Raw genomic sequence first — 56,652 nt, 5'->3', positions numbered from 1 at the left:
CAGGATGGCGCAGGTCGCCACTGGTCGGGCAAGGCGCAGGCCGTCAATGTCTGGGATGCCAAGGCGGATCTGGCTGCCACGCTCGACGCCCTCGGCATCGACATCGAAAAGGTCCAGGTGCTTGCCGAGCCGGCTGCCTGGAGCCATCCGGGGCGCGGCGGACGCATCGCGCTTGGTCCCAAGGTGACTTTGGGCTGCTTCGGTGAACTGCATCCGGCCCTGGCCGCGGCGCTCGACATCGACGGCCCGGTCGCGGCCTTCGAGATCGATCTCGATGCCCTGCCCGAAGCGCGCAAGAAGGCCACCAAGACCAAGCCGGCCCTGTCCTTGTCGCCCTTCCAGCCGGTCAGCCGCGACTTCGCCTTCGTCATGGACCGGGGCGTCACCGCCGCCGCCATCCTCAAGGCCGCCCGTGGTGCGGACAAGACGCTGATCAAGGATGTGGGGATTTTCGACGTGTTCGAAGGCGCCCATGTCGGGGAAGGCAGGAAGTCCGTCGCCATCGAGGTGACGCTGCAGCCGCGTGACAGGACGCTGACCGACGAGGAAATCGAAAAGGTCTCGGCGGCAGTCGTCGCCGCTGTCACCAAGACAACGGGCGGGGAATTGCGAAAGTAATCAGCCCCCCGGAAATCATCGCCATTGCCCGGCTTTTCCGGGCTATGACGATCAGACCTGGACCACCGGGACAAGCCCGGTGGTAACGCCGTAGTGAGCGTGGCGCTGCCATCGGAGACAACAATGTCCCGCACCGACGAGATCCTGGCCCGGCTCAGCCGGCTGCATCCCAAGCTGATCGATCTCAGCCTTGATCGCATGCTGCCGCTGCTCGACAAACTGGGCAATCCGCAGGACCACCTGCCCCCGGTCATCCATGTGGCCGGCACCAATGCCAAGGGCTCGACCATCGCCTATCTGCGCGCCTTTCTCGAAGCGGCGGGAAAGAGCGTGCATGTCTATAATTCTCCCCATCTCGTGCGCTTCAACGAGCGCATCCGGCTCGCCGGACGACTGGTCGAGACCGATCGGCTCAATGCAGCGCTCGAAGAGGTCGAAGCGATCAATGCCGGCGACGCGATCACCTTTTTCGAGGTGACCACCGTCACCGCGTTCAAGCTCTTTGCCGAAACACCGGCCGATTACCTGCTGCTCGAAACCGGCATGGGCGGCACGTTCGACACCACCAATGTCGTCAAACACCCCCTGGGCACGATCATCACGCCGATCGCCTATGACCATCAGGCCTTTCTCGGCGACAGCCTGGCCGAGATTGCCGGCAACAAGGCGGGAATTCTGAAGCGCGGCGCGAAGGCCGTCATGGGCCTGCAGCAGGACGAGGCCCGTACGGTGCTGGATCGTGCAGCCCGGCGCTTGGGCATTGCCCCGCTCTGGCAGGGCGAGGATTTCCATGGGGCTGGGGAGGACGGACGGCTGGTCTATACCGACGAGGCCGGGCTGCTCGACCTGCCGCCGCCGGCCTTGCTGGGTGCCCATCAATTCGACAACGCGGCGCTCGCCATCGCCGCCATCCGCCATTTCGGCCTGCCGGTCGATGCCTGGGCCCTGGCCGAGGGCCTGCGCCGGGTCAGCTGGCCGGCCCGCATGCAGCCGTTGCGCACCGGCCGGCTGCGCGCTTTGCTGCCCGAGGCGCACGAACTCTGGCTCGATGGCGGGCACAACGCCCATGGTGCCGCCGCCCTGGCCCGGGCCATTGCTGCCCTGCCGGAAAAGCCGCTGGTCCTTGTCATGGGCATGATGAACACGCGGGCGCCCGAGGATTTCCTCGCCCCGTTCCGAGACCTGCACCCGGCCCGGATCGCCGCGCTGACCATTCCGGGTGAAGACAATGCCCATGACGGCGAGAACATCGCCGCCCGCGCCCGCGCCATGGGCTTTGCCGCACGGGGCTACGAGACGCTGACTGCGGCGCTTGCCATGGCGGCCGACATTGCAGGCGCAAGGGTGCTGATCTGCGGCTCGCTGTACCTGGCCGGCGACGTGCTGGCGCAAAACGGCACCGTGCCGGACTGACGCGACCTGCAAAAACGAGCGGGCCGCCCGAAGGCGGCCCGTCCAAAATCAGCCAGAAATTCCGCTCAGGCGGCGCAGTTGGTTTCCGCGGGCGCGGTCAGCACATCGCGCATGCGCGCCGTATCGGCATCGCTGCGCAACACGTCGACGACGCTTTCGGTCCGCAGCATGCGGGCCACGCGCGACAGGGCCTTGAGGTGATCGGCTCCGGCGCCCACGGGCGCCAGCAGCAGCATCACCAGGTCCACGGGCTGGTCGTCGACCGAGTCGAACTCGATCGGCTCGTCGAGCCGGGCGAAGACGGCGATGACGCCGTCGAGGCCCTTGAGCTTGCCGTGGGGAATGGCAATGCCGTTGCCAAGGCCCGTCGACCCCAGTTCTTCCCGCGCCATCAGGGCATCCACGATCTCGCCTTCGGAGAGGCTGGTTCGTTCCGCTGCCTTTTGCGCCAGGATTTCGAAGAGCTGGCGTTTGTCGGTGACGCCCGTGCAAGTCAGCACGGAGTCTTCCGCCAGAATATCGGCCAATTCCATCAATCTGCCTTGGGACTATTTATCCAATGTGAGGCAAACGCGCCGCCTAGTTGGCGCCCAGGGCCGGATCGATCCAGCCAATATTGCCGTCCGCGCGGCGGTAGACCACATTTAGGCCGCCATGTCCAGCATGACGGAACATCACAACCTGCTGACCCGAGAGGTCGAGTTCCATGACGGCTTCGTCGACGCTCATTTCGCGCAGGTTCTTGCTGCTCTCGGCGATCACCGGGGGCGCGTAGTCCTCGTCGAGCTCGTCGAGCGTATCGCTCGAGCCGAAGACGGTATATTGGGCCATCACGCCGTCGGCATTGCTGCCGTTGAGGCCCTTGCGGTGCGATTTCAGCTTGCGGTTATAGCGGCGCAGGCGTTTTTCGATATTGAGGGCCATGACTTCGAAGGCACTGGTGGCGTCCCCGCCCTGGGCGCTGGCCTGCAGGGTGGCGCCCGAGTCGAGGTGCACCACGCAATCGGCGCGGAATCCGATACCATCGGGGGTAAGGGTAAGGTGTCCGTCATAGCCGCCGTCGAAATACTTTCCGACAACGGTGGCAAAGTGGTCCTCCGCCTTGCCCCGCAGGGCATCACCGACATCCATGTTCTTTCCCGAAACGCGTAAGGTCATGGCTTTTTTCCTTTCGGTCGTATGGCTCGACGCGAGAGTTCCGAAAAGCCGCTTCCCGGCTTTACGGGATCACGTCTGCCGACACACCAGACATGGGGTGCCAACAGGACCAATGCTAGTCCCGCCAACTTGTTCCTGTCCATGGCCAAGTCCGTTGCCCATGGGCAATTGAGGACGTGACAGGCAAAGCGACGCGGCTTAGCCTGCGGCCATGCGTAAATCGGGATGGATGCTGCGCGCCGCGCCTCGCTGAAAAGAGCTGGGGTGAACGGTCATCGCCTCAGCGTCCTTGGGGCAGTCACCCGAGGCGAACGGTCCCGGCTTGGTTCGCCGGGCCGGCGCCACGTGATCGATAGGACCGGAGCACGCTTTAGCAGATCGCGATGATCTCTTCGTCGCTCATGCGGCCGGGCACGATGGTCAGCGGAATGGGCAGGACATTGGCGCGGGCGGCGAAATGGGTCACCAGCGGACCCGGGCCTTCCGGCGATTTGGAGGCGGCAAGCACGAGGATGGCGATATCCTTGTCGCGGGCGATGACATCCTCGATCTGCTCGGCGCCATTGCCCTCGCGGATCACCGACTCGGCGCGCACGTCGCCGATTTCCCGCACCCGGGCCAGGCGCATGTCCAGATTGCGCTCGGCTTCCTCGACGGCTTCGGCCCGCAAGACGTCCTCGACGCCCATGCCGATGAATTCGGGCTGGGCGACGACGCTCATCAGCACCACCGTGCCGCCGGTCCGCTTGGTGCGGAAGGCGGCGAAGGTCAGGGCGCGGTCGCATTCCTCGGTTTCGTCGATCACCACCAGGAATTTGCGCTTGTATTCGATTTCGGAAACCATGGAGCCTCCCGGACGGGCTTAGCGGATGAAACCGACAATATCGCGGACGTCGGCCATTGTCTTTTCCGCAATGGCGCTGGCGCGTCCGGCCCCCTCGCGCAGCACTGCGTCGATCGTTTCCGGATCGTCCAGCAGCCGGCGCATTCCCCCGCTCATCGGCGCAAGGACGGTAACGGCCAGCTCGGCCAGGGCCGGCTTGAACTTGCCCCAGCCCTGCCCGCCGAATTCGGCCAGCACTTCAGCCTTGGTCTTGTCCGATAGCGCGGCATAGATACCGACGAGATTATCGGCTTCGGGACGCGCCTTGAGCCCCTCGAGCTCCACCGGCAATTCGGCCGGGTCGGTCGTGGCTTTCTTGATCTTCTTGGCAATGGCGTCGGCATCGTCGAGCAGGGAAATGCGCGACTGATCCGACGGGTCGGACTTGCTCATCTTCTTGGTGCCGTCGCGCAGGCTCATGATGCGCGTGGCCGGGCCGGCGATCAGCGGGTCGGTCATGGGGAAGAACTGGCCTTCCGCATTACCTAGGTCGCGGGCGGCGATCGCTGCGGCATAATCGTTGTTGAATTTTGCGGCGATGTCGCGCGTCAGTTCCAGATGCTGCTTCTGGTCGTCGCCCACCGGCACCTGCGTGGCCTTGTAGAGCAGGATATCGGCAGCCATCAGCGAGGGATAGGCCAGTAGCCCCAGCGAGACATTTTCCGAATTCTTGCCGGCCTTGTCCTTGAACTGCGTCATGCGGTTCATCCAGCCGATGCGCGCGATGCAGTTGAACACCCAGGCCAGTTCGGCGTGCTGGACGACCTGGCTTTGGTTGAAGACGATGGAGCGCTTGGGGTCGACGCCGGCCGCAATAAAGGCCGCCGCCACTTCGCGGGTGGCGCGGCGCAGCGCCTCGGGCTCCTGCCAGACGGTGATGGCGTGCATGTCGACCACGCAGTAGATGGTCTCATGCGTGTCCTGCAGGGGCACGAAGCGTCGGATGGCGCCGAGATAATTGCCCAGATGCAGGTCGCCCGAGGGCTGGATGCCAGAAAAAACGCGGGGGCTGAACGTCATGATGCCCTTCTTGCCAAGACCAAATTCGAGGCCCCGTTCTATACGGGCCGGGACGGATTGAAAACCGGCTTGCTGGTGCCTTGCAGCCGGACGCGTCAGGCCTCAGCCATCGGTGCGCGCCGAGCCGCGCCGACGCAGCCGACGCAGCAATTGCACCAGGTTCTGCGTCCCTGAAACGTGGATCAGGGTGAAATAGGTGGCGCTGCCGAAAGCGATCAGCGCCGCCAGCACGCCGGCCTGGCGCCAGAGCGGCACGCCGGGCACAAGGTGCGCTGCGCCGCGATCGGCCAGAAGGTAAAGCGCAGCTCCCATCACCAGTGCCACGAGCAGGATGGCCAATTGCCCCCGCCACTGGCCGCCGGTCAGCCGGAAATGGCCGCGCAGGGCAAGCGTGCCGGCCAGCAGCACGACATTGAGCCAGGACGAAGCGGCCGTGGCGATGGCGATGCCGACATGCAGCAGGCTGGGGAAGAGCCAGAGCGAAATGGCAATATTGGCGACGACGCTGGCGCCGGCGAAAAGTGTGGGCGTGATCGTGTCTTCACGGGCAAAAAAGCCCGGTTGCAGCACGCGGATCAGCACATAGGCGGGCAGGCCGGCCGAAAAGGCCACCAGGGCCTCGGCGGTCTGGCGCGTGGCCAATACGTCGAAGGCGCCCCGCTCGAACAGCACCCGCACGATCGGCTCGGCCAGGGCCATCAGCGCGAAGGCGGCCGGCATGGTCAGGAGCATGGAAACGAACAGCGCCTGATCCTGGCTGGCCCGGGCCTCGACCTCGCGGCCGCCCTTGAGATGCCGGCTGAGCTCGGGCAGCAGCACGGTGCCGATGGCGATGCCGATAATGCCCAGCGGCAATTGATAGAGCCGGTCGGCATAGGAGAGCACGGAAATGGCATTGTCGGCGCCCGAGGCGATGATGGTGCCGACGAAGATATTGATCTGGGTGATGCCGCCGGCCAGGATGGCGGGAATGGCCAGCACCCAGAAGCGCCGCACTTCCGGATCGAACCGGGGCAGGCTGAGCCGGGGGCGGAAACCGGCTCGTTCGATGGCGGCCCAGACCAGCACCAATTGGGCAATGCCCCCGCCCATGGTGGCGATGGCCACCCAGATCGTTGCACTGGCCGGGTCCTGCACGAAAAAGGTCGCCAGCGGCACCAGCATGGCGATGTTGACGAGATTGAGCAGGACCGGCGCGAAGGCGGCGGCAAAGAAACGGCCCAGCGTGTTGAGGATCGCCCCATAGGCCGCCATCAGCGACATGCAGGCGAGGTAGGGAAACATGATCCGCGTCAGCAGGACCGTCAGCTCGAACTTTTCGGTGTCCTCGACAAAGCCGGGCACGAACGCGACCATGATCTGCGGCATGAAGATTTCGACGAGGATCGTCACCACGATCAGCATGGCGACCAGCCAGCTCATGATGCGAGCGGCCAGAAGCCGCGCTCCGTCTTCGCCCTCGCGCTCCAGCGCCCCGGAAAACATCGGCACGAAGGCCGTGTTGAAGGCGCCTTCGGCAAACAGCCGGCGGAAGAGGTTGGGAAAGCGGAAGGCGGCAAAGAAGGCGTCGGCGGCGGGGCCGGTGCCCAGCACGGCCGCCATCAGGGCGTCACGCACGAAGCCGGCGAGGCGCGAGACCAGGGTCAGCGCGCTGACCGAGACAAAATTGCGGAAGAGGCTCACTTAAGCTTTTCCCCGCGGGGGGAAGGTGAAGCCCTTATCCATTGGCCACCTTCTTCATCTGCTCGGGCCGCTCGAACACACCCATCAGGGCGTCATGGATCTTCTTCTGGCGCGCCTTGACGTGAATTTTCTGTCCGGTGAGATCGGTGACATAAAAGACGTCGACCGCCTTTTCGCCATAGGTGCCGATATGGGCCGAGCCGATGGTGAGGCTGAGATCGGAGATTTCCCGGGTCAGTGCATAGAGCAGGCCGATGCGGTCGAGGCCGGCCACCTCGATGACGGTGAACTTCTCGGAAATGGCGTTGCTGACCGAAACCTGCGCCGGCAGGGCAAAGGGCTTGAGGCGCTTGTTGTGCCGGCTTTCCTTGCCCAGATCGATGAGCACGGTGCGCTTGCCCTGCAGCAATTGCTTGACCGTGTCGATGATCCGGGTGGCGCGCACCTTTTCATCCTCGTCGGAGGTGAAGGAGCGGCGCAGCCGGAACGTGTCGATGGCGCGACCGTCGCGGGTCGAGAAAATCTGCGCCCCGATGATGGAGGCATCCTGCATGGTGCAGGCGCCGGCGATCAGCGAGAGCAGCCGCGGATGGTCGGGCACGTAGAAGCTGACTTCGGTGATGCCCTCGAAGGCCTTGACGCGGATGGAGCCAGCAAAGGGCTGGGCAGACTGGTCGGCCTGCCGGATCATGCGGGCATGCTCGATCTGCAATTCCGGCTCGGCACGCAGCCAGTAATGATCGTAATGGCGCGCCATATAGGTTTCGACATCGACCGCCGGCCAGGCTTCCAGCGCCTTGGCCAGGGCGTCCTTGGCCTCGTTGACGCGGTCGGACTGGCTGACCTGGCTGTGCCCGCCCGAAAGCAGCGGCTCGGTGGCATAATAGAGCGCCCGCAGCAGCGAGCCTTTCCAGCCGGTCCAGGTGCCCGGGCCCACCGCGCGGATATCGCAGGCAGTCAGGATCATCAGCAGCGCCAGCCGCTGGGGCGATTGCACCACGTCGGCAAAGGCCTTGGCGGTTTCGGGGTCCTGGATGTCGCGGGCCTGGGCGATCTCGCTCATGAGCAGGTGATATTCGATGAGCCAGGCCACCGTGTCGGTCTCGGCGGGGTTGAGGCCGAAGCGGGGGCAGAGCTTGCGCGCGATGCGGGCGCCGGCAATCGAATGATCCTCGGGCCGCCCCTTGGCGATGTCGTGGAGAAACAGCGCCACATAGAGCAGGCGCGTGTCGTTGAGCTGGGGCAAAAGCTCGTGGGTCAGCGGCAATTCCTTGCGCAACCCGCCATTGGCGATCTCGGCCATGACCCCGACCGCGCGGATCAGATGCTCGTCCACCGTATAATGGTGGTACATGTTGAACTGCATCAGCGCGACGATCTTGCCGAAATCGGGCACGAACTTGCCCAGGACGCCGCTCTCGTTCATCTGCCTGAGGATGCGCTCGACATAGAGCGGGCTCGTCAGGACGGTCAGGAAATGGCCATTGGCACGCGGATCGGTGCGCAGCCTGGCATCGATGAGGCGCAGGCTGTCGCGGATGGTCTTGATGGCATCGGGGTGGAACAGCAATTCCTCGCGCCCGGCCACCATGAACATGCGGATGAGGTTGACCGGGTCCTTCTCGAACACGTCGGGAGCGGCGATATTGAGCCGGCCATTGTCGATGATAAAGGCGGTCTCGCCCTTGATCCGGGTCTTGCCCGAGCGGAACGGGGCCAGCACCCGCCCGACGATATCCATGTCCTTGGCGTGGTGGAATTCGAGGCTCGCGCAGATGATGCGGGTAAGGTCGCCCACATCCTTGGCGACCAGGAAATAGCGCTTCATGAAGCGCTCGACGCCCAACAGGCCCAGGCGCTTTTCATAGCCCATGCGCCGGGCAAGATCGGGCTGGACGTCGAAGGTCAGCTTTTCCTCGGCGCGGCCGGTGACGAAATGGAGGTGGCAGCGCACGGTCCAGAGGAAATCCTCGGCGCGGCTGAACAGGCGATTTTCGGCGGCGCTGAGCACGCCCTTGCCCACCAGTTCCTGGCTGGTTTTGACCTGGTAGAAATATTTCCCGATCCAGAACAGGGTATTGAGGTCGCGAAGGCCTCCCTTGCCGTCCTTGATATTGGGCTCGACCACGTAGCGGGTATTGCCCATCTGCTTGTGGCGCTCGTCGCGCTCGGCCATCTTGGCGGCGATGAATTCGGGGCCGGTCCGGGGCATGATCTCGGTCTCGAAGCGATGCACGAGATTGCCGTAGAGCGCCTCGTCGCCGGTGAGGAACCGCGCCTCGAGCGTGGCCGTGCGCACCGTCATGTCCGCCCGCGCCATGCGGATGCATTCATCCACCGAGCGGACGGCGTGGCCCACTTTCTGGCCCAGGTCCCAGAGCATGTAGAGCACATATTCGGTGACCTGCTCGCCCCAGGGGGTCTGCTTGTAGGGCAGGATGAACAGCAGGTCGATGTCGCTTCCCGGCGCCAGCGTGCCACGGCCATAGCCGCCCACGGCCGAGAGCGCGATGGCCTCGGCGCCCGAGGGATTGTCCACCGGATAGACGCGGGTGGTGGCGAAGCGGTGGATGGCGCGGATGATCTCGTCCTGGGCGGCGCAGAGGTTCTGCGCGCAGCGCGTGCCGCGATTATTGGCCAGCAATTCGGCTTCCGCGCCGGCCCGGGCCTCGGCCAGAACCTGGCGCATATGGGCGAGCACGGCCATGCGCGCCTGGGTCGACTTGGCCGGTTCGGCGCCCACAAGGGCATCGAGATCGGCCAGGATCGCCTCGGCGGTCTTGAGCACGAACAGGGATTTCTTGGGCCGCGGCTCAGCTTCGGCGAGCGTCATCACGAATTTTCTTCAGCTGGTACAAGGTCTCGATCGCCTGTCGGGGCGTCATCTCATCGGGGCGCAGTGTATCGAGTGCTTCGTAAACGGGGTCCTTACCCTTGGGCGCGGGGGGCGATTGATGCGCAAAGAGCGGCAGATCGTCTAGCACGCTGGCCTTCTGGCGGGAAGATGCCGTGCCCGCCGAGCGCTGCTCGAGCACATCGAGCACCTGCCTGGCCCGGGCGATGACCGGATCGGGAAGCCCGGCGAGCCGCGCCACCTGGATGCCATAGGAGCGGTCCGCCGCCCCCGGCCCCACTTCGTGCAGGAACACTACCTCGCCCTCCCATTCGCGCACCTTCATGGTGACATTGGAGACGCGGGCCAGCGTCTTGGCGAGGCTGGTCAATTCATGGAAATGGGTGGCGAACAGGGCCCGGCAGCCGGTGGTCTCGTGCAGGGCCTCGACCGAGGCCCAGGCTATGGAGAGCCCGTCAAAGGTCGCGGTGCCGCGCCCGATCTCGTCGAGCACGACGAGCGATCGCCGCGTGGCGCGATTGAGAATGGCGGCGGTTTCCACCATTTCCACCATGAAGGTCGAGCGGCCATGGGCGATGTCGTCGCTGGCCCCGACGCGGGAGAACAGGCGATCCACCACCCCGATATGGGCCGAGTCAGCGGGCACGTAGCAGCCCATCTGCGCGAGGATGGCGATGAGCGCGTTCTGGCGCAGGAACGTCGATTTACCGCCCATATTGGGGCCGGTCACCAGCCACAGGGCGCCCCCGCCGCTCTCCTCATTGCCGGAGAGGTCGGCATCATTGGCCACAAAACTCTGCCCTTCGGCCTTTACCATCAGTTCCACCACCGGATGGCGCCCGCCAAGGATGGCGAAAGCAAGGCTGTCGTCGACCCTTGGCCGGCAATAGCCGCGCAAGGCGGACACTTCCGCGAGAGCGGCGGTCACGTCCAGTTCCGCCAGCGCGTCGGCAAGGCCCTGGAGGGCCTGCGTCTCGGCCAGTGCCGCCGCGCGCAGCCGCGCGAAGATGGCCAGCTCGATCTCGAGCGCGGCGCCCTGCGCCTTGGCGATGCGGCCCTCGAGCTCGGCCAGTTCGGTCGTCGTGAACCGCATGGCATTGGCCAGCGTCTGGCGGTGGATGAAGCTTTGCCGATGCGGCTCCTCGAGCAGCTTCTGGCCATGGGCGGCCGGCACTTCGACGAAAAAGCCGAGCACGCCATTGTGCTTGATCTTTAGTGACCGCACATCGGTCTCGTCCATGAGCCGCGCCTGGAGCGCCGCCACCACGGCGCGCGTTTCCCGGCCCAGGGCCCGCTCCTCGTCGAGCGTGCCGTCATAGCCGGGCCGCACGAAGCCGCCATCGCGGCTCAACAGCGGCAGCTCCTCGTCGAGCGCCAGGCCCAGTTCCGAGGCCAGCGCCTGCGGCGCCGCGCCCAGCCGCGCGGTCAGCCCCTCGAGCACGAGGCCCGGCTCGGGCTGGCTCGCGAGATGGCGCGACAGCGCCAGGGCGGCCTTGATGGCCTTGCCGATGGCGGCGAGGTCACGCGGCCCGCCGCGCTCGAGCGAAAGGCGCGACAGCGCCCGCGCCAGGTCCGGCGCCGCCTTCAGATCCTGTCGCAGGCGCGCCCGCAGCAGCCCATCGTCCACCAGCCGCCCCACGGCGTCGAGCCGCTCGTTGATCGGCCGGGACTGGCGCAGCGGCGCCGCCAGCCGGGCCGCCAGCAGCCGCGCGCCGGGCGCGGTCACGCTCATGTCGATGGCGGCGCGCAGCGAGCCCTTGGCCTGCCCGCGCTGGGTGAGCAGAATTTCAAGGCTGGAGCGGGTCGCCGCATCGATGGTCATGGCCTGGGCGGCGGCGTCGAGCACGGGCGGGCGAAGCGCGGCCTGCCGCCCCTTCTGGCTTTCCCCCACATAGCCCACGAGCGCGCCGAGTGCAGCGCGGCCGGCGCGGGAGAGGGCCGTGGGGTCGAAGCGCTCGGCCGGAAACGCCGCACGCAGCAGCGGCAGCACTGCCTCGCTGTCGGCGCTTTGCGGGGGAATGCTCGCGGCAATGGCGGCCCAGGCGGGGGCAAAGAGATGGCGCTCGGCCAGCACGGCCCGCGTGGCATCGGCCAGGATCAGCTCGGCCGGGGCGATGCGCGCCATTTCATCGGCCAGCTGCTCGGCCGAAAGATCGGCGACGAAGCTCTCGCCGGTGGAAATATCGGCCCAGGCCAGCGCGAAATCGGTTTCCCCGTGCCGCACCATGGCGAGCGCGGCGAGATAATTGGAACTGCGCGCATCGAGGTGATCGTCCTCGGTCAGCGTGCCAGGCGTCACGAGCCGCACGACATCGCGCCGCACCACCGATTTGCTGCCGCGCTTCTTGGCTTCGGCGGGGTCTTCCATCTGCTCGCAGATGGCGACGCGATGGCCCAGCTTGATCAGCTTGTTGAGATAATCATTGGCGGCGTGGATGGGCACGCCGCACATGGAAATGTCTTCGCCCAAATGCTTGCCGCGCTTGGTCAGCACGATGCCCAGGGCGGCACTGGCGATCTCGGCATCCTCGAAGAACAGCTCGTAGAAATCGCCCATCCGGTAGAACAGGAGATAGCCCGGATTGACCGCCTTGATCTCGAAGAATTGCGCCATCATCGGCGTCAAAGCCGCGGGCGCAGGGCCGGGATCGGCCGCAAAGGGAGTCTGGTCCATGGGCAGGTCGGTCAGGGGCTTTCAAACTGAAGCGCCGACCTTAGGGAATAAGGGCAGGAATGCCAACCGGCGGGGCAGGGGTTTGCACGGAGTTGTGGGAGGGGGAGAATGGGGTGGGGACTGTCAGCTTTGGGCGAAAGTGGGTACATTGCTGACTGCTAGTTGCATTTCGTGGGGCTGTAATGACGGAGAGAGTATCGCTGCGGCTCGATGAAATGCAGCCTGTACAACGAGTTGGGAATGCTTCAGGATTTTTTGCCAACTGGTCTGGTGGCATCCAGGCGATCCAGGCCGATGAGCACCGGTGGAGAATCCTGCCAGTACTGACCGGTGGGCGTCCCTGTGTAAATGGATTCTATTCCAAAGCCGCTATGCGGCAATTCCTCCTTCAGCGAGGACTTCAGTTTGTAGCCTTTGAAAGCATCAATTGGACCAACGGCGCATACACGTCGTACTGGTCACCCCAAATCCCCGGACAAACCAACTTCTTCCGTGGACCAGCAGACCTCTGGCAAAGCATATCGTCGAATATTGGCCGAGTACGCGGCCAACCTCAACTAGCCGCGCTAACCAACCCTACTCGGGAAGAGCTGGCCGCAATCCTTGACGCTCGCACAGAGCCTGAGCGGCTTGCGCAGTCGATCAGCCTCAGCCTCCATAACATGGATACCAGTGTCCGGGGGATATTCGAATTTTACCATGAAGAACTCACCAACCTGCTGGCACACGGACAGATAGATGGCAAGAGGTCGGCAAGTATGCGCGACCAGATATTGTTCGCTCATGTTCATGCCTTCTTTCTGCATCTTGGGTCAGCGCGCGACTATCTAGCGGCGCTGATAGCATGTCGCCTTGGGCACAACCCAAACGTAGTGGATTCACTGACAAACCTGCTCAAAGTCACCAGCCCGGCCGATGTGTCGGGAGAGCCCTTGCTGGCGCTTCTCTCATCAAGGGGCTACATCGCGCAACGCCCAAACAATCCTTTAAAGCTCCAACAGAATGGATGGCTCTGGCAGGCGACAGACCAGCGCAACGAGCTGACCCACAGGCGAACCTACGGCGACCTCTTCATTGAAAGCATGGGCCACCTTATTGCTCTTGATGCAGATGACGGCCTTTTCCGATATGTGCGGCCATTAGGCGGCTCTTATCCTGCCGACGACGTGTTCGATGCGATCCTCGAACACTATGCCAATACCACCGAGTTGTTCTTCGCCGCGGCCGGAGCGGCGGGCTACGACGCCAATATCCGGACTCTGACGGACGCTGACATCATTTCCGTCGAGGAACAATCGTGACGCGCCTTTAGCTGTCACGACTACAAACCCTGTTATGAAATAAGGGCACCCAAAAAATGGTGTCTCTGCCAGCCTTATACGACTAGTGGCACCTTTCGAGAATGTAAGAGCTAATTGCGAATGTCGGGAACGGTGCCCGGAAGCGGAGGTTATGGGATGCAAAAACACATCACCCCCGGACAAGGCCCGAGGGTGACTGTGGTACTCAGCGCCTAATGCCGCCCACCCTCAAGCCTTGGCCAGCGCCTGATCGATATCCGCGAGAATATCATCGACATGCTCGATGCCGGCCGAGATGCGCACGAGGTCTTCGCTGACGCCCGCTTTTTTCAGTTCTTCGGGCGAAAGCTGGCGGTGGGTGGTCGAGGCGGGGTGGCAGGCCAGCGATTTGGCGTCCCCGATATTGACCAGCCGCAGGATCAGTTGCAGCGCGTCGATGAAACGGCCGCCGGCGTCCTTGCCGCCTTCGATGCCGAAGGACAAAATGCCCGAGCCTGAGCCCTTGGAAATCTTCTGCGCCACGGCGTGATAGGGGCTGTCTTCGAGCCCGGCGTAATTCACCCATTTCACCTTGGGATGGCTCTTGAGGTGTCTGGCGATTTTGAGCGCGTTTTCGGCATGCCGCTCGATGCGGAGGCCCAGCGTTTCGAGACCCTGCAAAATCTGGAAGGCATTGAAGGGGGAAATGGCCGCGCCGGTATTGCGCAAAGGCACGACGCGGGCGCGCCCGATATAGGCCGCAGGGCCCAGAGCCTCGGTATAGACGACGCCGTGATAGGACGGATCGGGCTCGTTCAGCACCGGGAAGCGCTTGGCATTGGCCTTCCAGTCGAATTTACCGCTATCGACGATAATGCCGCCGATGGAGGTGCCGTGGCCGCCGATATATTTGGTCAGCGAATGGACTACGATATCGGCGCCGAAGTCCATTGGGCGGGTGAGATAGGGCGTCGCCACCGTATTGTCGACGATGACCGGCACGCCATGGCGATGGGCGATCTCGGCAATGCGCTCAATATCCACGACATTGCCCGCCGGATTGCCGATGGATTCAAGGAAAATGGCCTTGGTGTTCTCGTCGATGGCCTTTTCAAAGCCCTCGTAATCGTCGTGGCTCACCAGCCGCGTCTCGATGCCCTGGCGCGGAAAAGTATGGACGAAGAGATTATAGGTGCCGCCATAGAGCTGGGAGACGGAGACGATATTGTCGCCCACCCCGGCAATGGTCTGGATGGCATAGGTGATCGCCGCCATGCCCGAGGCCAGAGCGAGCCCGGCAATGCCGCCTTCCATTTCGGCGAGGCGCGCTTCGAGCACCGCCGTGGTCGGGTTCATGATGCGGGTATAGATATTGCCCGCGACTTTCAGGTCAAACAGGTCCGCGCCATGCTGGGTGTCGTCGAACGTATAGGACGTGGTCTGGTAGATCGGCACCGCCGCGGCCTTGGTCGTGGCTTCAGACTGGTAGCCGTGGTGCAGGGCTATGGATTCAAGTTTCATGAGACGCTCCCTTTGGTACTCGCAGGGGTCAGCCTCGGCCGGGCGCGCAGAAATGACAAGGCGCGGAAGAGGCAAGCCGTCCTCTCCCGCGCCCTGGTTTTAAAAAGGTTGTTCCGGCTTTTGCCGCCCTAAACCTCGTAGCGATCGCTCGGATCGTGCTGGGGGGTATAGGTGAAATAGTCGAAATGGGCCTGGCTCGCCGTGCCGTTCAGGTCACTTGCGGCAACGCCGACAAAGGCGCCGGTAAAGCTGCCATGGGCCTGGTGGCCGCCGCATTCGTCCGAGAGCAGGCTTGCGTCGAGCACCGGGCCGATGGGCTTTAGCTCCTCGCCGTCCATTGCGTAGAAGAATTGCAGCTTGCGGCCGCGAATGGTCAGCTTGAGCTTGATCTTGCCCGCATTAGGGATCCGCACCGGCTCGGCCGGAAAGCGCAGCTTGCCGTCGGGCCAGCTCATTTCCGAGGCCATGATCAAGAGTTCCCGCTGCCCGTCGGAATGGGCGCCCACGGTCAGGTAGAAGAAATTATAGCGGCTGTAATAGGCGGTGAGCCCGGCAAAGGTGCGTTCGTCGGTGGGGGCGAAATCGATCACCGTTTCCGCATCATAGGAAAAATGCGTCTGGCGGCGGGCGACCAGCGCCTGTTCGAACCAGGAGCCGGGGGCTTCGCGGCCGATCAGCGTCAGCTTGCCGTTATCGGTGTTGAAGATGCGCTCGGTCTCGGGCGTGCGCAGCCACTGGAAGTCCTTGTGCAGCCCGTTTTCGAACGTATAACGCTGCTCTTCCCAATAGGCGGCCTCGTCGCGGGTGCCGGGCACCTCGACATGCAGGCTCGGCACCGGGCCGTTCTTGACATAAAGCCAGTCGTCCTCGCCCCAATAGGCTTCCTGGATCGAGGTTTCCCGGCCCAGCACGCAGCGGCGCTCCTGGGTCGTCGGGCGGCCGCCGAGATGGACGAGATAGGTCTTGCCCTCGGGCGTCTCGACGATATCGCCATGGCCGGCGCGCTGGATGGCGGCCAGCGGGGCGTCCTTGGATGTCAGGATATGCTGGTCGGGATGGGTCTCGTAGGGCCCGTCGATATTGCGCGAGCGGGCAAAGGTGCAGGCATGGTCATAGGCCGTGCCGCCCTCGGCCGTCAGCAGGTAATACCAGCCATTGCGCTTATAGAGATGCGGCCCCTCGACGAGCTTGAGATCGGTGCCCTGATAGATGTTCTTGATCGGGCCGACGAGCTTGCCCTGCGCTGGATCGAATTCCTGCAGCATGATGCCGGCAAAGAGCAGCGGCCGGACGCGATGGTCCCAGGCCATGTTGACGAACCACTTCCTGCCGTCATCGTCGTGGAAGAGGCTGGGATCGAAACCCGAGGAATTGGTATAGACCGGATCGCTCCAGGGCCCCTCGATCTTGTCGGCCCAGACGATATAGTTATGCGCGTCCTTGAATGAGCCGTCCTTGCGCTTGACGTCGGTATAGACCAGCCAGAACTTTTCCCCGTCATGGGTGAGGCAGGGGGCCCAGACGCCGCAGCTGTCCGGATCGCCGCGCATGTCGAGCTGGGCCTTGCGCGTCAGCGGCCGCGACACCAGCTCCCAGTTCGCCAGGTCCCTGGAATGATGGATCTGCACGCCGGGAAACCATTCGAAGGTGGAGGTGGCGATATAGTAATCGTCCCCTACCCGGAGGATGGACGGGTCCGGGTTGAAGCCGGGCAGGATGGGATTGGTGATTTGCGGCATGGTGTTTCCTGTTCTTCTCCCCATGAGGGAAGGTGGCGCGCAGCGCCGGATGAGGGGAAGGTTCTGCGAGCGAAGAGAGCGCGGTGAACACCCCTTCACCCGCCTCGGGCTGCGCCCGATCCATCCTCTCCCGGAGGGGAGAGGATGGCGATCGGCCTCGCCAATCGAGCATAGCTCTCATGGCCTTCTCGCCTCAAATCGCGCCACTGGCGCGATTTGCCCTATCGGGACGGCTCACAGTCAGACGAAGCGGTTGACCAGGTTTTCGAGATATTCCTGGCGGCCCGAGCGCGGCTGCGGGTTGATGCCGTCGGCCTGAACCTTGGCCGCGATATCGGCCAGGCTGAGCTTGCCGCCCAGGATGTCCTGCCCAAGGCCATTGTCCCAGCCGGCATAGCGGTCATCGAGCAGCTTGTCGAATTCGCCATCCTCGATCAGCGCCACGGCGCCCTTGAGCCCGCGGGCCAGGGTGTCGAGACCCAGAACATGGCCGTGCAGCAGGTCAGCTGCGTCGAGCGACTGGCGGCGCACCTTGGCGTCGAAATTGAAGCCGCCCTTGCCCAGGCCACCCTGCTTGAGGATGTAGTAGAAGGCCAGCGCCATCTCGCCGGCATTGTTGGGGAAGTGGTCGGTATCCCAGCCGGACTGCAGATCGTTGCGGTTGGCGTCGACCGAGCCGAGCATGCCCAGCGAGGACGCAACGGCCAGCTCATGCTCGAAGGAATGCCCGGCGAGGAAGGCGTGGCCCACCTCGATATTGCACTTCACCTTCTTTTCGAGGCCGTATTTCTGCAAGAACCCGTAAACGGTGGCGACGTCATAGTCGTACTGATGCTTGGACGGCTCCTGCGGCTTGGGCTCGATCAGGATCTGGCCGGTAAAGCCGATCTTTTCGGCATGCTCGATCACCAGCGTTAGGAAACGGGCCATCTGGTCCTGTTCCTGGCCGATCTTGGTATTGAGAAGGGTTTCATAGCCCTCGCGACCGCCCCAGAGCACGTAGTTCTCGCCGCCCAGCTCGTGGGTCAGCTCCAGCACGGCCTTCACCTGGCCGGCGGCATAGGCGAACACTTCCGGATCGGGATTGGTGGCGGCGCCGGCCATGTAGCGGCGGTTGGAGAAGAGGTTGGCCGTGCCCCAGAGCAGCTTCTTGCCGCTTTGCTGCATCTTCTGGCCAATGATGTCGCCGATGACGCGCAGGTTCTTGTTGCTCTCGTCCAGCGTTGCGCCTTCGGGGGCCACGTCCACGTCATGGAAGGCGAAGAAGGGGACGTCGATCAGGTCGAAGAATTCGAAGGCCACTTCGGCCTTGAGCTTGGCGCCCTCGAGGCCCTTGTCGAACCAGGGTCGATCGAAGGTGCGGCCGCCGAACGGGTCGCCGCCTTCCTGGGCAAAGGTGTGCCAATAGGCGATGGCCGGACGGATATGGTCTTCCATCCGCTTGCCGGCAATCATTTCGTCCTTGTTGTAATGACGATAGGCAAGCGGGCTGCGGCTTTGCGGGCCCTCAAACTTGACCTGGGAAAGGCCCTTGAAAAAATCGGTCACGAACGTGCCTCCTCGATGGCAGGGTAGAGTGCGCGATAGCGCGCATAGTGATCGGAATAGGCGGCCGACAGCGACGTGTCGGGCGCGATTGTGGTCTTGATCGGCGGCATGGACATGACATCGGCCGGCTTGGCGCCGGTGGCGGCACAGAGGCCGAGCCGGGCCGCGCCCAGTGCGCCGCCGAAATCGCCGTCCTCGGGAAGGGCGATTTCCATGTCGAGATTGGTGGCCAGCATCTTGAGCCAGAGTGAGGACTTGCTGCCGCCACCCACCGCCAGCAGGCGATTGATCGAGGTGCCGGCATCGGCCAGCACCCGCTGGCAATCGCGCATGGCAAAGGTCACGCCTTCCATGACGGCCTGCGCCATCTGCGCCGCATCGGTGGATTGGGAAAGGCCGGTAAACGAGCCCCGGGCACCGGCATTGTTGTGCGGCGTGCGCTCGCCCGAAAGATAGGGCAGGAAGATCGCCTCGCCCGGCCCCTTGAATTGCGCCTCGGCTTCGCCGGCCAGTTCGGCCTGCTTCTTGCCGGTGATGCGGCTCAGCCAGTTGAGGCTGTCGGTGGCCGAGAGGATGACGCCCATCTGGTGCCAAGTATCGGGAATGGCGTGGCAGAAGGCGTGGACCGCGCCCTCGGTATTGGGGCTGAACTTTTCGTTGGAAACGAAGAGCACGCCCGACGTGCCGAGCGACACGAAACCCTCGCCGGGCCGGATCGCACCGATGCCGCAAGCGGCGGCAGCATTGTCGCCAGCACCCCCAGCGACCACGACCGGGCCGCTCATGCCCCAGCGGGATACGTATTCATCCTTGAGCTGTGCCGAAACGGCAGACCCTTCGACCAGAGACGGCATGTGCTCGCGGCTGAGGCCGGTCACGCCGAGCAATTCGTCCGACCAGTCGCGCTTCTTGACATCGAGCCAGAGCGTCCCGGCGGCGTCGGACATGTCCTCGACGTGCTCGCCGGTCAGCAAAAGCCGCACATAGGCCTTGGGCAGCAGCACCTTTCGTATCTGGCGGTAGATGTCCGGTTCGTGTTTCCTGACCCAGGCAATTTTCGGTGAAGTGAAGCCAGGCATGGCGATATTGCCGGCCAGTTCGCGCAAAGCGGGCAGGGCGGCTTCCATCTCGCCGCATTCAGCGGCCGAGCGGCCATCGTTCCAGAGAATGCAGGGGCGGAGCACCGCGTCATTCTCGCCCAGAAGCGTTGCCCCATGCATGTGGCCCGAGAGGCCGATGCCCTTGACGGCAGCCAGTTCAGCCGGATGGCTCTGCTTGAGCTTGTCGATGGCACCGAGCGTTGCCGTCCACCAATCGGTGGGGTTCTGCTCGGACCAGCCGGGATGCGGACGCACTGGCTCCACGGCGGGCGCGGAGGCCTCGCCCAGAGCCTTGCCGGCTTCGTCGATCAGCAGCGCCTTGACGCCGGACGTGCCGATATCAATGCCGAGAAATGTCATGAGGCACGTACCTCAGACGCGGTAAACCGAAACATGCCTTCTCCTCCTTGGCCCTTGCGAGCCGCGCCGCTTTTCGAATGGGCGCTTGTTTAGCGCAGATTGTCGCCCAGGAAAACGGCAATTTCAATGGGGTGTGTGGCGCGACATTTCCGTCGCGGGCCCTGGCCGTCGTGCCTTGCGCGTCATTGCGGCAAAAGCCGGGTCCTTTGGTCCGACACTCTCCGGCTCAGCGCAGATTATCGCGCAGAAAGATGCCGATCTCGATCGGATCGGTGACCGCGCTGCGATCGGTCGCCAGGGCCAATGCCCGCGCGGCGGCAATGGCCTCGCGAATTTCACCGTCCGGGTTCTGGTCGAGCACCACGTCGATGGCGCCCCCGATCAGGCCGGCGCGGGTCGGCGTGGTCAATTCATGGGCAATGACGCGGATCCTGCCGGCCTGGCCCGACCCTTCCAGCGCCGAGACCAGCCCCGCATTGCCGGCGCCCAGATTATAAAGCCCGGCAAGATCGGGGTGCTGGCGCAGCAGGGTCTCGACAATGGCTTGAGTCTCGCTGCGCTCGTCATGGCCTTCGAGCGGGCCGATGATCGTGAGGGCCGGAAACTCACGCGCCAGCCCCGCCTCGAAACCCTGAAGGCGCTCGGCATGGTCGCGCAGATGCAGCGAGCCGGCGATGATGGCCACCTTGCCACCATTGGGCAGAAAGCGCCCCAGCAGAGACGCGGCCGTGCGTCCGGCGGCAACATTGTCGATGCCGATGAAATTGCGGCGAGCCGAATGGGGCAGGTCCGAGACCAGCGTCATCACGGCAATGCCGCGCCGGTGGGCCGCATCCACCGCGGCGATCACTTCGGGCTCCTCGCTGGTGACGATCACCGCGCAATCGCAATGGCGGGGATCGAGGCTGTCGAGGCTTTGCGCCAAACCGGCCGAATCGAGCGCCTTGATGCGCCGCGTCTCGATATGGATACGGTCGGACAAGGCCATGGAAAAGCGCCGGTTTACCGCTTCGGCCAGGCTGTCCATGAATTCGTTGGAGCCATCGGGAATGAAGAAAACCACGTTGAGGTCGCGCGCCCGCGCCATCAGCGAGGCATTGAGGTCGCGGGCAAAGCCCAGGCTCTTGATGGCCTCGTCCACCTTTTGCGCCGTCGCCGCCCGCACGCCGGGGCGGCCATTGAGCACGCGATCGACCGTGGCCAGCGACACGCCGGCCTCTCGGGCCACGTCATGGACCGTGGCCCGGCGCTTCAAAGTGTCCTCGCTCAAGCCGCTATCCTCTGCCAGGCCCCATGCCGGCCACACTTGTTGGCCCGGGCGAAAACGTCAAGTGCAGCGTTGCAGCGCCCCGGCAATGGCGCTAGACCTCGCGGCCAAAGATTTCGGGAGAGAGACATGGCCGTCACGATTTCCACCTTCGGGGAGTTTTCCGGCGCACGCGTCGACCAGTTCCGGCTGACCAGCGACACCGGTGTCAGCGTCGACATCATTTCCTATGGCGTGGCGGTGCGCGACTGGCGCGTGCCGGTCGCCGGCGGCGAGCGCTCGGTGGTTCTGGGCTTTGACCAGTTCGAGGCCTATCCGGCCCATAGCCCGCATTTCGGTTCGCTGGCCGGGCGTGTCGCCAATCGCATCAAGAATGCCAGCTTCGAGCTCGATGGTGTCACCTACACGCTGCCCGCCAATGCCGGCGACCTGCAATTGCATGGTGGCGCGGAGGGCCTCGGACGCCAGGTCTGGAATGGCCAGGTCGACAATGCCAACAATGCGGTGCGTTTCACCCATTTCTCGCCCGATGGGGCCATGGGCTATCCGGGCAATGTCAATTTTGCCGCCACCTATACGCTGAGCGGCAACAGGCTGCGGCTCGAGCTGACGGCCACCACCGACCGCGCCACCCCGATCAGCCTGGTGCAGCATCAATATTTCAACCTGGGCACCACCGACACCGTGCTCGACCACACGATCCAGGTGAATTCCAGCGCCTATACCGAACTGGGCGCAGATCTCGCGCCCACCGGCGCCATCCTGCCCTCGCGCAACACCGATTACGACCTGCGTCAGCCGCGCACCATGCGCGATGCCAAAGGCGCGCCGGTCGACTACGATATCGGAATGGTCCTCGATACCGGCCGCCGCCATGGCGAGCCCATCGCCACCGTCTTGTCCCCGGATCGTGATCTTACGCTTAAACTGTGGACCGACCGTCCGGGCGTCCAGGTCTATAACGGCGTCTGGACCGATATTCCCGTTCCCGGGCTCAACGGTCGTACCTATGGCAAGCATTCGGGCCTCTGCCTCGAGGACCAGGCCTTTGCCGACGCGGTGCACAATCCGCATTTCCCCAATGTCATCTATTCGCCCGACCGGCCCTACAGCCATTGGTGCGAATTCGAGATCGCGTGATCTCAACGTCAACAGCCTGCTAACCTCAGCGGCCCGGTGCGACGCTCAGCGTTCACAGTCTGCTGACAGAATCGGGTAAAATCGAGCGCAATGCTGCTGCCTCCCCGCACCCAAGGAGGCAGGCATGGGGGCAAAGCCATGGACAAGACCGAGCGCCTCTTTTCCATCATGGACGCGCTGCGCCGGCATCGCCGGCCGGTCACTGCCGCTGCCCTGGCCGAAGAGCAGGGCGTTTCGGTCCGCACGCTCTATCGCGACATCCAGACCCTTATCGGGCTGGGCGCGCCGATCGATGGAGAAGCAGGGGTCGGCTATATGCTGAAGCCCGGTTTTTTCCTTCCACCGCTGATGTTTAGCGCCGAGGAGCTGGAGGCTCTGGTGCTCGGTGCGCGCTGGGTCGAAACCCAGCCGGACGACGGACTGGGCGCGGCCGCACGCAACGCCCTGGCCAAGATCGCCACCGCCTCTCCCGAGGATCTGCGCGACCGGATCAGCGATACAGCGCTCTGGCCCGTTGCCGTCTGGGGCGAGCGCAAGCCGATCCCGGTCCTGGGCGACATCCGCCTCGCCATGCGCCAGGAAAAGGCGGTCCGCATCGATTACGCAGACGTCGAGGGCCGCGCCTCCAGCCGCACGATCTGGCCGGTCGGGCTGGCATTTTATGAAGGAAAACAAACGATTGCGGCCTGGTGCCTGCTGCGGGAAAGCTTCCGGAGCTTCCGCACCGACCGCATTGTGAGCCTTTCCATCCTCGAGGACCGTTATGGCAAGCGCCGCGCCACGCTCGAAAAGGAATGGCGCGCCTCCTGGGTTCACGACCGCCTCTATGAAGACGGAAGCGAAAGCTAAGTCATTCGCGCATATAGGCTTTCGGGGCGTGATGTCTCATCGATCCGGAAGCGGTGATCGGCCGGCGGGTGTGCCCGTTGCGCGCATTCGAGCCGCGGACAGATGCGGCATCCCACCCCCACCGGCACCACCTGCTGCTCGCTGCCCAGATCGATGCCGTCCGAATAGATCATGTCCCTGGCGTGATGGATCGCGCAGCCCAGCCCGATGGACAGGTAGCGCCGGGGCGCATTGTAGCGATAGTCGCCCTTGGTAATCGTTCGCGCGACACAGAAATAGCGTTGTCCATCAGGCATTTGGCTGATCTGAACATTGATGCGCTCGGGTGCCAGAAACGCCGCATAGATATTCCATCGCGGGCAGGCCCCGGAGTGACGCGGGATATGGATGCCCGAGAGGGAAAAGCGCTTGGAGATATTGCCGGCAATGTCGGTCCGCACCAGATGCAGTGGCAGACCCGCGGCCCCCTTGCGCTGCAGCGTCGTCATGCGATGGCAAACCTGTTCGAACGAGGCGCCGAAACGCCTGCTTATCCGATCGATGTCGTAGCGGAAGTCCTTGCAGGCCTTAAGAAAAGGACCATAGGGCATGATCAGCGCGGCGGCGAAATAGGCCGACAGGACGTTGCGGGCCAAGGCGGGCGCGTCTCCTTCAGGCAGCTCGGACTCGGCGATGATCGCGTCGATATCGGAGCCTGCGCTGAGCAGACCAACCTGTTGCGCGAGGAGGAAATTCCCACTTTCCGCCGGCAAGAGGTCCGATAACAGGATCTGGCGGCGCGAGGGGTCGAATTGCCGCGCGATGGCTTGGGGCAGGGAGGCAAGACGCACTTCGAGGCCGAAGACATTGAAGAGGTAAGTCCTCAAGCCGGCTTCGAAATTGTCGCCGCTATTGTCGATATCCCCGCGCACGCGTTCGGCGCTATCCTCAAGAGAGGGGAAATGATTGGCGCTGGCCTGGAGAAAATCAGAAATGGCATCGGTGGCCAGGTGAAAGGGCTCCCCGGAACGGGCAGGGGAGGGCGCAGCACTGCCCGACACAAGCCCCCTGTAGCGATCATAGAGCCTGAGCATGGCCCGCGCAGCGGCGGGATTGGACTGGGCCAGGTCGCGAATATCGAAATTGGTGAGATCGCTGTCGGCAAAGATGTCGTCGCCAAACGCTTCCATCAAATCGCCGAGCAGCCGACCTTCGTCGCTCTCCACCAGCTCGCCCGGCTCGACGCCGAAATAGCCGGCGATGGAGAACAATAGAGGCACCGTCACCTTGCGGCGATTGTGCTCGATGAGGTTGAGGTAGCTGGCTGAAATGCCCAGCGCCGCCGCCAGGTCGGCCTGGGACAGATTGCGGCTCCGCCGCAGCCGGCGGATGCGGCCACCCAATTGGGCATCCTGGTTCTCCATCACCACCCCTCCCGATTTACAGACTTTACAGCCCGATATCCGATTCTTTACATCTCAGTGACAGGTTTACTCGCCCTTACTTGGATACTTCTTGCACATACTCCGATTTTGTCAAATCTTTACAGTCATCAGCACGAGGAGATGCAGATGACGAATACAAGCGAAAGTCGGGACGAATACGTCACCATCATTGCGCCGACTGCCAATGAGGCCATGGCTCAGTTCAAGGCGCGCGGCCTGGACGTTCAGGGCTACGCCATTGCAGGCCGCATCGGCCGACACCAGTTCACGCTGGTGGGTGGCGAAGACGCTCAGGAATTGTTTTCCGGCGCCGGCATGATCGCCGCCACTTTCGCCCGCAAGATCCCGGGCTAGTCCGCGCTGCGCAGCGGCTCAGGGTCGCCCGCCAAGCGGGTCGCAGATCAGTCCGACAAAACCGAAGTTTCACGTGAATCCCGATTTGCCGCCGTCATCGATGGAGCGGCGAAGCCATGTCAAAAGAGGAGAACGACATGCTGGACAAACCATTGGCCACCGAACATTTTCCAGCGCCCGACTATGCGCCAGATCGCTGGGCGCAGATCAGGCGAACCTATTCCCCCGCCGAGGTCCGCCGACTTGCCGGATCGCTGCCTATCCGCCATTCGCTGGCAGAAAACGGGGCACGAAAATTGTGGCAATTGCTGCACAGCGAAGATTTCGTCCCGACCCTGGGCACCTTTACCGGCAACCAGGCGGTCCAGCAGGTCAAGGCAGGGCTGAAAGCCATTTATCTTTCCGGCTGGCAGGTGGCGGCAGACGCCAACACCTCGGGCAACATGTATCCGGACCAATCGCTTTATCCCGTCGACAGCGTGCCGAGCGTGGTGAAGCGCATCAACAAGGCGCTGCAGCGGGCCGACCAGATCCAGACCATGGAAAAGGCCGACGGCATTGCCACCACCGATCTCGACTTCTTCGTGCCGATTATCGCCGACGCGGAGGCTGGCTTCGGCGGCGCGCTCAATGTCTTCGAACTGATGAAGGCCATGATCGAGGCGGGCGCGGCGGCCGTTCATTTCGAGGATCAGCTGGCTTCGGAAAAAAAATGCGGCCATCTCGGTGGCAAGGTTCTGGTGCCCACGAGCCAGTTCATCCGCACGCTCAACGCCGCTCGCCTTGCGGCCGATGTCATGGGCGTCCCCACGCTGATCATGGCGCGCACCGATGCGGAAGCGGCACGGCTGATCACCTCCGACATCGACGAGTGCGACAGGCCCTTCGTCACGGGCGAACGCACGGCAGAGGGCTTTTATCGCCTGCGAGGCGGCATTGAATGCGCCATTGCCAGGGGCCTGGCCTACGCGCCCTATGCGGACCTTATCTGGTGCGAAACCTCCACGCCGGATTTGGTCGAGGCGCGCCGCTTTGCCGAGGCCATTCGGTCCAAATATCCCGAGCAGATGCTCGCCTATAATTGCTCACCCAGCTTCAATTGGGCCAAGCATATGGACGAGGTCGCAATGGAGCAGTTCCAGCGCGAATTGGGGGCAATGGGCTATAAATACCAGTTCATCACTCTGGCCGGCTTTCACAATCTCAGCCTCACCACGTTTGAGCTCGCCCGCAGCTACAAGGCGCGCGGCATGGCGGGATATTCCCAATTGCAGCAGGCAGAGTTTGCGGCCGAGGCCAATGGCTTTTCGGCCGTGCGGCACCAGCGGGAAGTGGGAACCAGCTATTTCGATGCGGTGTCGCTGACGGTGAGCGAGGGACAAAGCGCCACCACTGCGATGGCGGAATCAACCGAGGCAGCCCAGTTTCATTGACCCGCAAGTCGCGCTGCAACTGGGTTGCGGCGCGATTCACGTGAAACACTTATCCACAGGGGTCACACTGATCCCACTGTCTTTGCCAGCTCCAGCAGATCAGAGGCTTGGATCCACCCTGCCGCAAAGCCGATCAACCAGAGCAGATGCACAAAGCCGATCAGGAGAGTGAAGGCAATAAAGGACGGTTTGGCCGTCTTATGGCGGAACACGGCCTGCCCCAGAAGCCCACCGACAATGCCGAAGGCCAGATCGCAAGCCAGAAGCATGGCCTCGCTGATGCGCCACCGACCCTCTTCGGCAAAGCGCTTGTCGGCGCGGTAGAGCAGAAAGGACACTGTGCCCATGATGAGGTAGAGCGGCAGGACCGCCCACGGCAATCGCCCCTCGAGCACGCCGACACCGATAGAGAAGGCGAGCACAAGGCCCAGCGTATAGCGCCATTCGAGCCGACGGCCTGCTTTTGGCTGGCCGCGCCGCAATGTGTCTCGTGTAGCCGCGAGGTTGGCGCCCGCGATCACCGCCTTTCGCGCAACGAGGCGGCCTTCCCGATCCAGGGCGGGCTCGAAGCGTAAGCGGTCGCCCTGACGTGGCCGCGTGGCGATGCGCGCGATTTCGCTGACATGAAGGAAGTAGCGCTTGCCATCGTCCCCGACCACAAAGCCGAAGCCGCGAGCGTCGTTCCACTGCATCAGATTGCCTGTCAACATGGTTCTCCCCCGATGGCACACAAAGGATCGCGGCTGTCGGTTAAAACGCTCTAACGCCTATTAGAAAATCGAGCGTCGCAGAGGCAGCTTGATCGGGAATCGCGTTCCCGCTTCCAAATCGTCCCAGAAACGGTCTCTGAGCACTTCTGGAAAGACATGGCCTTCTGGGAGTGCAGTCCGGTCGAACCAGCCGGCTTCGAAAATGGATTCCGCGGCGGCAGGGTTGCGCGTGACGTCGATGTCTCCGTCGATAAAGTCGGCGAGGTACCAGAACTTGACGATGCGCCCGCTCTCATCGACCAGCTCGTCGATATAGGCCAGGTTGCGCGCCTTGACGCGCAGGCCCGTTTCCTCGAACGCTTCTCGTTCTGCAGCGGCCGACAGGTCCTCGTCGCCTTCGACGCCACCACCGGGACCGGCCCAGAAATCATGACGACCGGGCCGAAAGTGACGGACGAGCAGGATTTTTCCCTTGTGAACAGCAAGGACACCGGCCGAAATTCTGTGTCTCATGGTCTTGCTCGCTCAAGCCGCGCCGAAATTGAGGCGATAGCTCAAGGCTTCGGCGATATGCGGGCGCGACACCGTGTCGACACCTGCAAGGTCCGCCAGGGTACGGGCCACTTTGAGGACCCTGTGATAGGCGCGTGCGGAAAGGTTAAACCGCTCGGCCGCCTGCAGCAGCAGCGCCTGGCTTTCCCGATCAGGCGCCACCAGCTTTTCCATAAGGGCGGCACTGGCCATAGCATTTGTGGTGACCCCAGGATGACCAGCCCCGGCAAAACGCTGGCTCTGCCGCTCACGCGCGGCAGCGACACGCCGGGCCACGACGGCCGAGGACTCGGCGGGAGCCGCCGGCGCAATCATGTCGGAGGCAGAAACGGCCGGCAGATCCACCCGAATATCGATACGATCGAGGAAGGGGCCCGAAATGCGGGCCTGATAATCGGCGGCACAGGCGGCACCGCGTTTGCACACATGGCCGGGCGTGCCCGCCATCCCGCATTTGCAGGGGTTCATTGCCGCTACCAGCTGCACCTGGCTGGGATAGGAAATTCGGGCATTGGCCCGGGCAATGACGGTTTCGCCGCTTTCGAGCGGCTGGCGCAGGCTGTCCAGCACACTGGGCGCAAATTCAGGGAGTTCATCAAGAAACAGCACGCCGTTATGGGCCAGGCTCACCTCGCCCGGCCTGACCTTGAGCCCGCCACCGACAAGGGCCGCCATGGAGGCGGAATGATGCGGGGCGCGGAACGGGCGCCGGTCGGAGAGCAGACCGCCGCTGAGTTCACCGGCAACGGACTGGATCATGGATACGTCGAGCAGCTCGCGCGGTGCGAGCGGAGGCAGGATGGAGGGGAGGCGGGTCGCCAGCATGGATTTGCCGGCGCCGGGTGGCCCGATCATCAGCAGGTTATGCCCCCCTGCAGCGGCCACTTCGAGCGCGCGCCGTGCCAAGGCCTGACCTCTGACATCGGCAAGGTCCGGCAGCTCGCCCGGCGCCAGAGTCTGCTTGCCCGGCCGGGGCCGTGCCTGCAATTGGTGGCCGGTAAGATGATTGGCCAGTGCGAGCAGATTGGGCGCGGCGAGAATATCGATCTCCTCGCTTGCCCAGGCCGCCTCCGGCCCGGAAGCCGCAGCACAGATGATGCCCTTGCCCTGCGCCTGGGCGGCAATGGCTGCCGGCAAAATACCACCGACATGGGCCAATCGTCCGTCCAGACCCAGCTCCCCCAAGGCCAGAAAACCGTCCAGACCATCCTGAGGGATCACCCCCAGGGCCGCCATCAGCCCGAGCGCGATGGGCAGGTCGTAATGGCTACCTTCCTTGGGGAGATCCGCCGGGGCGAGATTGATGGTGATGCGCTTGGGCGGCAGGCCAAGGCCTGACGCCGTGAGGGCGGCCCTGACGCGCTCCCCGCTTTCTCGAACGGCCTTGTCGGGCAGGCCCACGAGGATAAAGGCCGGCAGGCCGGGCGCGATCTGGACCTGAACGTCGACCGGCACTGCGTCGATGCCCTGAAACGCGACTGTCGAAACGCGGGTAACCATGCCGTCCTCACCCCAATTTAACGAAACGTTAGCAAAGGAAGTGCCGCCCGACAAGAACGTATGGCGAACGAAATAGGGCGCGTTAACCATACTGGGCGTCACAAGGGTTAACCTAAACCTCCATTAACCTGCCCATGTTGAATAAAATCCCAGTTTTGCCGTCTTATTCGAGTGTTTGCCCATGGCCATCGGCCCGATGACCCGATCGTTTTCGCACTTTGCCCGCACTGCCATTATCGGCGTCCTGGCCGTCGCGCTGGCCGCCTGTGCCAGCGGCGGCGGGCTCTATGGCGCCATTCCCGGGGACAACCGGCCCCATGCGGGGGTGGACCGGGCGCGGGGCATGCCGATCCAGGGGATCGACGTGGCGCGCTATCAGGAAAATGTCGATTTCCCCAAAGCGCGCGCGGCCGGCATCCACTTCGTCTTCATGAAGGCGACCGAAGGCAAGGATTACATCGACCCCGATTTCCAGAAGAACTGGATCCGGGCCCGTGATGCCGGCATGCCGCGCGGTGCCTATCATTTTATGACCTGGTGTTCGACGGCGGCGGAGCAGGCCGCCTGGTTTGCCAGCCAGGTACCCGCCGATCCCAGCGCGCTACCACCCGTGCTCGATCTGGAATGGAACAATCATTCGAGCTGCAAGGTACAGCCCAGCAAGGCTGATGCTTTGGAGCGCATCCGCATCATGCTGGACGCCATGGAACGTCACACCGGCAAACTGCCGATCATCTATACCGACATGAATTTCCATCGCGACATTCTTGAAGACGTCTATCTGCCCAACACGTTCTGGCTGCGCTCCACGGCTGCCGAACCCCATGAGCGCTACAAGAACCGCCCCTGGACCTTCTGGCAATATACCCAGACCGGCGTCGTGCCGGGCGTCAAGGGCGAGGTGGATCGCAATGTCTTTTATGGCAACCAGCAGGACTGGCTGACTTTCCTGTGGACTGGTTGCGACCCACGCGCCATTGCGGCTCTGCAGCCGACCGGCCGCTGTCAGGCAGCGAAATAGCTCGATCTGCCGCCGCCTTTCGAAAGCGGGTATGCACGAGCGCGCCCGGCACGATAATGTACCGGGCGTGATGGCAGAAAAGGCGGCATGGACATGTTTGGTGAATTCGGGTTCGACGGGCTGAGCGTGGCGCTGGTCGCTCTGGCTATCCTCTTGGTCCTGGTGCTGTTTGCCGGCGCCAAGACGGTGCCGCAGGGCTACAATTTCACCATCGAGCGCTTCGGCAAATATACCCGCACCCTCAAGCCGGGTCTCAACCTCATCGTCCCTTTCATCGACGTTATCGGCAAGCGCATTAACGTCATGGAGCAGGTGCTCGATGTTCCGCACCAGGAAGTCATCACCCGCGACAATGCCACGGTCACGGCCAACGGCGTCACCTTCTACCAGATCCTCGATGCCTCGGCCGCGGCCTATGAGGTAACCAATCTCGAGAACGCCATTCTCAATCTCACCATGACCAATATCCGCTCGGTCATGGGCTCGATGGATCTCGACGAGCTTTTGAGCCATCGCGACGAGATCAACGACCGAGTGCTGCGCGTGGTCGATACGGCCGTGTCGCCCTGGGGCGTCAAGATCACCCGCATCGAGATCAAGGATATCGATCCGCCCAAGGATCTCGTGGAATCGATGGGCCGGCAGATGAAGGCGGAGCGCGAAAAGCGTGCCACCATTCTGGAAGCCGAAGGACGCCGCCAGGCAGCCATTCTCAAGGCCGAGGGTGAAAAGCAGGCCCAGGTGCTCGAGGCCGAGGGCCGTCGCGAGGCCGCCTTCCGCGATGCCGAGGCGCGTGAACGCGCTGCCGAGGCTGAAGCCAAGGCGACCGAGCTCGTGTCCAACGCCATTGCCGCCGGCAATGTGCAAGCGATCAATTATTTCGTCGCCAATAATTACATCAAAGCGCTGGAGAGCATCGCCACTGCGCCAAACCAGAAATTGCTGATGCTGCCGGTAGAAGCCTCGAGCGTCATCGGTGCCATCGGGGGCATCGCCGAGATCGCCCGAGAAACCTTTGGCGGCGAGACACCGGCAGGTGCGACGCGCCCATCGAGCCGTCCGCCCAGCACCGGTGCCGACCGCAGCTGACGGGGACCGAAATGGAACTCTTCGCGCAAGCGGCAGCATATGGGCCGTGGGCCTGGATCGTGGGAGGCCTGATCCTGCTGGGGCTGGAGCTCGTTGTCCCAGGTGGTTTCCTGGTCTGGCTGGGCATAGCGGGCATTTTGACGGGGCTCCTGACACTGGTGCAGCCATTGGCATGGCCGGTGCAATGGCTGGTCTTCGGCACGCTGGCGCTGGGCAGTATCCTCGTCTGGACGCGCCTTGCGCGCCATCGTCGCTTGGCCAGCGCCGCGCCTGAACTCAACCAGCGCACCGATCGGCTGATTGGTCAGGAGGCGGTTCTCGCCAGCCCGATCGTCAATGGCTTCGGGCGGATGCCGGTCGGCGACACAATCTGGCGCGTTTCGGGCCCCGATCTGATGGCGGGGCAGCGTGTGCGCATTACCGGCGCCGATGGGGCGGTCCTGCGGGTCGAGCCGGTCGAGGAAAGCCTTCCTTAACCATAAGCTGCAAGGATCGGGCCGACGATGCCAGGCGGGTATCGCAGTTTCGGGCGGAGCAGGCATTGGCCGGTCGCGATTGGACATTGCTGCTGATGCTGGGCGCCAGCCTGTCGCTACCCGGTGTCGTCCTGGCCGAACCGCTGCAGCCGGACGCCGCAAAGCTCCATGACGATCGCCTCGCTCCCGGGGTTTATCCCGCGGCGCCAATCGCCGAACAGCCCAATGCCCCACCGTTCAAGCTCGATACATCGCTCGGCCTCAAGGGAACTTATACCAGCAGCAGCACTGCGGGCGGCAGCTTCTCGACCAGCCTTGCTCCCGCCTTCAGCGCCGTTCTGGAGGGGCGGCGCGTCGACCTGACGCTTTCCGGCGATGCCGAAATTGCCCGCCCCTGGGATGGCTCGGCCACGATTGAAGTTCCGGCCCTGCGCCTTGGCATTTCCGCGGCCAGCGCGCTTGATAGCGTGACGCGCGTCACTGGCGAAGCTGCCTTGCGGGTAACCCGCCCTCTGGCGAGCACGCCAGACCCCAATCCGCTGGTCGCCGTGCCCGCACAAGTGCTGACCGGCTCTGCCGGTCTCGGCATCGAACGCAGTCTCGGCAGGGTCAATCTGGCACTTAAAGGTGGCGTCGAGCGGACAGTCTACGGACCGACGCAGCGTTTCGATACCGGGCTCACCGACAATTCGGACCAGAATGTCTGGCAGGTCGATGCCAGCTTGCGCGCGGGCTTCCAGCTGACCCCCATCTTCGAGATTTTCAGCGAAGCCACGATCGGGCGCGATCTCTACGACAACGCGTCGGCCACGACTGGCCTGCGCGCGGATGCAACCAATAGTGCTCTGCGTGGTGGTATTGCCGGGCAATGGGGGAGCGTCTTCAGTGCCAGCGCCTCGATTGGTGCGGGCCACTATGATTTCTCAGAGGCCGGGCTCAGCGACTTCGCGACCCAGCTTTACGATGCGAGCGTAACCTTCACGCCCGATCCGACACTGGCGCTCAGCGCATCGTTGTCCACCGATGTGGGGCCGAGCGGCGCAGACAGCGCTGGCGCGGCGCGCATTACCCACGTCGCCACCGCCGGGATCGGATACACGGTCAATTCCTGGCTGCGGCTGCGCGCGTCTGCGGATTGGGGCCTTGCAGAAACGCAGGGCAGCGCCGAGACGGAACACAGTCGGGGCTTCGGCGCCGGCGCGGACTACACACTCAACAGCCATACAGGCCTTTCAGCCGACTACTCGTTCGTCCATCGCGACAATAGCCTTACCGGCACGCTCGATACGCACCGGATCGGCATTGGCGTGGTGCTGAAACGCTGATCGGGGCTCTCAGAGCCTTTCCTCGAGATCGAGCTTACGCAATTCCTTGAGGAAACCGTCGCGGATATCGTCCCTGTCGAGGGCGAAGACAACATTGGCCGTCAGGAAGCCCAACTTGGCGCCGCAGTCAAACACCTTGCCCTCGTATTTGACCCCGGAAAACTTCTGGCGCTGCATCAGGGTCTGCATGGCATCGGTGAGCTGGATCTCGCCGCCAGCGCCCTTGGTCTGCTCGGCCAGAAGCGAGAAGATCTCGGGCTGGAGGATATAGCGACCGGAGATGAACAGGTTCGAGGGGGCATCCTCGCGTTTGGGCTTTTCGACCATGCCATCGATGTCGAAGCCGCGATCATCACCTGCTCCGCGTACGACGAGGCCATAGGACGACACGTCGGCCCAGTCGCATTCCTCGACACCCACGATATTGCCGCCGCGCTCATTATAGCTGTCCATCATCTGCCTGAGCACGCCGGGCTTTGCGCGAAAAACCATGTCGGGCAGAAGCAGAGCGAAGGGCTGATCGCCGACAATGTCGCGTGCGCACCAGACCGCGTGGCCCAGGCCCAAGGGCTCCTGCTGGCGGGTGAAGCTGGTCCGCCCGGCCGAAGGCAGGTCTTGGCGCAGTTCGTCCAGGGCCGGCGTTTTGCCCCGGGCTTCCAGGGTCGCCTCCAGTTCGAACTGGCGGTCGAAGTGATCTTCAATGACGCCCTTGTTGCGGCCGGTGACGAAGACGAAATGCTCAATGCCGGCCTCGCGGGCTTCGTCGACGGCATACTGGATCAGTGGACGATCCACCACTGTCAGCATTTCCTTGGGCATGGCCTTGGTGGCCGGCAGGAACCGGGTGCCGAGGCCGGCGACAGGAAAAACGGCGGTGCGGACGCGTCTGGACACGTATGATATCTCCCTTGGCAAAGTATGCGGACGTAAAGCTAAATCAACGTATGGCCCATATCGTTGCGCGCGAATTTCACTCTTCGACAGGAACCATAGCATGACCGTCCTGGTAACCGGCGGGGCCGGCTATATCGGCAGCCACATGGTGCTCAACCTCACCGACGCGGGCGAAGACGTCGTGGTGCTCGACAATCTGGTGACCGGCTTTGACTGGGCCATTGACGGGCGTGCCCACTTTGAGGTGGGCGATGCCGGCGACATCGATCTGGTTTGCCGGCTCATCGAAAAATACGGCATCTCCGAGATCGTGCATTTCGCCGGCTCCATCGTCGTGCCGGAATCGGTCAGCAATCCGCTCAAATATTATGCCAACAACACTACCACCTCTCGCAACCTGATCGAGGCGGCCGTCAGGGGTGGGGTCAAGCATTTCCTGTTTTCCTCCACCGCGGCCGTCTATGGCATGACCGGGCTGGCCCCGGTGGTCGAGGAAACTCCGCTCCAGCCGCTCTCGCCCTATGGCCGGTCCAAACTGATGACCGAATGGATGCTGGCTGACGTGGCCGCAGCCCATCCCATCACCTATGGCGTCTTGCGGTATTTCAACGTTGCTGGCGCCGACCCCGGCAAGCGCTCGGGCCAATCGACGCCCGAAGCCACGCATCTGATCAAGGTGGCCTGCCAGACAGCGCTGGGCCAGCGCGAGAAAATGAACATTTTCGGCACCGATTACGAGACGCCGGACGGCACCTGCGTGCGTGACTATATCCACGTCACCGACCTGATCGCGGCCCATAGCCTGCTTCTGGGCCATCTGCGCCGGGGTGGCGAGAGCACAACGCTCAATTGCGCCTATGGCAGGGGCTATTCGGTGCGCGAAGTGGTCGATACGGTTCGTGCCGTATCGGGCGTCGCGCTGCGGGCCGACGAAGCCCCGCGCCGGGCCGGCGACCCGGCCTCGATCACCGCGACGGGCGAAAAGGTACGCCAGCTCCTGGGCTGGGCGCCCCAGCACGACGACCTCCGCGAAATCGTCGAAACCGCCTATGCCTGGGAACGCCACCTCATGACCCGAAACCGATAGGGGACAGCGATGCGGCTGGCGGCTCTGTTCTGGCTTCTGCTTTGCGGCGCTGCACTCGCACAGCCGCAGGACAGCTTTGAGACCTTCATCGCCCAGTTCCGCGCCGAGGCGTTGGGCAATGGTGTTTCCGCCAGTGTCTATGACCGGCTGACTTCGGGTCTGACGCCCGATCCGCGCGTGCCTTCACTGGTCGAAACCCAGCCCGAATTCACCACGCCGGTCTGGGATTATCTCGACACGAGGCTGACCAATGGTCGCATCGAGCGAGGCCGGGCCGCTTTAGCGCGCCATTCGGCGCTCTTTGCCGCGATCGGGGCACGCTATGGCGTCGACCCCTTCTTGCTTGGCGCCATCTGGGGCATGGAAACCGATTACGGCGCGGTGCTTTCCAATGAAGGTCTGATCCGCCCCATTGTGCGTTCGCTGGCGACGGTGGCCTGGCAGAGGCGCAGCCGGTTCATCGAGGACAAGGCCGATTTTATCGCCGCACTAAAACTTGCGGCCGCCAATGACGGCGTGTCGCCGGTCGGCTCCTGGGCCGGAGCGATCGGGCATCTGCAGGTCAATCCCAGCAATGTTCTGGCCAATGGCACCGACGGGGATGGCGATGGGCGTGTCGATCTGCACGCGTCGCTGCCCGATGCCCTGGCCACCAGCGCCGTCTATCTGCGGCGGCTCGGCTATCAACCGGGCTTCGACTGGGGTTTCGAGGTTCGCGTGCCTGATGGTTTCGATCTGCTTCTGGCCAATCGTGACGCCCTGCGGCCAATCAGCTTTTTTGCCGAACGGGGTATCGAGCGTGTCTCAGGGCGCGCCTTCAGCGATCCATCCGTTCCGGTCTTTCTCTATCTCCCAGCGGGGCAGCGGGGACCGGCGTTTTTGATGACCGGCAATTATCTGGTGCTCAAGGGCTATAACTTCTCCGACAGCTATGCGCTGGCCGTGGCGCACCTGACGGACAGGCTCAAGGGCGGCGGACCTTTTATCGCGCCCTGGCCGCGCGAAACGCGCTTTCCCGATCTGGGGCAGCGTCAAGCCATCCAAGATGCTCTCAAGTCTCTGGGCCTTTATGACGGCGCCGTCGACGGCCGGATCGGCCCCATTACCCAGGCAGCCTATGCCCGTTTCCAAGCCTTGCAGGGCGAACCGGCCGATGGTTTCGTGACCCGCGCGGCCTATGAGGCCCTGATGCGCGCCACCCGGTAACGGCCGCGGGAGCGCCGTGGCCTTGGCTCAGGCCAGGTGCTAGAACGCGAGACAGAACAACTGGACGTGTCGATGAAGCGCTTTTTCCTGGTCTTTCTGGTCTGCCTCGTTGCTTTGACGGATGCGACGCCCATACTGGCGCAGGCGCAATCGGACGAACGCGTGCTGGTTGCCCAGCAGTCCGAGCCGCGGCGACGCACCCTGTTCGACCTGCTCTTTGGCGAGGAACCGGCACCGCGCGCCCCGGTGCAGCAATCCCAGCCTCGCCAGAGCGCTCCGGCGCGGGCACCGGCTCCGCCGGCTTCCGCAGCCCTGCCGCCACCCAAGCCCACTATCGACAAGGCCGCGGACGCGACGCGGCTCGCCGTGTTCGGAGACTCCCTAGCCATCGACCTGTCGCGGGCCCTGGAGCGCTTTTATGCAGAGGATCCCAATCTCGTCGTCCTGGGGCAGGGCGTCAGCTCATCCGGCTTCGTGCGGGACGACTACTTCGACTGGAACGGAGCGCTGGCCGAGCAGATTGCGGAAGACAGCTTCGACATTGCCGTGGTGATCATCGGCATCAACGACCGGCAGGAAATCCGCGCCAACGGGCAGACCTATCCGGCGCTAAGCGAGGGCTGGACCAATGCATACCAGTCGAGGCTCAACGGCTTTCTGGGGCAATTGCGGGCGGCCCGCAAGCCGGTGATCTGGCTGGGCCTGCCGCCCATGTCGCGTTCGGAATATTCCGCCGCCATTACCCAGATCAGCGCCTTGCAGAAGCTGGCGGCCTTCTCGGCCGGAGCCGAATTTCTCGATATCTATGATCGTTTCGTCGGCGAGGATGGCCGCTATTCCGCCTATGGACCCGATGTCAGCGGGCAGAACGCGCTCATGCGCAAGGATGACGGCATCCATTTTTCCAGCGCCGGATCGGACAAGGTGGCCTTTTATATCAGCCAGTCCATTCGCACCTTCTATCGCGGAGGCGGCATCAGCCTTGCGATCGCCGATCCGCTCAACGGCACCGATGCGGCCAGCCTGTTGCGGCCACCTTATCAGGGGCTGGGCCAGATCCGACTTCTGGAAGTTGCCGGCGCAGTCATTCCGCTCAGCCGGGTCCCGCAAAGAGCAAATGACCTGGTCATGGCCGCAGGGACGCAGCCGAACACGCAGGGCTTCTCGCTAGAGCAATTGTTTAAGGCGCCAGCGGGTCGCGTCGATGCCTTCGGCGTGGGCATCAGTGCCGACAGCCCGGATGAGACGGCTGTTCCTCAGTAGACGGCAGCGGCGACCGGGACCGGGCGGCTATTGATGGCGTTGGATGGTGCTGTCGCCATCATGGCGACGATCAACAGAAACAGGGCTGCAGCCAGACGCATGTGAAGCCTCCCACGACAATGCTGGAGGATTTGTGCGTCCGGCCGGTTCCTGGGTCAACGACAGGCTTAAGAAAGACTTAATGCCGCAATTTGCCATAAAGGCCGGCGATCTCAGCCCAGGAGACCGCTGGCCCTGATACCGTCGAAAACGAACTGCACTGCCAGCGCGGCGAGAAGAATGCCGACGACGCGCGACACCACCGAAAGGCCGGTGAGGCCCAGCAGCCGCTGGATGGGAATGGCGATCAGAAGCGTCAGCCAGCACAGCGCCAGGATCACGACGATGGCTGCCAAGACCAGCCAGAATTCGAGATCGCTTTGCGCGCCGGTCGTCAGCAGGATCACCGCACTGATGGCGCCGGGCCCGGCCATGAGCGGCATGGCGAGGGGAAAGACGGAAATGTCGTGGCTCTGGCGGGCCTCGATCTCTTCCTCATCGGTGGTGCCGGTGCCCCCGGAATGCCGGGCAAAGACCATGTCGATGGCGATCAGCAGCAGCAGAATGCCGCCGGCCGTGCGCAGGGCGGGGATGGTGATGCCGAAGACATCGAGAATGGCATTGCCCAGGACCGCGAAGAACAACAGGATTGCCAGCGCCACCAGCACGCCGCGCGTGGCAAAGGTGCGGCGCTGGGCTGCCGTATTATCCTTGGTCAGAGCGGCAAAGATAAAGGCGATGTCGGCGACGCCCACCGTGGCGAACAAGGTGGCGAATGCGACGAGGAATGTGTTCATGATCGTCCCCGGACCCAAAGCCCACGACTAGGGCATTTGGGTCCGTCCGCCAAGCCCGGCTCAGCCGCGCCGTTTTTCGATAGCGTCCCAGATGAGTACCGCAATATCCGGGCCGCCAAAGCGCTTGATCTCGCGGATGCCGGTGGGCGAGGTGACGTTGATTTCGGTGAGATAGCCGCCGATCACGTCGATGCCGACAAAGATCATGTCCCGCTCCTTGAGCGCCGGGCCGATGGCCGCACAAATCTCCTGTTCGCGCGCGGTGAGGGGCGACAGTTCGGGACGACCACCCACATGCATGTTGGAGCGCGCCTCGCCATCGGCCGGGATGCGGTTGAGGCCCATGACCGGTTCGCCATCGATGATAATGATGCGCTTGTCGCCCTTGCGGACGTCGGGCAGGTAGCGCTGCACCATGAAGGGTTCGCGGTAATTGGCTTCGAACAATTCGAGCAGGCTGGCGAGATTGTGGTCGCCTTCCTGGATGAAGAAGACGCCGGCGCCGCCATTGCCGTAGAGCGGCTTGACGATGATGTTGCCGTGTTGCTTGCGGAAGGCCTGGATTTCGGCCCGGTCACGGGTCACCAAAGTGGGCGGCATCAATTCGGGAAATTCGGTGACGAGGATTTTTTCTGGCGCATTGCGCACGGCGGCAGGCGGATTGACCACCAGGGTCTTGGGGTGGAGACGCTCGAGCAGATGCGTGAGCGTGATATAGTTCATGTCGAAGGGCGGGTCTTGGCGCATCAGCACCACGTCCTGGGTCGAAAGATCGACGCGCCGCGCGTCTCCGAGCGTAAAGTGCAGGCCCTTTTCGGCATCGGTGACGGTGATCGGCTGGGCCAGCGCGGAGACGACGCTGCCGTTCAGCGAGAGTGTGTCGGGCGTATAATGGAGCAGCTCATGCCCGCGCGCCTGCGCCTCCAGCATCATGGCGAAGGTCGAATCGCCCTTTGGATTGATGGTGGCGACGTGGTCCATCTGGACGGCGACTTTGAGGCTCATGGGGGATCACTCAGACAGCGGAAAAGGCATTGATGAGATGGCGCGGCCAGCGGCCGGGTGCAAGGAAAATCACGTCGAAGCGCATGTCCTTGCCGCTTTCGGAAGGGTGGCGGGTGAGCCAGTACTGCGCGGCGCGGGCGATGCGCGCCTGGTTGACCGCGCCCAGGGCCGTAGCCTCATCAGCCCGGCGGCTACGGCTTTTGACCTCGATGAAGACGATGGTGCCGTGCTTTTCCGCGATGATATCAATCTCACCCACGGGCGTGCGAAAGCGGGTTTGCCGCAGGCGATAGAGCTTGGCCTGAAGGAACAGAGTGGCGAGCCTTTCGCCGCGATGACCGCGTTTTTCGGCCGCAAGGCGCCGCTCAGCCGGCGGATTTGAGCGCGAGCGCGGCATCATAGACTTCCTTGCGCTTAAGGCCGAACCGACCGGACACCTCGTCCACAGCGGCCCTAAGGGGCTGGATTTGCATAGCTTTCCTGAGGGCTGCCTGCCAATCTTCGGCCGCGGGAGCACTGGGTTCGGCGGCGCCGGCTACGACGATGACCGCTTCGCCCTTGGTTTCGGTATCCGCAAAGTCGGCGGCCAAGGCGCCAAGGGTGCCCCGATGGGTGCGCTCGAAGCGCTTGGTCAGTTCCAAGGCAACGACTGCCTGGCGCTCGCCGAGGATTTCGGCCATGGCGCTCAAAGTGTCGGCGAGGCGGCGGGGGCTCTCGTAGAAGATCAATGTTTCACGTGAATCGACGTGCTTTTTCAAAGTGTTGGCCCGCGCGCCGGCTTTGGGGGGCAAAAAGCCGTGAAAGGCGAAAGCGTCGGTGGGGAGACCCGCCACGACCAAAGCGGAAAGCAGAGCCGAGGCGCCGGGAATGGGAAAGACCGGCAGGTTCTGCTCGGCCAGGGCGCGGATCAGGGGGAAGCCGGGATCGGAAAGGAGCGGGGTTCCGGCATCGGAAATCAGCGCGATCGCGGCGCCCGAGGCGATGCGCCCGGCGATGTCCTCGGCCTTGCCGCGCTCGTTATGTTCATGAAATGCCTGCTTTTTTCCCGTTATGCCGTAATGGTCGAGGAGACGGGCGGAGGTGCGGGTATCTTCGCAGAGAATGAGATCGGCGGCGGCCAGGGTCTCCAGCGCCCGCACGGTAATGTCGCGCAGATTGCCGATCGGGGTGGCCACGACATAAAGGCCGGGGGCCAGGCTGGGCGCGGCAAAGCGATTGCCGGCGATGAAATAGTCCCTGCTCTCAGCGCTCATCGTCGGCCTTTCTCGTCTCAATGCTTGATTAACGAATTGGAGGGACTTTGTTAACAGACTGTGCACGTTGAGGATCGCATCCCGTGGGTAATGACGCGAAAGCGACAAACTGGACGCGCCGCTCGGTGATGATCGGGCTGGCCACGATTCTTGCCGGGTGTTCGGGCGGGACATTTCAACTGGGTTCGCGCAACTTGACCCTGCCCTGGGGCACGGGAAGCGCGGGAGCGGGGAGCTCACCTGGCGGGGGCGCCACGGGAACTCCGATCACCCCGATGCCGTCGGGTAATGCCCAGCGCTTCGGGCGCGGGCCGGTACCGGTGGCGCTGATCTTGCCGCTGTCGGGCGAGCCGGCGCTGGCGCAATTGGGAACGGCCCTGGCCAATGCCAGCCGGCTGGCCATCGGCTTCATCGAGGCCAGCCCCACGATCGGGGAGAACATCACCATCTTTCTGCGCGATAGCGGCACGAGCCCGGCAGGCGCGGCCAGCGCCGCGAGCGCGGCGATCCGGGATGGCGCCAGGCTGGTGCTGGGGCCGGTGACTGCCGAGCAGATCAGCGCGGCGGCCAGTGTCACGCGGGCAGCCAATATTCCGCTGATCGGCTTTGCCAATAATGGCGCGGTCGCGGGACCCAATGTCTATGTGCTCAACGTCCTGCCCGATACCGAGATGAAGCGGGCCATGGTCTATATCCGCGACCAGGGGCGGCGCGGACCGGCGGGCGTCTTTCCGGCCACGCCCTATGGCGAGGCGCTGGCCATGGCCTTCCGCCAACAGGCCATCGCCGCGGGATTTTCACCGGGCGCCGTCTATACTTTTTCCGACGTGTCGGAAGCGCAGGGCATCATCAACCAGGCCAAGCCGCAGATGGAGAGCGGCATGATCGATGCGCTGTTCCTGCCGGACCGGGCCAGCGCCGCGCGTTTTGCCGCGCTGGTGGCGCAGACCGGCGTGGACAAGGACTTCGTGCAATTGGTGGGCTCGGCCGATTGGGCGAACGATCCTGCGCTGCTGGCCGATCCGGCGCTGCGCGGTGCGATCTTTCCGGCAGTCGACGACGCCGGGCTCAATGCCATCCGCCCCGATTACCAGCGCCAGTTCGGCGCCGCGCCACCGCAAATGGCGACCATCGCCTATACGGCGACGATCCTGGCCAATGTGAACACGCTGTCGCTGGCCAATCCGCCCTATAGCCAGGCGCTGCTGACCAATCCATCCGGCTTTGCCGGACGAGACGGGCTCTTCCGCTTCAACGCCAATGGGCGCAGCGATTATGCCCTCGTGATCAGGCAGATCGGGTCCGGGGGTGCGACGACGCTGGACGCGGCCAAGCTCTGACGGCCTGACCAATAGCACTTTCCTGATTCAGGTCAGGCTGCGAGATCCGCCACGACGGCGTCGAGAACCGGGAAGCCTTTCTCGGTGACGCGCAGATTGCCGTTGGGCAGGGTTTCGAGGAAACCGTAGCCCTTGAGGGCCTCGATCTGCTTTTCGGCAATGCCGCGGCCAGAAATGGCCATGAAGCGGGAGGGGGAAATACCCTCCTTGAGCCGCAGGCCCATGACCAGATATTCGTCGCCCTGTTCTTCCCAGGTCAGGACGTCGTCGGTGACCATGCCGTGGCCCTGCTCGGTGACACGCCTGAGCCAGTCGAAGGGCATGCGCTCGGTGGCGGTGGCATGGCGCTGGTGATTGACCATAAGGCGCCCATGGGCCCCCGGGCCGATGCCGGCATATTCGCCATAGCGCCAGTAGAGCATGTTGTGGCGGCTTTCCTGGCCCGGCACGGCATGGTTGGAAATCTCATAGGCCGGCATGCCGGCCTGGGCCGTCAGTTCCTGGGTCAGTTCGTAGAAATCGGCAGACAGGTCTTCGTTGGGCATGGCGAGCTTGCCGGCCTGGTGCAGGTCGAAATAGCGCGTGCCCTGCTCGATGGTCAGCTGGTAGAGGCTGATATGGCCGCGCGCCAGCCACAGCGCCTCCTTGAGCTCGTCTTCCCAGTCCTCGAGCGTCTGCTTGGGGCGGGCATAGATGAGATCGAAGCTGGAGCGGTCGAACACCGACTGGGCGATGCGCACCGCGGCAACGGCTTCTTCGACGGTGTGACGACGACCCAGTTCGGCCAATGGGCCGGGACGCAGCGATTGCACGCCGAGCGAAACGCGGTTGATGCCGGCGGCACGGAACCCCCTGAAGCGATCCACTTCCACCGAAGTGGGATTGGCTTCGAGCGTAATCTCGGCATTGCGGTCGATCTGCCATTCCTCGGCGATGGCATCGAGGATGGTGCCGACGGCCTTGGGACTCATCAGCGAGGGTGTGCCTCCGCCAAAGAAGATCGACTGCACCAGCCGGCCGGGCGAGAGCGCGGCCATATGGGCGATTTCGCGCTTGTAGCCCTCAACGAAAGCGTCCTCGTCGAAGGCGCCGCGATGGACATGGGAGTTGAAGTCGCAATAGGGGCACTTGGCCGCGCAGAAGGGCCAATGGACGTAAATGCCGAAAAGATCGTTGGGATTGGTCATGGCCTCAGTCCCTTGAGCATCGCTCTCATGGCTCCAGCGGGCTGAAAGGCTCCAGGGGAGCTTTTCATCGACGATGTCGACCGAGCGCTAAGCATGATCGATCTGGTTCTCCACGAATTGCGCGAAAGCCCTTGCGCGGTGGGAGAGGCCCTGCTGGCCCGGCGACCAGGAATGCTTGGTCTCGGCCGCCATTTCGCCGAAGGTGATGTCGTGCCCATCGGGCATGAACATGGGGTCATAGCCATGGCCCATCTCGCCGCGCGGCGGCCAGATCAGCGTGCCGTCGCACCTGCCGACATAGAGCACGTCGCGGCCATCGGGATGGGCAAGGCACAATGTGGCGTTGAACGAGGCGCGGCGCTGGCCCGGCGTATTGGCGCCGGCCGCCTGCAGCGCGTCTTCCACCCGCTTCATGGCGCGGTTGAAGTCGCGGGGCACGCCGGCCCAGTCGGCGGTATAGACACCCGGATCGCCGCCCAGCGCATCGACGCAGAGGCCCGAATCATCGCTCAAGGCCAGCATATTGGCGCCGCTGGCCGCAGCATGAGCCTTGGTCCGGGCATTTTGGGCAAAGGTGGTGCCGGTTTCCTCGGGTTCGGGCAGGCCGAGTTCGCCCGCCGAGACCAGATCGAGACCGAAGGGGGCGAACAGCTCGCGGAATTCGGTGAGCTTGCCGGCATTGTGCGTGGCGATGCAAAGGCGCGTGCCGGGTCGCAGACGGGGGATGACGGTCATTTGCTGGCTCCCTCGAGGGCGCGCTGGATGTCGTTCCAGATGGGGCAATCGTGTTCGGAAAAGGCGCCCTCACCCGGCCCTGCGGCCAGACCTTTCGCCCGAAGGGGAAGGTGGCGCTGCCGCGCGGGTCGTGCACCACTTGCCTCTCCCCGGGGGGAGAGGTCGACCGCGAAGCCGGCGGGTGAGGGGGCCATTTTCCGGAACAGCATCATGCGCCCAAAGCTGCCTTCTGCATGGCGCTCAGGTCGCCGATGCCCTGTTCGGCTAGGGTCATAAGGCTTTCGAGTTCCGCGCGCGAAAAGGGCGCGCCCTCGGCGGTGCCCTGGATTTCCACGAACTTGCCCGAGCCGGTCATGACGAAATTGGCGTCGGTCTCGGCCTCGACGTCCTCGAGGTAATCGAGATCGAGCACGGGCGTGCCGCGATAGATGCCGCAGGAGACGGCGGCGACGCTGTCGCGCAGCACCTGCCCCTTGGTGAGCTTGCGCTCTTCCATCCATTTGATGGCATCTGCCAGAGCCACATAGGCGCCGGTGATCGAGGCGGTGCGGGTGCCGCCATCGGCTTCGAGCACGTCGCAGTCGAGCGTGACCTGAACTTCGCCCAGAGCCTCGAGATCGACCACGGCGCGCAGGGACCGGCCGATCAGGCGCTGGATTTCCTGGGTGCGGCCGGACTGCTTGCCGGCAGTCGCCTCGCGGCGGGTGCGCGAGCCGGTGGCGCGGGGCAGCATGCCATATTCGGCGGTGACCCAGCCCTTGCCCTTGCCGCGCAGCCAGCCGGGAACCGAAGTCTCGACCGAGGCGGTGCACAGGACCCTGGTATTGCCGTAGGCGACGATGCACGAGCCTTCGGCCTTCATGGCGACGTTTCGATCAAGGGTCACTGCCCGCATATCGGAGGGCTGACGGCCGGAAGGGCGCATATCGGGTCCAGTCTCTGGTGGCGTTAACCGCGTCTTAACCCTCATCGGACCCGCCCACAAGCGCCCGGCGCTTGGCGGCTGGGGAGGAAGGGCTTAAATGAAGGGCCAAGGTTAAAGCGGACGATTTTAGTCAAACCCAGATGACCAGACCTGCAGAAGACTTTCTCTCGGTGCTCAATTCCCGCAGCCAGGACATCTTTCGGCGGCTGGTGGAGCGCTATCTCGATACCGGGCTGCCGGTGGGATCGCGCGATCTCAGCCGGCTGCTGCAGGTGGAGCTGTCGCCCGCATCGGTGCGCAATGTCATGGCCGACCTCGAGGACCTGGGCCTGATCGCGGCGCCCCATACTTCGGCAGGACGCGCGCCGACCCAGCAGGGCCTGCGCTTTTTCGTCGACGCCATGCTCGAAGTGGGCGCGGTGGACGAAAGCGAGCGCAGCCAGATTTCCCGCCATATCGAGGGCAGCGCCGGCCAGGGCAAGGTCGAGGATTTCCTGACCGAGGCATCTTCGCTGCTGTCCGGCCTCAGCCAGGGCGCCGGGGTGGTCATCGCGGCCAAGGCCGACATGGTGCTCAAGCATATCGAATTCGTGCGGCTCGATGCCGCCAGGGCCATGGCGATCCTGGTTGGCGAGGACGGGCAGGTGGAAAACCGCATTCTCGACCTGCCCCCGGGCCTGACTGCCAGCGCCCTCAGCCAGGCCGGCAATTACCTGGCCCATTACGTGGTGGGGCGGACGCTTTCGGAAGCGCGCAAGGCGCTCAACGACCGCCGGGCCGAGCAGCGCGCCGAACTGGACGAGCTGACACAGCGCCTGGTGGATGCCGGCATCGCCACGCTCACCGATCCGAAGGGCAATGGCGCGCCCACCGTCATCGTACGGGGACGAGCCAACCTCATCAACGACGCCATGGCCAGCGACGAGCTGATGCGCATGCGTCAATTGTTCGACGCGCTGGAAAGCAAGGACGGGCTCCTCGACCTGCTGGGCGATGCCGAGCGGGCGCAGGGCGTGCGCATCTTCATCGGCTCGGAAAACAAGCTGTTCTCGCTTTCGGGCTCATCGGTCATCCTCAGCCCCTACAAGGACGCCAATGACCGGATCGTGGGCGTATTGGGGGTGATCGGGCCGACCCGGCTCAATTACGCGCGCATCGTGCCGGTGGTCGACTACACCGCCAACGTCATCTCGGCGATGATGGCGCGCAAGCGCTGACGGCCTTATGCGTGACCAGATGATGCTTGCATGACCCTGGTGCCGAGAGCAATTTTGCATTCCGCGCGGCGATACGCTTGAATTGAGCCCCGCCTTGGCCGATATGGCAGGCAACAGAGTTCACCTTTCACGGAAGAAGACGACATGAGCGACGAAAACGCCGCCCAGGGCGACATGCCGGAAATCGAAGTGCCGGTCACCGAAACGCCAGAGGTCGATCCGGTCGAGGCCCTTGCGGCCGAAAATGCCGAGCTCAAGGACAAGCTGCTGCGCACGGTCGCGGAGATGGAAAACCTGCGCAAGCGCACCGAGCGGGACGTCAGCGATACGCGCTCCTATGCGATTGCCGGCTTTGCCCGCGACATGCTGAGCGCCACGGACGCACTGAGCCGGGCGCTGGTGGTCATTCCTGCGGAAACGCGCGAGACCGCCGAAGGCACGCTCAAGAGCCTGATCGAGGGCATCGAGCTGGCCGAACGGGAAACCCAGCGCCTGCTCGCCAAGCATGGCGTCAAGCGCATCGAGGCAGCCGGGCAGAAATTCGATCCGCACAAGCACCAGGCCATGTTCGAAGTGCCGAACCCCGAGGTTCCCGAGGGCACGGTGGTGCAGGTGGTGCAGGAAGGCTTTGCCATCGGCGAGCGCGTGCTGCGCCCGGCCATGGTGGGCGTCGCCAAGGGCGGCAGCGCCAGCGCTGCGCCGGCTCCCGAGGCCGGTGACGACGGCGTCGACAAGAGCGCGTGAGCGCCTAGCAACGGGTTTGAAGGGGCGCCGGCAGGCGCCCTTTTCTATTGCCCCGCCATTCGAGCATAGCTCTCATGGCGTTTCTCGCTAAAAATCGTTCCAATGGAGCGATTTAGCCTGCGGCACGCGAGCTAGCCCAATATTTCCCGGCTCTGGATGCGCTCTATGCCAGCCTCTTCCATATCGGCCCAGGCCCGGGCCAGCGAGCCGTCGGAATCGATGGCGCGGGTCGCATCCTCGATCACCGTGACGTCGAAGCCGCCGGCGGCGCCGTCCAGGGCCGTCCAGGCGACGCAGAAATCGGTGGCGAGGCCCACGACGAAAATCCGGCCGAGATCGCGCTCGCCCAGATAGCCGGCAAGCCCGGTCAGCGTCTGCCGGTCGGCTTCCTGGAAACCGGAATAGGAATCGATGGCGCGATTATAGCCCTTGCGGATGACGAGCTGGGCATGGGGGATGTCGAGATCGGCAGAGATTTCGGCGCCATGACTGTTCCACACGCAATGGTCGGGCCAGAGGACCTGGGTGCCGTAATCGAGGTCGATGGTGTCGAAGGGGGCTTTGCCGGGATGCTGGCTGGCAAACGAGACGTGATCGGAGGGATGCCAGTCCTGGGTCAGCACCACATGGGTGAAGCGCCGCGCCAGCTGGTTGATCAGCGGCACGATCTCGTCGCCGCCGGCCACGGCGAGATTGCCGCCGGGCAGGAAATCATATTGCACGTCGACGACAAGAAGCACGTCGTCAGGCCGGATCTCGATCATGGTCTGTCCTTACCCATTCGGCCCGAACGAGGCCGCGTACGGAATTGCCCAGCCAGATTGCCTCGGCTTGGGCGAGGTCGGCAAGGGTGAGGCGGCTTTCCAGGGCCTCGCCACTGGCGATGAGCTCGGCCCGGAGCGTGCCCGGCAGGAGGCCGGCGGCGAGCGGCGGGGTGAGAAGCCGGCCAGCGCTGCCGATGAAGAGCGTGGTGAAGCTGCCCTCGGTCACCTCACCGCGCTCGTTACAGAACACGACTTCGTCGAGACCGTAAAGGTCATGGGCGCGCTGGCGCGGCTGGTCGTAGAAGGCGCGGTTGGTGGTCTTGTGGGCAAGCCAGAGCGAGCCGGAATCGAGCGGGTCGGGCGCGATGGCGAAGCGGAACTTTTCCGGGCTGGGCGGCAGAGGCGTCGCCGTGTGCTCCAGGCCGGACTCGCCCAAAGTGAGGCGCACCCGCATGGGGCCGGTCCAGTCACGAGCAGCATCGGCCAGATGGGTCTTAATTGCCGCGCGGGTCGTTGCCAGGTCGAAATAGGCAGAGGAGGCCAGGAGCCGGTCGAGATGGCGCTCGAGGAGCCAGTAGCCGCCCTCGGGGGTCCATTTCAGCGTCTCGATCAGGGTGACCGGCGGGGCGGGATCGGAGAGGAAGCGCAATTTGAGCAGGGCCTCGTCATATTCGGCATCGGCGGTGGAATCGGCGACGATGCCGCCACCCATGCCGATCTCGCCGCGCCCGGCGCTGTCGATGATGGCGGTGCGGATGGCGACGTTGAAGCTGAAATCGCCGTTGGGGGCGATATAGCCGATGGAGCCGGTGTAAAGGCCGCGCGGGCCGGCTTCGACCGCGGCGATGATCTCCATGGCGCGCAGCTTGGGCGCGCCGGTGATGGAGCCGCAGGGAAAGAGATTGTCGAGCACGTCGAGAATGCCGATGCCGGGGCGACGCCGCGCCTCGATACCCGAGGTCATGGTGTGAAGGCTGCGATAGGTCTCGACGGTAAAGAGATCGGTGACGCGCACGGAGCCGATTTCGGCGATGCGGCCGAGATCGTTGCGCAGCAGATCGACGATCATCAGGTTTTCGGCGCGGTTCTTCTCGTCGGCGGCAAGCGCGGCCCGGCCGGCCTCGTCATCGGCAAGGGTGAGGCCGCGCCGGCGCGTGCCCTTCATGGGCCGGGCGCGCAGAACCGGGCCGGTGCCCGAGACGAAGAGTTCGGGCGAGCGGGAGAGAACGCGGTGATCGCCGGCATCGATATAGGCGCCATAGGCGGTTTTCTGGCTTTGCGCGAGGATGCGGTAGAGCCCCAGCGGATCGCCCTCGAGACGGAAATCGGCCTTCATGGTCAGATTGACCTGATAGGTGTCTCCGGAGGCAATGAGCGCCTGCACATCGGCAAAAGCCCCAGCATAGGCATCGCGGTCGAGGCGGGGGCTAAGATCGTGGAGCGTGGCAGGCCCGGCCTCGGCCAAGAGCGCATCGATGGCGGCGGCGTCAGGGCGCCTTGGCGCGTCGTAAAGCCCGAACCAGAGAAGGGGGGTGTCGCTTTGCACCGGCAGCAGTGGGCTCAAGCGCTCTTCGAAGAGAAAGCCGAGCTCATAGGCAAAATAGCCGGCGGCCCAGAACCCCTCGGCGCCGGCTTCGGCGAGCCGCGCGAGCGCGGCGCGGGCCGCAGCGGCATCGTACGCGACAAGGATTTCCCGCGGCTCGGCAAAGAGCAGGCTCTGCCCGGAGGGGTCGAGATTGTCGTGCAGGAGAACGGTGCCGGGCGCGCGCATAGCGTGCTTCTAGGCGCTGCGGGCAGGGTTGGAAAGAGGTGATTCGGGAGCACGGATGGGCTGCTGATCACCGCAAAAGGTCAGGCGCATCGCGCCATCAACGATGATGCGAAAATCCAGTTGGCGGCGTTCGCGGCAAATGGCAGATATGAGGCGCTGGTGCGCGTGCACCGGCTTGAGGGTAATCATCATGAAAACGATCCTTGCGGGTGGCCTGGCCGCCCTTGTGCTCGTGGCCGGCATCCTGCCCGCCGCGGCACAGACCGTGGAATTCACGGTCATCAACAACAGCTCCTATGACCTGCATTATTTCTACACCACGCCCAGCAGTGAAAACAGCTGGGGCGAGGACCTCCTGGGCGATACCGGCGTGCTGTCTGCCGGCCACGAGGCCACCGCCACGATCGGCGATGGTTCGGACCAGTGTCTTTATGACTTCAAGTTCGTCATGGATAATGGCGCCGAGCTGATCGAGCCGAGCATCGATATCTGTACGCTGAGCAGCTACACGATCAACGACTGATCCCGAGCCGCCCGGTGCGCCGGGCGGCATTTCCTCTCGCGGCACCGGAAAATCTCCTCGCCGACGCGCTTGAAGCCCTTCCCGCACCCCCCTATATACGCCCCGAGGCCCGGCAACGGGCGATTTCCAAACCTACGAGGGACCCGACCCGAGAGGGGCACGAAGCTGCTTTCCAGGGCTTCGCCGCGGGTTCGCTGAAAGAGAGGCTAGTTAAATGGCAAAAGTTATCGGTATCGACCTCGGTACGACCAATAGCTGCGTGGCCGTGATGGACGGCAGCAATCCCAAAGTCATCGAAAATGCGGAAGGCGCACGCACCACGCCTTCCATGGTCGCCTTCTCCAAGGACGGCGAGCGCCTGGTGGGCCAGCCCGCCAAGCGGCAGGCCGTGACCAATCCCGAAGGCACCCTGTTTGCCGTCAAGCGCCTGATCGGCCGCCGTTATGACGACAAGGTCGTGGCCAAGGACAAGGGTCTCGTGCCCTTCAAGATCGTGTCCGCGGACAATGGCGATGCGTGGGTCGAAGCCTCGGGCGACAAGTTCTCGCCCAGCCAGGTGTCGGCCATGATCCTGCAGAAGATGAAGGAAACCGCCGAAAGCTATCTCGGCGAGACCGTCACGCAGGCCGTGATCACCGTGCCGGCCTATTTCAACGATTCGCAGCGCCAGGCGACCAAGGATGCCGGCAAGATTGCGGGTCTTGAAGTGCTGCGCATCATCAACGAGCCGACTGCGGCAGCCTTGGCCTATGGCCTCGACAAGAAGAACAGCGGCACCATCGCGGTCTATGACCTTGGCGGCGGTACCTTCGACGTGTCGATCCTCGAGATCGGCGACGGCGTCTTCGAAGTGAAGTCGACCAATGGCGACACGTTCCTGGGCGGCGAAGACTTCGACATGCGCCTCGTCGATTACCTCGCCGACGAGTTCAAGAAGGAACAGGGCATCGACCTGCGCGGCGACAAGCTGGCCCTGCAGCGTCTCAAGGAAGCCGCGGAAAAGGCCAAGATCGAACTCTCGAGCTCGACCCAGACCGAAATCAACCTGCCCTTCATCACTGCCGACGCTTCGGGTCCCAAGCACCTGACGCTGAAGCTCAGCCGTTCCAAGCTCGAATCGCTGGTCGATGACCTCATCACCCGCACCATCGAGCCCTGCAAGCAGGCCATGAAGGATGCCGGCGTGTCGGCCAGCCAGATCGACGAAGTCGTGCTGGTCGGCGGCATGAGCCGCATGCCCAAGGTGCAGGAAGCGGTCAAGCAGCTGTTCGGCAAGGAACCCCACAAGGGCGTGAATCCGGACGAAGTGGTGGCGCTGGGCGCTGCCATCCAGGGCGGCGTGCTGCAGGGCGACGTCAAGGACGTGCTGCTGCTCGACGTGACCCCGCTGTCGCTCGGCATCGAAACGCTCGGTGGCGTGTTCACGCGCCTCATTGATCGCAACACCACGATCCCGACCAAGAAGAGCCAGACCTTCTCGACCGCCGAGGACAACCAGAGCGCCGTGACCATCCGGGTGTTCCAGGGTGAGCGCGAAATGGCGGCGGACAACAAGCTGCTCGGTAATTTCGACTTGGCCGGCATCCCCCCCGCGCCGCGCGGCGTGCCGCAGATCGAGGTGACCTTCGACATCGACGCCAACGGCATCGTGAACGTGTCGGCCAAGGACAAGGGCACCGGCAAGGAGCAGCAGATCCGCATCCAGGCCTCGGGCGGTCTTTCGGACGCCGACATCGAGAAGATGGTCAAGGACGCCGAAGCCAATGCCGAAGCCGACAAGCGCAAGCGCGAGGCAGTAGAAGCCCGTAACCAGGCCGAAAGCCTGATCCACTCGACCGAAAAGTCGGTCGCCGATTATGGCGACAAGGTTTCGGCCGAGGACAAGGGCGCCATCGAGGCCGCCATCGCCGACCTCAAGTCGGTGCTGGAAGGAGACGATGCCGAGGCGATCAAGGAAAAGACCGCCAAGCTGGCCGAAGTGTCGATGAAGCTGGGCGAGGCGATGTACAAGGCCAGCCAGGATGAAGCCGAGGCCAAGGCCAATGGCACGCGCGACGAAGAAGACGACGATGTCGTCGATGCCGACTTCGAAGAGGTCAAGGACGACGACAAGAAGTAAGCCTTTTGTCTGAAACAGATGAAAGCCCCGGTGGAAACGCCGGGGCTTTTTTGTTGGGGATTGCCGGGGCAGGTGCGAAGCAGGGGGAGGCCGGCATTTGCGGGGCGTTGCTGCCAGTCGAGCGGCCACTCAGGCGTAGCTTTTGTGGCCTGCTTTGGCTTGCTCAGCGCCACTGGCGTTGCTTGACCTTCGGTGACGCCGCGCAGTCTCATGGCCTTCGCCCTTTAAGCGCTCCACTGGAGAGATCTGCCCTGCGGGACTATCCCGCCATTCAAGCGTAGCTCTCACGGCCTTCGCCCCTGAAATCTCTCCACTGGAGAGATTTCGCTGCGTAGCGGCCGGCTCTGCCATTCGAGCATAGCTCTCATGGCCTTCTCGCCTCAAATCTCTCCACTGGAGAGATTTGCCCTGCGGGACGGCTCGAAGTTTCACGTGAATCCTGTTCTGGTTGATCCCGACCTCTCCCCTTGCTAATACCCCCGCGCCTGCCCATATGCGGGGCAATGCCGGTTCGGCCGGCTTTTGTTTGTTCCGACGCGACGCCGAGGGTGGCGCGACCGAAGAGAGATTTGACCTTGTCCAAACGCGATTTCTACGAGGTGCTCGGCTGCCAGAAGGGCGCCGACGATGCCGCCCTCAAGAGCGCCTATCGCAAGCTCGCCATGCAGTTTCACCCCGATCGCAATCCGGGCAATGCCGAAGCGGAAGCCAAGTTCAAGGAAATCAACGAGGCCTATGACACGCTCAAGGACGGCCAGAAGCGGGCCGCCTATGACCGTTTCGGCCACGCCGCCTTCGAGAATGGCGGCGGTCGCGGCGGGCATGGCTTCGGGCCGGAATTCTCCTCGTCCATGTCCGATATTTTCGAAGACATCTTCGGCGACTTCATGGGCGGGGGCGGACGCCGCGGCGGCAATGCGGGTGGCGCGGCGCGTATGCGCGGCTCGGACCTGCGCTATAATCTCGAGATCGATCTCGAGGAGAGCTTTGAAGGCAGCACGGTGGAAATCGACGTGCCCAGCCTTGCCAGCTGCGAGACCTGCGACGGCTCGGGCGCCAAGCCCGGCACCGGCACCCATACCTGCCGGCAATGCAATGGCCACGGCAAGGTGCGCGCGGCGCAGGGCTTCTTCACCATCGAGCGGACCTGTCCGGTCTGCCAGGGGCGGGGCCAGATGATGGACCAGCCCTGTACCGATTGCGGCGGCCAGGGACGCCGGCAGCAGAACCGCAAGCTCTCGGTGGATATTCCCATGGGGATCGAGGACGGCACCCGCATTCGGCTGGCCAATGAGGGCGAGGCCGGCATCAGGGGCGGTCCGCCGGGCGATCTCTATATTTTCGTCTCGATCCGGCCGCACCAATTGTTCCAGCGTGACGGCGCCGATCTTTATGCGCGTGTGCCCATTGCCATGACGACGGCGGCCCTGGGCGGAGAATTCGAAGTGCCCACGCTCGACAATGCCCGCGCCAAGGTGAAGGTGCCGGTGGGTACGCAGCCGGGCCAGCGGGTGCGGCTCAAGGGCAAGGGCATGCCGGTCCTGCGCAGCAAGGACGTGGGCGACCTCTACGTGCAGCTCGATATCGAGACGCCGCAGAACCTTTCCAAGCGGCAGCGTGAATTGCTCGAGGAATTCGCCCGGCTCGAAACCGAGGAAACCAGCCCCAATTCGGGCGGCTTCTTCGACAAGCTCAAGAAGATGTTCGAGGCCTAAGGCGCAGTTGAAATCGCGCCAGTGGCGCGATTTGCCCTTCGGTACGGTTCTCAGGACATGCCGTTCATGTCCATCCAGACATATTCCCAGACATGGCCATCAACGTCCGCAATGGCGCGCGAATACATGAAGCCCATGTCCTGGGCCGGACGATATTCGCTGCCGCCAGCGCCAAGAGCGGCCGTTGCGATGGCATCGACGTCCTCCCGGCTGTCGCAGGACAGGGCATAGAGCGCCTGGGTCTGTTCCATGGGGTCGGGGATGGGCCGGGACGAGAATTGCCTGAACTTGTCGTGGGTCAGCACCATGAGGAAAATGGTCTCGCTGATGACGATGCAGGCGGCCGTCTCGTCGGTAAAGTCGGGATTGTGGCTGAAGCCGAGGGCCTTGTAATAGGCCATCGAGGCGGCGAGATCCCGCACGGGGACATTGACGAAGATCATCTTGGACATGGTGGTTTCCCTAGGTGAAGGCGCTGCTGCATGACGACCCCAATTGGCGGCGCCGTCAACGCTCTTGCCTAGACGAGCGACACTTGTCACTTTCGACAAGGCTGTTGCTGGAGGCAAAATGAAAAAGGCACTGACCCTGTCGGGGTCCATCCGCGCCGGGTCGCAAAATCGCAGGCTGCAAATGCTGATGGGCCGCAGATTGCGGGCAGCGGGGGTGGAGGTCAGCGATCTCGATCTGGGCGATTTTCCCATGCCGGTCTTCAACGAAGACCTCGAGCCCGACCAGGTGCCCGAGGCAGCGGGAGCACTGGCCCAGAAGTGGCGTGACGCGGACATCATCTTCATCGCGACTCCCGAATATAATGGCGGGCTGCCACCGCTGCTGGTTAATGTCATCACCTGGCTCAGCCGGCAGAAACCGAGCCCGTTCCGAAACGCCGTGTTCGGCATAGGCGGGGTGAGCTCGGGCAAATATGGGACGATCTGGGCGCTGAGCCACCTGCAGGACAGCCTGGGCAAGATGGGCGGGCTTGTGGCCCCGGGCCTGCTCGGCATCGGTCCGGCAGATGCCGCCTTCGACGAAAAGGGCGATCCGGTCGAGCCGGCGATCAACCGTAAAATCGAGACATTGGTGACAGACCTTGTCCGGATCAGCCGGGGATAAGGTGCGCGCACTCTATCTCAGCCATCCGCAGGTGCGCATGGACCCGGCCATTCCGGTGCCGCTCTGGGGTTTGTCCGATATCGGAAAGGCCCGGGCCGATGCTTTCGTGGCGCGCAGCCCGGGGCTGGTCGGCGCGGTGGTGTTTTCGAGCCGCGAGACCAAGGCGCTGGAGCTGGCGGAGCGGATTGCCGGGCGCAGCGGCACGCCGGTGCTGACCGACCACGACATGGGCGAGAACGACCGCAGCGCCACCGGCTTTCTGCCGCCGGCCCTGTTCGAGGACCATGCCGACCGGTTCTTCGCCGCGCCGGACCAGAGCGTCAATGGCTGGGAAAAAGCCCGCGCGGCCCAGGCCCGGATCGTTGCCAGCGTGCGCATGGCGCTGGCCTCGGTCCCGGCGGATGCGCGCGTCGTGTTCTGCGGCCATGGCGCGGTGGGCACGCTGCTCAAATGCCATGTGGCAGGCTTGCCGATTTCCCGCGCCGAAGACCAGAGCCGCAAGGGCGGGCTGGGTGGCGGCAACGGCTTTCTCTTCGATTTCACGACGCCGGCGTTGCTTATCGACTGGACGCCCTTCGAGGAGATCGGGCCGGACTGGTTCGACTGATGGCGCTTGCCGCGCCCGGCAATATGGTCTAGGCGAAGCGGAATACAGGACATCGCAGGAGACAAGAATGGCTGGCCAGCTGATCGTGGGGCTCGACGTTTCGACGCGCGCGCGCGCCGAGGAGATCGTCTCGTTGTTGGGCGATGCGGTGGATTTCTACAAGATCGGCTATCAGTGCTTCTATGGCGCGGACGGCTATGGGCTGGGCAAGGCGCTGCTGGCGGCGGGCAAGAAAGTGTTCTTCGACCTCAAGCTGCTCGACATCGACAACACGGTCGAAAAGGGCGTGGCGGCGATCGCCGAGACTGGCGCGACCATGCTCACCGTCCATGCCTATCCCAAGACCATGCGAGCCGCCGCCAAGGCCGCCACCGGCTCGGGCCTCTGCGTGCTGGGCGTGACGGTTCTCACCTCGATGGACGATGAGGATGTGAGGCAGGCCGGCTATGAGCGGGATGCGGCGGGACTTGTGGCCTTGCGGGCGCAGCAGGCGCGTGATGCGGGGATTGGCGGCGTGGTCGCCTCCCCGCACGAGGCCGAAATGGTGCGCGCGATCGTGGGGCCGGGCATGGCCGTCGTCACGCCCGGCATCCGGCCGGCCGGCGCTGAAAAGGGCGACCAGAAAAGGGTGATGGGCCCGGCCGAGGCCTTGGCCGCAGGCGCCTCTCACCTGGTGGTGGCCCGGCCGATCATCGAGGCAGCCGACCCGGCAGCGGCTGCGCGCGCCATTCTGGCGGAGATGGACGGCAAGCGGGTGAGTTTCGCCTGAGGTTTTAGGGAAGGCGAGGCCGGCCGGACCCTCGCGCGCCTTACCCGGCCAATCCGTGCCGCTGGGATAATTGGGCCAGATCGACCAGCGGCCGGGCGCCGATATGGCTGATCACCTCGGAAGCGGCCAGACATCCGGTCTTGAGGGCAGTCTCCATGTTCTGGCCGCGGGCGAGGCCGAGGAGGAAACCGGAGGCGAAGAGGTCGCCGGCGCCGGTGGCGTCCACAACCTTGTCGACAGGGAAGGCGGGGACGGAAATGACCTCGCCATTGCACACGGCCATGGCGCCATCGGCGCCCATGGTGATCGCGGCGATCTCGGCGTCCTTGGCAATTTCGCGCACCGCTTCGCCCAGATCGTCGGTCTGGTAGAGCGATTTCAGCTCGTGCACATTGGCAAAGACATAATCGATGGTCTTGGAGCGGATCAGGTCGAGGAATTCGGCGCGATAGCGATCGACGCAGAACGGATCGGAAAGCGTGAAGGCGGCGGCACGCTCATGCTTGTGGGCATAATGGGCGGCGAGAACAAAGGCCTTCTTGGCTTCCACCGGGTCCCAGAGAAAGCCTTCCATATAGGTGATGG

At 63.8% G+C, this 56,652-nt stretch carries 52 protein-coding genes (2 of these 52 cut by a window edge); 23 read left to right on the top strand and 29 right to left on the bottom strand.

Annotated features, from left to right (window positions below):
- Together pheT and VE26_RS14665 are read left to right on the top strand one after the other, a co-directional pair.
- On the top strand, window positions 1-618 hold the 3' portion of the coding sequence (gene pheT, locus VE26_RS14670; protein ID WP_046105907.1) for a phenylalanine--tRNA ligase subunit beta. Its footprint begins 1,806 nt before the window's first position; the window shows 618 of its 2,424 coding nt (coding positions 1,807-2,424); the start codon falls outside the window, past its left edge; its stop codon occupies window positions 616-618.
- A gap of 123 nt (window positions 619-741) precedes the next feature.
- Window positions 742-2,031: a bifunctional folylpolyglutamate synthase/dihydrofolate synthase gene (locus VE26_RS14665; RefSeq protein WP_046105906.1), complete on the top strand. Its 1,290-nt coding sequence runs from the start codon at window positions 742-744 to the stop codon at window positions 2,029-2,031.
- A 65-nt stretch (window positions 2,032-2,096) separates the two neighbouring features.
- Here the strand turns inward: VE26_RS14665 and ptsN are convergent, their stop codons facing one another.
- The 7 genes from ptsN to mutS all read right to left on the bottom strand — a co-directional run bounded on the left by ptsN (window position 2,097) and on the right by mutS (window position 12,303).
- Entirely contained in the window at window positions 2,097-2,564 is a 468-nt protein-coding gene (gene ptsN, locus VE26_RS14660) for a PTS IIA-like nitrogen regulatory protein PtsN (protein ID WP_046105905.1), read from the bottom strand.
- 46 nt (window positions 2,565-2,610) lie between these two features.
- Window positions 2,611-3,189 (bottom strand): ribosome hibernation-promoting factor, HPF/YfiA family, encoded by a 579-nt coding sequence (gene hpf / locus VE26_RS14655; protein WP_046105904.1) that lies wholly within the window; start codon window positions 3,187-3,189, stop codon window positions 2,611-2,613.
- Between the two features lie 370 nt (window positions 3,190-3,559).
- The gene (locus tag VE26_RS14650; RefSeq protein WP_046105903.1) at window positions 3,560-4,033 is read right to left on the bottom strand and encodes a universal stress protein; all 474 of its coding nucleotides are present in this window, start codon (window positions 4,031-4,033) and stop codon (window positions 3,560-3,562) included.
- 18 nt (window positions 4,034-4,051) lie between these two features.
- The gene (gene trpS / locus VE26_RS14645; protein ID WP_046105902.1) at window positions 4,052-5,092 is read right to left on the bottom strand and encodes a tryptophan--tRNA ligase; all 1,041 of its coding nucleotides are present in this window, start codon (window positions 5,090-5,092) and stop codon (window positions 4,052-4,054) included.
- A gap of 102 nt (window positions 5,093-5,194) precedes the next feature.
- Window positions 5,195-6,775 carry a murein biosynthesis integral membrane protein MurJ gene (gene murJ, locus VE26_RS14640; protein ID WP_046105901.1) on the bottom strand — a complete coding sequence of 527 codons (1,581 nt, stop codon included), beginning with the start codon at window positions 6,773-6,775 and terminating at the stop codon, window positions 5,195-5,197.
- Window positions 6,776-6,809: 34 nt separating this feature from the next.
- On the bottom strand, window positions 6,810-9,608 hold the full coding sequence (locus VE26_RS14635) for a [protein-PII] uridylyltransferase (protein ID WP_046105900.1): 2,799 nt from the start codon (window positions 9,606-9,608) through the stop codon (window positions 6,810-6,812).
- Window positions 9,589-12,303, bottom strand: a complete 2,715-nt coding sequence (mutS, locus tag VE26_RS14630) for a DNA mismatch repair protein MutS (RefSeq protein WP_046105899.1) — start codon at window positions 12,301-12,303, stop codon at window positions 9,589-9,591. The genes VE26_RS14635 and mutS overlap by 20 nt, the downstream gene beginning before the upstream one ends.
- Before the next feature lie 182 nt (window positions 12,304-12,485).
- On the opposite strand from mutS, the gene VE26_RS14625 reads away from it, so the two are divergent.
- The gene (locus VE26_RS14625) at window positions 12,486-13,604 is read left to right on the top strand and encodes a hypothetical protein (RefSeq protein WP_046105898.1); all 1,119 of its coding nucleotides are present in this window, start codon (window positions 12,486-12,488) and stop codon (window positions 13,602-13,604) included.
- A 228-nt stretch (window positions 13,605-13,832) separates the two neighbouring features.
- Here VE26_RS14625 and VE26_RS14620 read toward each other — a convergent pair whose 3' ends face one another.
- The 5 genes from VE26_RS14620 to VE26_RS14600 form a co-directional block, all read right to left on the bottom strand.
- Complete coding sequence (locus tag VE26_RS14620) at window positions 13,833-15,104, bottom strand: O-acetylhomoserine aminocarboxypropyltransferase/cysteine synthase family protein (protein ID WP_046105897.1); 1,272 nt, start codon at window positions 15,102-15,104, stop codon at window positions 13,833-13,835.
- A gap of 128 nt (window positions 15,105-15,232) precedes the next feature.
- Entirely contained in the window at window positions 15,233-16,843 is a 1,611-nt protein-coding gene (locus VE26_RS14615) for a glycoside hydrolase family 43 protein (protein ID WP_046105896.1), read from the bottom strand.
- A gap of 240 nt (window positions 16,844-17,083) precedes the next feature.
- The gene (gene xylA / locus VE26_RS14610; RefSeq protein WP_046105895.1) at window positions 17,084-18,391 is read right to left on the bottom strand and encodes a xylose isomerase; all 1,308 of its coding nucleotides are present in this window, start codon (window positions 18,389-18,391) and stop codon (window positions 17,084-17,086) included.
- Window positions 18,388-19,851: a xylulokinase gene (xylB, locus tag VE26_RS14605; protein ID WP_046105894.1), complete on the bottom strand. Its 1,464-nt coding sequence runs from the start codon at window positions 19,849-19,851 to the stop codon at window positions 18,388-18,390. The genes xylA and xylB overlap by 4 nt, the downstream gene beginning before the upstream one ends.
- Before the next feature lie 226 nt (window positions 19,852-20,077).
- Window positions 20,078-21,121 carry a LacI family DNA-binding transcriptional regulator gene (locus tag VE26_RS14600; protein ID WP_160297856.1) on the bottom strand — a complete coding sequence of 348 codons (1,044 nt, stop codon included), beginning with the start codon at window positions 21,119-21,121 and terminating at the stop codon, window positions 20,078-20,080.
- Window positions 21,122-21,247: 126 nt separating this feature from the next.
- Between VE26_RS14600 and VE26_RS14595 the strand changes: the two genes are divergently transcribed.
- Together VE26_RS14595 and VE26_RS14590 are read left to right on the top strand one after the other, a co-directional pair.
- The gene (locus tag VE26_RS14595; RefSeq protein WP_046105893.1) at window positions 21,248-22,258 is read left to right on the top strand and encodes an aldose epimerase family protein; all 1,011 of its coding nucleotides are present in this window, start codon (window positions 21,248-21,250) and stop codon (window positions 22,256-22,258) included.
- A 138-nt stretch (window positions 22,259-22,396) separates the two neighbouring features.
- Window positions 22,397-23,107, top strand: coding sequence for a helix-turn-helix transcriptional regulator (locus VE26_RS14590; RefSeq protein ID WP_046105892.1), 711 nt, complete (start codon window positions 22,397-22,399; stop codon window positions 23,105-23,107).
- Here the strand turns inward: VE26_RS14590 and VE26_RS14585 are convergent.
- The gene (locus tag VE26_RS14585) at window positions 23,104-24,510 is read right to left on the bottom strand and encodes a helix-turn-helix domain-containing protein (RefSeq protein WP_152658864.1); all 1,407 of its coding nucleotides are present in this window, start codon (window positions 24,508-24,510) and stop codon (window positions 23,104-23,106) included. The two genes, VE26_RS14590 and VE26_RS14585, sit on opposite strands and share 4 nt — an antisense overlap.
- A 147-nt stretch (window positions 24,511-24,657) precedes the next feature.
- Here VE26_RS14585 and VE26_RS14580 point away from each other — a divergent pair, with 147 nt between their 5' ends.
- Both VE26_RS14580 and aceA read left to right on the top strand, forming a co-directional pair.
- Complete coding sequence (locus tag VE26_RS14580) at window positions 24,658-24,885, top strand: hypothetical protein (protein WP_152658863.1); 228 nt, start codon at window positions 24,658-24,660, stop codon at window positions 24,883-24,885.
- 137 nt (window positions 24,886-25,022) lie between these two features.
- On the top strand, window positions 25,023-26,318 hold the full coding sequence (aceA, locus tag VE26_RS14575; protein ID WP_046105890.1) for an isocitrate lyase: 1,296 nt from the start codon (window positions 25,023-25,025) through the stop codon (window positions 26,316-26,318).
- A gap of 62 nt (window positions 26,319-26,380) precedes the next feature.
- Here aceA and VE26_RS14570 read toward each other — a convergent pair whose 3' ends face one another.
- From VE26_RS14570 to VE26_RS14560, 3 genes are read right to left on the bottom strand one after another with little or no spacing between them, the layout of a single operon-like run.
- Entirely contained in the window at window positions 26,381-27,028 is a 648-nt protein-coding gene (locus VE26_RS14570; protein WP_046105889.1) for a DUF1294 domain-containing protein, read from the bottom strand.
- A 60-nt stretch (window positions 27,029-27,088) separates the two neighbouring features.
- Entirely contained in the window at window positions 27,089-27,541 is a 453-nt protein-coding gene (locus VE26_RS14565) for an NUDIX domain-containing protein (RefSeq protein WP_046105888.1), read from the bottom strand.
- Window positions 27,542-27,553: 12 nt separating this feature from the next.
- Complete coding sequence (locus VE26_RS14560; RefSeq protein WP_046105887.1) at window positions 27,554-29,080, bottom strand: YifB family Mg chelatase-like AAA ATPase; 1,527 nt, start codon at window positions 29,078-29,080, stop codon at window positions 27,554-27,556.
- Between the two features lie 181 nt (window positions 29,081-29,261).
- Between VE26_RS14560 and VE26_RS14555 the strand changes: the two genes are divergently transcribed.
- From VE26_RS14555 to VE26_RS14540, 4 genes are all read left to right on the top strand, one after another.
- On the top strand, window positions 29,262-30,101 hold the full coding sequence (locus VE26_RS14555) for a glycoside hydrolase family 25 protein (protein ID WP_046105886.1): 840 nt from the start codon (window positions 29,262-29,264) through the stop codon (window positions 30,099-30,101).
- A 93-nt stretch (window positions 30,102-30,194) separates the two neighbouring features.
- On the top strand, window positions 30,195-31,190 hold the full coding sequence (locus VE26_RS14550; protein WP_046106398.1) for an SPFH domain-containing protein: 996 nt from the start codon (window positions 30,195-30,197) through the stop codon (window positions 31,188-31,190).
- An 11-nt stretch (window positions 31,191-31,201) separates the two neighbouring features.
- Window positions 31,202-31,666: an NfeD family protein gene (locus VE26_RS14545; protein WP_046105885.1), complete on the top strand. Its 465-nt coding sequence runs from the start codon at window positions 31,202-31,204 to the stop codon at window positions 31,664-31,666.
- 65 nt (window positions 31,667-31,731) lie between these two features.
- Complete coding sequence (locus VE26_RS14540) at window positions 31,732-32,991, top strand: outer membrane beta-barrel protein (protein ID WP_046105884.1); 1,260 nt, start codon at window positions 31,732-31,734, stop codon at window positions 32,989-32,991.
- Window positions 32,992-33,000: 9 nt separating this feature from the next.
- Here the strand turns inward: VE26_RS14540 and galU are convergent, their stop codons facing one another.
- Complete coding sequence (galU, locus tag VE26_RS14535) at window positions 33,001-33,885, bottom strand: UTP--glucose-1-phosphate uridylyltransferase GalU (RefSeq protein WP_046105883.1); 885 nt, start codon at window positions 33,883-33,885, stop codon at window positions 33,001-33,003.
- Window positions 33,886-33,985: 100 nt separating this feature from the next.
- Between galU and galE the strand changes: the two genes are divergently transcribed.
- From galE to VE26_RS14520, 3 genes are all read left to right on the top strand, one after another.
- The gene (gene galE, locus VE26_RS14530) at window positions 33,986-34,972 is read left to right on the top strand and encodes a UDP-glucose 4-epimerase GalE (protein ID WP_046105882.1); all 987 of its coding nucleotides are present in this window, start codon (window positions 33,986-33,988) and stop codon (window positions 34,970-34,972) included.
- Window positions 34,973-34,981: 9 nt separating this feature from the next.
- On the top strand, window positions 34,982-36,178 hold the full coding sequence (locus tag VE26_RS14525; RefSeq protein ID WP_052715939.1) for a lytic murein transglycosylase: 1,197 nt from the start codon (window positions 34,982-34,984) through the stop codon (window positions 36,176-36,178).
- A gap of 72 nt (window positions 36,179-36,250) precedes the next feature.
- On the top strand, window positions 36,251-37,441 hold the full coding sequence (locus VE26_RS14520; protein ID WP_046105881.1) for an SGNH/GDSL hydrolase family protein: 1,191 nt from the start codon (window positions 36,251-36,253) through the stop codon (window positions 37,439-37,441).
- Window positions 37,442-37,653: 212 nt separating this feature from the next.
- Here the strand turns inward: VE26_RS14520 and VE26_RS14515 are convergent, their stop codons facing one another.
- Genes VE26_RS14515 through rsmI form a run of 4 tightly spaced genes read right to left on the bottom strand, consistent with a single transcriptional unit; the run spans window position 37,654 to window position 40,535 of the window.
- Entirely contained in the window at window positions 37,654-38,277 is a 624-nt protein-coding gene (locus VE26_RS14515; protein ID WP_244465710.1) for a MarC family protein, read from the bottom strand.
- Between the two features lie 60 nt (window positions 38,278-38,337).
- Window positions 38,338-39,282 carry a glutathione synthase gene (gshB, locus tag VE26_RS14510; RefSeq protein ID WP_046105880.1) on the bottom strand — a complete coding sequence of 315 codons (945 nt, stop codon included), beginning with the start codon at window positions 39,280-39,282 and terminating at the stop codon, window positions 38,338-38,340.
- 10 nt (window positions 39,283-39,292) lie between these two features.
- Window positions 39,293-39,679 carry a YraN family protein gene (locus tag VE26_RS14505; RefSeq protein WP_046106395.1) on the bottom strand — a complete coding sequence of 129 codons (387 nt, stop codon included), beginning with the start codon at window positions 39,677-39,679 and terminating at the stop codon, window positions 39,293-39,295.
- Window positions 39,648-40,535 carry a 16S rRNA (cytidine(1402)-2'-O)-methyltransferase gene (rsmI, locus tag VE26_RS14500; RefSeq protein ID WP_046105879.1) on the bottom strand — a complete coding sequence of 296 codons (888 nt, stop codon included), beginning with the start codon at window positions 40,533-40,535 and terminating at the stop codon, window positions 39,648-39,650. The genes VE26_RS14505 and rsmI overlap by 32 nt, the downstream gene beginning before the upstream one ends.
- A gap of 83 nt (window positions 40,536-40,618) precedes the next feature.
- Between rsmI and VE26_RS14495 the strand changes: the two genes are divergently transcribed.
- Window positions 40,619-41,875, top strand: coding sequence for a penicillin-binding protein activator (locus tag VE26_RS14495; protein WP_152658861.1), 1,257 nt, complete (start codon window positions 40,619-40,621; stop codon window positions 41,873-41,875).
- A 32-nt stretch (window positions 41,876-41,907) separates the two neighbouring features.
- Here the strand turns inward: VE26_RS14495 and hemW are convergent, their stop codons facing one another.
- The 3 genes from hemW to rph form a co-directional block, all read right to left on the bottom strand.
- Window positions 41,908-43,062 carry a radical SAM family heme chaperone HemW gene (gene hemW / locus VE26_RS14490; protein WP_046105877.1) on the bottom strand — a complete coding sequence of 385 codons (1,155 nt, stop codon included), beginning with the start codon at window positions 43,060-43,062 and terminating at the stop codon, window positions 41,908-41,910.
- A gap of 87 nt (window positions 43,063-43,149) precedes the next feature.
- Window positions 43,150-43,797 (bottom strand): non-canonical purine NTP pyrophosphatase, encoded by a 648-nt coding sequence (locus VE26_RS14485; protein ID WP_046105876.1) that lies wholly within the window; start codon window positions 43,795-43,797, stop codon window positions 43,150-43,152.
- Between the two features lie 208 nt (window positions 43,798-44,005).
- Window positions 44,006-44,722 (bottom strand): ribonuclease PH, encoded by a 717-nt coding sequence (gene rph, locus VE26_RS14475; RefSeq protein ID WP_046105874.1) that lies wholly within the window; start codon window positions 44,720-44,722, stop codon window positions 44,006-44,008.
- A 140-nt stretch (window positions 44,723-44,862) separates the two neighbouring features.
- On the opposite strand from rph, the gene hrcA reads away from it, so the two are divergent.
- On the top strand, window positions 44,863-45,939 hold the full coding sequence (gene hrcA, locus VE26_RS14470) for a heat-inducible transcriptional repressor HrcA (protein WP_046105873.1): 1,077 nt from the start codon (window positions 44,863-44,865) through the stop codon (window positions 45,937-45,939).
- A 144-nt stretch (window positions 45,940-46,083) separates the two neighbouring features.
- Window positions 46,084-46,683: a nucleotide exchange factor GrpE gene (grpE, locus tag VE26_RS14465; RefSeq protein WP_046105872.1), complete on the top strand. Its 600-nt coding sequence runs from the start codon at window positions 46,084-46,086 to the stop codon at window positions 46,681-46,683.
- Window positions 46,684-46,814: 131 nt separating this feature from the next.
- Here grpE and pncA read toward each other — a convergent pair whose 3' ends face one another.
- Genes pncA through VE26_RS14450 form a run of 3 tightly spaced genes read right to left on the bottom strand, consistent with a single transcriptional unit; the run spans window position 46,815 to window position 49,410 of the window.
- Complete coding sequence (pncA, locus tag VE26_RS14460; RefSeq protein ID WP_046105871.1) at window positions 46,815-47,447, bottom strand: bifunctional nicotinamidase/pyrazinamidase; 633 nt, start codon at window positions 47,445-47,447, stop codon at window positions 46,815-46,817.
- The gene (pabB, locus tag VE26_RS14455) at window positions 47,428-49,218 is read right to left on the bottom strand and encodes an aminodeoxychorismate synthase component I (protein ID WP_046105870.1); all 1,791 of its coding nucleotides are present in this window, start codon (window positions 49,216-49,218) and stop codon (window positions 47,428-47,430) included. The genes pncA and pabB overlap by 20 nt, the downstream gene beginning before the upstream one ends.
- Before the next feature lie 9 nt (window positions 49,219-49,227).
- Window positions 49,228-49,410: a hypothetical protein gene (locus VE26_RS14450; RefSeq protein WP_152658860.1), complete on the bottom strand. Its 183-nt coding sequence runs from the start codon at window positions 49,408-49,410 to the stop codon at window positions 49,228-49,230.
- On the opposite strand from VE26_RS14450, the gene VE26_RS14445 reads away from it, so the two are divergent.
- From VE26_RS14445 to dnaJ, 3 genes are all read left to right on the top strand, one after another.
- Window positions 49,409-49,741 (top strand): hypothetical protein, encoded by a 333-nt coding sequence (locus VE26_RS14445; protein WP_046105868.1) that lies wholly within the window; start codon window positions 49,409-49,411, stop codon window positions 49,739-49,741. The two genes, VE26_RS14450 and VE26_RS14445, sit on opposite strands and share 2 nt — an antisense overlap.
- A 214-nt stretch (window positions 49,742-49,955) precedes the next feature.
- Entirely contained in the window at window positions 49,956-51,860 is a 1,905-nt protein-coding gene (gene dnaK, locus VE26_RS14440; RefSeq protein WP_046105867.1) for a molecular chaperone DnaK, read from the top strand.
- 575 nt (window positions 51,861-52,435) lie between these two features.
- Window positions 52,436-53,575 (top strand): molecular chaperone DnaJ, encoded by a 1,140-nt coding sequence (dnaJ, locus tag VE26_RS14435; RefSeq protein ID WP_046105866.1) that lies wholly within the window; start codon window positions 52,436-52,438, stop codon window positions 53,573-53,575.
- Between the two features lie 50 nt (window positions 53,576-53,625).
- Here dnaJ and VE26_RS14430 read toward each other — a convergent pair whose 3' ends face one another.
- Window positions 53,626-54,027, bottom strand: coding sequence for a VOC family protein (locus VE26_RS14430; RefSeq protein WP_046105865.1), 402 nt, complete (start codon window positions 54,025-54,027; stop codon window positions 53,626-53,628).
- Between the two features lie 118 nt (window positions 54,028-54,145).
- Between VE26_RS14430 and VE26_RS14425 the strand changes: the two genes are divergently transcribed.
- The 3 genes from VE26_RS14425 to pyrF all read left to right on the top strand — a co-directional run bounded on the left by VE26_RS14425 (window position 54,146) and on the right by pyrF (window position 56,067).
- Window positions 54,146-54,691: an NADPH-dependent FMN reductase gene (locus VE26_RS14425; protein ID WP_046105864.1), complete on the top strand. Its 546-nt coding sequence runs from the start codon at window positions 54,146-54,148 to the stop codon at window positions 54,689-54,691.
- 1 nt (window position 54,692) lies between these two features.
- Complete coding sequence (locus VE26_RS14420; protein WP_152658896.1) at window positions 54,693-55,298, top strand: histidine phosphatase family protein; 606 nt, start codon at window positions 54,693-54,695, stop codon at window positions 55,296-55,298.
- A 67-nt stretch (window positions 55,299-55,365) separates the two neighbouring features.
- Window positions 55,366-56,067, top strand: coding sequence for an orotidine-5'-phosphate decarboxylase (gene pyrF / locus VE26_RS14415; protein ID WP_046105863.1), 702 nt, complete (start codon window positions 55,366-55,368; stop codon window positions 56,065-56,067).
- A gap of 40 nt (window positions 56,068-56,107) precedes the next feature.
- On the opposite strand, the gene VE26_RS14410 is transcribed toward pyrF, so the two are convergent.
- Window positions 56,108-56,652, bottom strand: the 3' portion of a protein-coding gene (locus VE26_RS14410) for an adenosine kinase (protein ID WP_046105862.1). The gene runs 460 nt beyond the window's last position; only the last 545 of its 1,005 coding nucleotides appear in the window; its start codon lies beyond the right edge, outside the window — the gene reads right to left on this strand; its stop codon occupies window positions 56,108-56,110.

The organism is Devosia chinhatensis (assembly GCF_000969445.1).
Lineage (GTDB): Bacteria > Pseudomonadota > Alphaproteobacteria > Rhizobiales > Devosiaceae > Devosia > Devosia chinhatensis.
The sequence above is the reverse complement of the archived record's forward strand: the minus strand, read 5'-3'. Positions and strand labels throughout refer to the sequence as shown.

Excerpts from the sequence above, each read along its gene's own strand:
- VE26_RS14665 (WP_046105906.1), top strand. The coding sequence starts at position 742 with ATGTCCCGCACCGACGAGATCCTGGCCCGGCTCAGCCGGCTGCATCCC.
- ptsN (WP_046105905.1), bottom strand. The coding sequence starts at position 2,564 with ATGGAATTGGCCGATATTCTGGCGGAAGACTCCGTGCTGACTTGCACG.
- hpf (WP_046105904.1), bottom strand. The coding sequence starts at position 3,189 with ATGACCTTACGCGTTTCGGGAAAGAACATGGATGTCGGTGATGCCCTG.
- VE26_RS14650 (WP_046105903.1), bottom strand. The coding sequence starts at position 4,033 with ATGGTTTCCGAAATCGAATACAAGCGCAAATTCCTGGTGGTGATCGAC.
- trpS (WP_046105902.1), bottom strand. The coding sequence starts at position 5,092 with ATGACGTTCAGCCCCCGCGTTTTTTCTGGCATCCAGCCCTCGGGCGAC.
- VE26_RS14635 (WP_046105900.1), bottom strand. The coding sequence starts at position 9,608 with ATGACGCTCGCCGAAGCTGAGCCGCGGCCCAAGAAATCCCTGTTCGTG.
- mutS (WP_046105899.1), bottom strand. The coding sequence starts at position 12,303 with ATGGACCAGACTCCCTTTGCGGCCGATCCCGGCCCTGCGCCCGCGGCT.
- VE26_RS14625 (WP_046105898.1), top strand. The coding sequence starts at position 12,486 with ATGACGGAGAGAGTATCGCTGCGGCTCGATGAAATGCAGCCTGTACAA.
- VE26_RS14620 (WP_046105897.1), bottom strand. The coding sequence starts at position 15,104 with ATGAAACTTGAATCCATAGCCCTGCACCACGGCTACCAGTCTGAAGCC.
- VE26_RS14615 (WP_046105896.1), bottom strand. The coding sequence starts at position 16,843 with ATGCCGCAAATCACCAATCCCATCCTGCCCGGCTTCAACCCGGACCCG.
- xylB (WP_046105894.1), bottom strand. The coding sequence starts at position 19,851 with ATGACATTTCTCGGCATTGATATCGGCACGTCCGGCGTCAAGGCGCTG.
- VE26_RS14595 (WP_046105893.1), top strand. The coding sequence starts at position 21,248 with ATGGCCGTCACGATTTCCACCTTCGGGGAGTTTTCCGGCGCACGCGTC.
- VE26_RS14590 (WP_046105892.1), top strand. The coding sequence starts at position 22,397 with ATGGACAAGACCGAGCGCCTCTTTTCCATCATGGACGCGCTGCGCCGG.
- VE26_RS14585 (WP_152658864.1), bottom strand. The coding sequence starts at position 24,510 with ATGGAGAACCAGGATGCCCAATTGGGTGGCCGCATCCGCCGGCTGCGG.
- VE26_RS14580 (WP_152658863.1), top strand. The coding sequence starts at position 24,658 with ATGACGAATACAAGCGAAAGTCGGGACGAATACGTCACCATCATTGCG.
- aceA (WP_046105890.1), top strand. The coding sequence starts at position 25,023 with ATGCTGGACAAACCATTGGCCACCGAACATTTTCCAGCGCCCGACTAT.
- VE26_RS14570 (WP_046105889.1), bottom strand. The coding sequence starts at position 27,028 with ATGTTGACAGGCAATCTGATGCAGTGGAACGACGCTCGCGGCTTCGGC.
- VE26_RS14565 (WP_046105888.1), bottom strand. The coding sequence starts at position 27,541 with ATGAGACACAGAATTTCGGCCGGTGTCCTTGCTGTTCACAAGGGAAAA.
- VE26_RS14560 (WP_046105887.1), bottom strand. The coding sequence starts at position 29,080 with ATGGTTACCCGCGTTTCGACAGTCGCGTTTCAGGGCATCGACGCAGTG.
- VE26_RS14555 (WP_046105886.1), top strand. The coding sequence starts at position 29,262 with ATGGCCATCGGCCCGATGACCCGATCGTTTTCGCACTTTGCCCGCACT.
- VE26_RS14550 (WP_046106398.1), top strand. The coding sequence starts at position 30,195 with ATGTTTGGTGAATTCGGGTTCGACGGGCTGAGCGTGGCGCTGGTCGCT.
- VE26_RS14545 (WP_046105885.1), top strand. The coding sequence starts at position 31,202 with ATGGAACTCTTCGCGCAAGCGGCAGCATATGGGCCGTGGGCCTGGATC.
- galE (WP_046105882.1), top strand. The coding sequence starts at position 33,986 with ATGACCGTCCTGGTAACCGGCGGGGCCGGCTATATCGGCAGCCACATG.
- VE26_RS14525 (WP_052715939.1), top strand. The coding sequence starts at position 34,982 with ATGCGGCTGGCGGCTCTGTTCTGGCTTCTGCTTTGCGGCGCTGCACTC.
- VE26_RS14520 (WP_046105881.1), top strand. The coding sequence starts at position 36,251 with ATGAAGCGCTTTTTCCTGGTCTTTCTGGTCTGCCTCGTTGCTTTGACG.
- VE26_RS14515 (WP_244465710.1), bottom strand. The coding sequence starts at position 38,277 with ATGAACACATTCCTCGTCGCATTCGCCACCTTGTTCGCCACGGTGGGC.
- gshB (WP_046105880.1), bottom strand. The coding sequence starts at position 39,282 with ATGAGCCTCAAAGTCGCCGTCCAGATGGACCACGTCGCCACCATCAAT.
- VE26_RS14505 (WP_046106395.1), bottom strand. The coding sequence starts at position 39,679 with ATGCCGCGCTCGCGCTCAAATCCGCCGGCTGAGCGGCGCCTTGCGGCC.
- rsmI (WP_046105879.1), bottom strand. The coding sequence starts at position 40,535 with ATGAGCGCTGAGAGCAGGGACTATTTCATCGCCGGCAATCGCTTTGCC.
- hemW (WP_046105877.1), bottom strand. The coding sequence starts at position 43,062 with ATGACCAATCCCAACGATCTTTTCGGCATTTACGTCCATTGGCCCTTC.
- VE26_RS14485 (WP_046105876.1), bottom strand. The coding sequence starts at position 43,797 with ATGACCGTCATCCCCCGTCTGCGACCCGGCACGCGCCTTTGCATCGCC.
- rph (WP_046105874.1), bottom strand. The coding sequence starts at position 44,722 with ATGCGCCCTTCCGGCCGTCAGCCCTCCGATATGCGGGCAGTGACCCTT.
- hrcA (WP_046105873.1), top strand. The coding sequence starts at position 44,863 with ATGACCAGACCTGCAGAAGACTTTCTCTCGGTGCTCAATTCCCGCAGC.
- grpE (WP_046105872.1), top strand. The coding sequence starts at position 46,084 with ATGAGCGACGAAAACGCCGCCCAGGGCGACATGCCGGAAATCGAAGTG.
- pncA (WP_046105871.1), bottom strand. The coding sequence starts at position 47,447 with ATGATCGAGATCCGGCCTGACGACGTGCTTCTTGTCGTCGACGTGCAA.
- pabB (WP_046105870.1), bottom strand. The coding sequence starts at position 49,218 with ATGCGCGCGCCCGGCACCGTTCTCCTGCACGACAATCTCGACCCCTCC.
- VE26_RS14445 (WP_046105868.1), top strand. The coding sequence starts at position 49,409 with ATGAAAACGATCCTTGCGGGTGGCCTGGCCGCCCTTGTGCTCGTGGCC.
- VE26_RS14450 (WP_152658860.1), bottom strand. The coding sequence starts at position 49,410 with ATGATGATTACCCTCAAGCCGGTGCACGCGCACCAGCGCCTCATATCT.
- dnaK (WP_046105867.1), top strand. The coding sequence starts at position 49,956 with ATGGCAAAAGTTATCGGTATCGACCTCGGTACGACCAATAGCTGCGTG.
- VE26_RS14430 (WP_046105865.1), bottom strand. The coding sequence starts at position 54,027 with ATGTCCAAGATGATCTTCGTCAATGTCCCCGTGCGGGATCTCGCCGCC.
- VE26_RS14425 (WP_046105864.1), top strand. The coding sequence starts at position 54,146 with ATGAAAAAGGCACTGACCCTGTCGGGGTCCATCCGCGCCGGGTCGCAA.
- pyrF (WP_046105863.1), top strand. The coding sequence starts at position 55,366 with ATGGCTGGCCAGCTGATCGTGGGGCTCGACGTTTCGACGCGCGCGCGC.